The 57,671-nt window shown below is 41.3% G+C and carries 41 protein-coding genes, 1 tRNA gene and 2 pseudogenes (1 of these 44 running past the window's edge); 20 read left to right on the forward strand and 24 right to left on the reverse strand.

From position 1 onward, the window contains the following. From V7K32_RS28770 to V7K32_RS14080, 7 genes and pseudogenes are all read right to left on the reverse strand, one after another. Window positions 1–98: pseudogene (locus tag V7K32_RS28770) on the reverse strand (transposase); the annotation flags it as partial. Window positions 99–142: 44 nt separating this feature from the next. Further along, window positions 143–1,951 (reverse strand): hybrid sensor histidine kinase/response regulator, encoded by a 1,809-nt coding sequence (locus tag V7K32_RS14055; RefSeq protein ID WP_334994139.1) that lies wholly within the window; start codon window positions 1,949–1,951, stop codon window positions 143–145. 53 nt (window positions 1,952–2,004) lie between these two features. Next, entirely contained in the window at window positions 2,005–2,418 is a 414-nt protein-coding gene (locus tag V7K32_RS14060) for a hypothetical protein (RefSeq protein WP_334994141.1), read from the reverse strand. Between the two features lie 113 nt (window positions 2,419–2,531). Next, a complete protein-coding gene (locus V7K32_RS14065; RefSeq protein ID WP_334994143.1) occupies window positions 2,532–4,502 on the reverse strand; it encodes a HAMP domain-containing hybrid sensor histidine kinase/response regulator in 1,971 nt (656 codons plus the stop codon). Window positions 4,503–4,871: 369 nt separating this feature from the next. Further along, window positions 4,872–6,455, reverse strand: coding sequence for an ABC transporter substrate-binding protein (locus V7K32_RS14070; RefSeq protein ID WP_334994144.1), 1,584 nt, complete (start codon window positions 6,453–6,455; stop codon window positions 4,872–4,874). A gap of 24 nt (window positions 6,456–6,479) precedes the next feature. Continuing rightward, a complete protein-coding gene (locus tag V7K32_RS14075; RefSeq protein ID WP_334994146.1) occupies window positions 6,480–12,803 on the reverse strand; it encodes an ATP-binding sensor histidine kinase in 6,324 nt (2,107 codons plus the stop codon). Window positions 12,804–12,860: 57 nt separating this feature from the next. Beyond that, a complete protein-coding gene (locus tag V7K32_RS14080) occupies window positions 12,861–13,007 on the reverse strand; it encodes a hypothetical protein (RefSeq protein WP_334994148.1) in 147 nt (48 codons plus the stop codon). A gap of 1,018 nt (window positions 13,008–14,025) precedes the next feature. Between V7K32_RS14080 and V7K32_RS14085 the strand changes: the two genes are divergently transcribed. Continuing rightward, window positions 14,026–14,988 (forward strand): hypothetical protein, encoded by a 963-nt coding sequence (locus tag V7K32_RS14085; RefSeq protein ID WP_334994150.1) that lies wholly within the window; start codon window positions 14,026–14,028, stop codon window positions 14,986–14,988. Between the two features lie 452 nt (window positions 14,989–15,440). Here the strand turns inward: V7K32_RS14085 and V7K32_RS14090 are convergent, their stop codons facing one another. Continuing rightward, complete coding sequence (locus V7K32_RS14090; protein WP_334994152.1) at window positions 15,441–16,172, reverse strand: MBL fold metallo-hydrolase; 732 nt, start codon at window positions 16,170–16,172, stop codon at window positions 15,441–15,443. Window positions 16,173–16,447: 275 nt separating this feature from the next. Here V7K32_RS14090 and V7K32_RS14095 point away from each other — a divergent pair, with 275 nt between their 5' ends. Then, window positions 16,448–17,968, forward strand: a complete 1,521-nt coding sequence (locus tag V7K32_RS14095) for a site-2 protease family protein (protein WP_334994154.1) — start codon at window positions 16,448–16,450, stop codon at window positions 17,966–17,968. 579 nt (window positions 17,969–18,547) lie between these two features. Here V7K32_RS14095 and V7K32_RS14100 read toward each other — a convergent pair. The 3 genes from V7K32_RS14100 to V7K32_RS14110 all read right to left on the reverse strand — a co-directional run bounded on the left by V7K32_RS14100 (window position 18,548) and on the right by V7K32_RS14110 (window position 20,216). Next, window positions 18,548–19,114, reverse strand: coding sequence for a phycobiliprotein lyase (locus V7K32_RS14100; RefSeq protein WP_334994156.1), 567 nt, complete (start codon window positions 19,112–19,114; stop codon window positions 18,548–18,550). Window positions 19,115–19,157: 43 nt separating this feature from the next. Then, the gene (locus V7K32_RS14105; protein WP_334994158.1) at window positions 19,158–19,838 is read right to left on the reverse strand and encodes a HEAT repeat domain-containing protein; all 681 of its coding nucleotides are present in this window, start codon (window positions 19,836–19,838) and stop codon (window positions 19,158–19,160) included. Between the two features lie 291 nt (window positions 19,839–20,129). After that, window positions 20,130–20,216, reverse strand: a tRNA-Ser gene (locus V7K32_RS14110). Between the two features lie 106 nt (window positions 20,217–20,322). Between V7K32_RS14110 and V7K32_RS14115 the strand changes: the two genes are divergently transcribed. The 7 genes from V7K32_RS14115 (at window position 20,323) to V7K32_RS14145 (ending at window position 25,713) form a co-directional block, all read left to right on the forward strand. Then, window positions 20,323–20,691: a 2Fe-2S iron-sulfur cluster-binding protein gene (locus tag V7K32_RS14115; protein ID WP_334994160.1), complete on the forward strand. Its 369-nt coding sequence runs from the start codon at window positions 20,323–20,325 to the stop codon at window positions 20,689–20,691. Then, on the forward strand, window positions 20,681–21,268 hold the full coding sequence (locus V7K32_RS14120) for a thermonuclease family protein (protein WP_442938740.1): 588 nt from the start codon (window positions 20,681–20,683) through the stop codon (window positions 21,266–21,268). The genes V7K32_RS14115 and V7K32_RS14120 overlap by 11 nt, the downstream gene beginning before the upstream one ends. A gap of 96 nt (window positions 21,269–21,364) precedes the next feature. Further along, window positions 21,365–22,177 (forward strand): inositol monophosphatase family protein, encoded by an 813-nt coding sequence (locus tag V7K32_RS14125; RefSeq protein WP_334994162.1) that lies wholly within the window; start codon window positions 21,365–21,367, stop codon window positions 22,175–22,177. A 74-nt stretch (window positions 22,178–22,251) separates the two neighbouring features. After that, complete coding sequence (locus V7K32_RS14130; RefSeq protein WP_334994164.1) at window positions 22,252–23,214, forward strand: J domain-containing protein; 963 nt, start codon at window positions 22,252–22,254, stop codon at window positions 23,212–23,214. Next, window positions 23,214–24,425: an ATP phosphoribosyltransferase regulatory subunit gene (locus V7K32_RS14135; RefSeq protein ID WP_334994166.1), complete on the forward strand. Its 1,212-nt coding sequence runs from the start codon at window positions 23,214–23,216 to the stop codon at window positions 24,423–24,425. The genes V7K32_RS14130 and V7K32_RS14135 overlap by 1 nt, the downstream gene beginning before the upstream one ends. Window positions 24,426–24,650: 225 nt before the next feature. Next, window positions 24,651–24,875 (forward strand): indolepyruvate ferredoxin oxidoreductase subunit alpha, encoded by a 225-nt coding sequence (locus V7K32_RS14140; protein ID WP_012407913.1) that lies wholly within the window; start codon window positions 24,651–24,653, stop codon window positions 24,873–24,875. Between the two features lie 109 nt (window positions 24,876–24,984). Beyond that, window positions 24,985–25,713, forward strand: coding sequence for an ABC transporter ATP-binding protein (locus V7K32_RS14145; protein WP_334883641.1), 729 nt, complete (start codon window positions 24,985–24,987; stop codon window positions 25,711–25,713). 832 nt (window positions 25,714–26,545) lie between these two features. Here V7K32_RS14145 and V7K32_RS14150 read toward each other — a convergent pair. Next, a complete protein-coding gene (locus V7K32_RS14150) occupies window positions 26,546–27,850 on the reverse strand; it encodes a hypothetical protein (RefSeq protein ID WP_334994168.1) in 1,305 nt (434 codons plus the stop codon). A 617-nt stretch (window positions 27,851–28,467) separates the two neighbouring features. Between V7K32_RS14150 and V7K32_RS14155 the strand changes: the two genes are divergently transcribed. Both V7K32_RS14155 and V7K32_RS14160 read left to right on the forward strand, forming a co-directional pair. Continuing rightward, the gene (locus V7K32_RS14155; protein WP_334994170.1) at window positions 28,468–29,190 is read left to right on the forward strand and encodes a carbonic anhydrase; all 723 of its coding nucleotides are present in this window, start codon (window positions 28,468–28,470) and stop codon (window positions 29,188–29,190) included. 1,212 nt (window positions 29,191–30,402) lie between these two features. Further along, a complete protein-coding gene (locus V7K32_RS14160; RefSeq protein WP_334994172.1) occupies window positions 30,403–31,911 on the forward strand; it encodes a UbiD family decarboxylase in 1,509 nt (502 codons plus the stop codon). A 318-nt stretch (window positions 31,912–32,229) separates the two neighbouring features. On the opposite strand, the gene V7K32_RS14165 is transcribed toward V7K32_RS14160, so the two are convergent. Further along, complete coding sequence (locus tag V7K32_RS14165; RefSeq protein ID WP_334994174.1) at window positions 32,230–33,447, reverse strand: hypothetical protein; 1,218 nt, start codon at window positions 33,445–33,447, stop codon at window positions 32,230–32,232. 46 nt (window positions 33,448–33,493) lie between these two features. Further along, window positions 33,494–33,973 (reverse strand): endonuclease domain-containing protein, encoded by a 480-nt coding sequence (locus V7K32_RS14170; RefSeq protein WP_334994176.1) that lies wholly within the window; start codon window positions 33,971–33,973, stop codon window positions 33,494–33,496. Between the two features lie 180 nt (window positions 33,974–34,153). Here V7K32_RS14170 and V7K32_RS14175 point away from each other — a divergent pair, with 180 nt between their 5' ends. Beyond that, the gene (locus tag V7K32_RS14175) at window positions 34,154–35,770 is read left to right on the forward strand and encodes a tetratricopeptide repeat protein (RefSeq protein WP_334994178.1); all 1,617 of its coding nucleotides are present in this window, start codon (window positions 34,154–34,156) and stop codon (window positions 35,768–35,770) included. Between the two features lie 216 nt (window positions 35,771–35,986). Here V7K32_RS14175 and V7K32_RS14180 read toward each other — a convergent pair whose 3' ends face one another. Then, a complete protein-coding gene (locus tag V7K32_RS14180; protein ID WP_334994180.1) occupies window positions 35,987–37,897 on the reverse strand; it encodes an ATP-binding protein in 1,911 nt (636 codons plus the stop codon). Window positions 37,898–38,207: 310 nt separating this feature from the next. Between V7K32_RS14180 and V7K32_RS14185 the strand changes: the two genes are divergently transcribed. The 4 genes and pseudogenes from V7K32_RS14185 to V7K32_RS14200 all read left to right on the forward strand — a co-directional run bounded on the left by V7K32_RS14185 (window position 38,208) and on the right by V7K32_RS14200 (window position 42,035). Further along, complete coding sequence (locus V7K32_RS14185) at window positions 38,208–38,411, forward strand: hypothetical protein (RefSeq protein ID WP_334994182.1); 204 nt, start codon at window positions 38,208–38,210, stop codon at window positions 38,409–38,411. 559 nt (window positions 38,412–38,970) lie between these two features. Further along, entirely contained in the window at window positions 38,971–39,813 is an 843-nt protein-coding gene (locus tag V7K32_RS14190; RefSeq protein WP_334994184.1) for a cyanophycinase, read from the forward strand. 248 nt (window positions 39,814–40,061) lie between these two features. Continuing rightward, on the forward strand, window positions 40,062–40,529 hold the full coding sequence (locus V7K32_RS14195) for an NADAR family protein (protein WP_334994186.1): 468 nt from the start codon (window positions 40,062–40,064) through the stop codon (window positions 40,527–40,529). A gap of 418 nt (window positions 40,530–40,947) precedes the next feature. Then, window positions 40,948–42,035 (forward strand): annotated as a pseudogene (locus V7K32_RS14200) (tetratricopeptide repeat protein). Between the two features lie 254 nt (window positions 42,036–42,289). Here V7K32_RS14200 and V7K32_RS14205 read toward each other — a convergent pair. Further along, on the reverse strand, window positions 42,290–42,970 hold the full coding sequence (locus V7K32_RS14205) for a phosphoribosyltransferase (RefSeq protein ID WP_334994188.1): 681 nt from the start codon (window positions 42,968–42,970) through the stop codon (window positions 42,290–42,292). A gap of 192 nt (window positions 42,971–43,162) precedes the next feature. Between V7K32_RS14205 and V7K32_RS14210 the strand changes: the two genes are divergently transcribed. Then, entirely contained in the window at window positions 43,163–43,843 is a 681-nt protein-coding gene (locus V7K32_RS14210) for a uracil-DNA glycosylase (RefSeq protein ID WP_334994190.1), read from the forward strand. Between the two features lie 163 nt (window positions 43,844–44,006). On the opposite strand, the gene V7K32_RS14215 is transcribed toward V7K32_RS14210, so the two are convergent. Further along, a complete protein-coding gene (locus V7K32_RS14215) occupies window positions 44,007–44,249 on the reverse strand; it encodes a helix-turn-helix domain-containing protein (RefSeq protein WP_334994192.1) in 243 nt (80 codons plus the stop codon). Window positions 44,250–44,480: 231 nt separating this feature from the next. On the opposite strand from V7K32_RS14215, the gene V7K32_RS14220 reads away from it, so the two are divergent. Next, on the forward strand, window positions 44,481–47,504 hold the full coding sequence (locus V7K32_RS14220; RefSeq protein ID WP_334994194.1) for an N-6 DNA methylase: 3,024 nt from the start codon (window positions 44,481–44,483) through the stop codon (window positions 47,502–47,504). Between the two features lie 287 nt (window positions 47,505–47,791). Here the strand turns inward: V7K32_RS14220 and V7K32_RS14225 are convergent, their stop codons facing one another. The 4 genes from V7K32_RS14225 to hetZ all read right to left on the reverse strand — a co-directional run bounded on the left by V7K32_RS14225 (window position 47,792) and on the right by hetZ (window position 53,238). Then, a complete protein-coding gene (locus V7K32_RS14225; protein ID WP_334994196.1) occupies window positions 47,792–48,052 on the reverse strand; it encodes a hypothetical protein in 261 nt (86 codons plus the stop codon). 92 nt (window positions 48,053–48,144) lie between these two features. Further along, window positions 48,145–50,454: a transglutaminase TgpA family protein gene (locus V7K32_RS14230; protein WP_334994243.1), complete on the reverse strand. Its 2,310-nt coding sequence runs from the start codon at window positions 50,452–50,454 to the stop codon at window positions 48,145–48,147. A gap of 611 nt (window positions 50,455–51,065) precedes the next feature. Then, a complete protein-coding gene (locus V7K32_RS14235; protein WP_334994199.1) occupies window positions 51,066–52,040 on the reverse strand; it encodes a PatU in 975 nt (324 codons plus the stop codon). Further along, complete coding sequence (gene hetZ, locus V7K32_RS14240; protein ID WP_334994201.1) at window positions 52,033–53,238, reverse strand: heterocyst differentiation protein HetZ; 1,206 nt, start codon at window positions 53,236–53,238, stop codon at window positions 52,033–52,035. The genes V7K32_RS14235 and hetZ overlap by 8 nt, the downstream gene beginning before the upstream one ends. Window positions 53,239–53,442: 204 nt before the next feature. Here hetZ and V7K32_RS14245 point away from each other — a divergent pair, with 204 nt between their 5' ends. Continuing rightward, a complete protein-coding gene (locus V7K32_RS14245) occupies window positions 53,443–53,916 on the forward strand; it encodes a hypothetical protein (RefSeq protein WP_334994203.1) in 474 nt (157 codons plus the stop codon). Between the two features lie 303 nt (window positions 53,917–54,219). Here V7K32_RS14245 and sds read toward each other — a convergent pair whose 3' ends face one another. Beyond that, window positions 54,220–55,191, reverse strand: coding sequence for a solanesyl diphosphate synthase (gene sds, locus V7K32_RS14250; RefSeq protein ID WP_334994205.1), 972 nt, complete (start codon window positions 55,189–55,191; stop codon window positions 54,220–54,222). Window positions 55,192–56,150: 959 nt separating this feature from the next. Here sds and V7K32_RS14255 point away from each other — a divergent pair. Then, window positions 56,151–56,303: a hypothetical protein gene (locus V7K32_RS14255; protein WP_334994249.1), complete on the forward strand. Its 153-nt coding sequence runs from the start codon at window positions 56,151–56,153 to the stop codon at window positions 56,301–56,303. A gap of 80 nt (window positions 56,304–56,383) precedes the next feature. Here V7K32_RS14255 and murI read toward each other — a convergent pair whose 3' ends face one another. Together murI and V7K32_RS14265 are read right to left on the reverse strand one after the other, a co-directional pair. Then, complete coding sequence (gene murI, locus V7K32_RS14260) at window positions 56,384–57,250, reverse strand: glutamate racemase (RefSeq protein WP_334994208.1); 867 nt, start codon at window positions 57,248–57,250, stop codon at window positions 56,384–56,386. 128 nt (window positions 57,251–57,378) lie between these two features. Further along, window positions 57,379–57,671 carry the end of an N-acetylmuramoyl-L-alanine amidase gene (locus V7K32_RS14265; protein ID WP_334994210.1) on the reverse strand. It continues 1,603 nt past the right edge of the window, so only the last 293 of its 1,896 coding nucleotides appear in the window; the start codon falls outside the window, past its right edge; the stop codon is at window positions 57,379–57,381.

Genomic DNA, 57,671 nt, shown 5'->3' on the forward strand with positions numbered 1-57,671 from the left:
AGTGGCGACTCAATATTAAACCCTTCAGAACAGGTGAGAAATGTCTTCAGACCAAAATCAAATCCCGCTATTTTACCAGTCGTGAATTTGATTTCGGGTATACCTCACATAAACAAGAACCACTATAAACAACAGCAAAATTTTATAACGGAATTTCAATGATAAATTCTGTTCCTTCACCCTTAACAGAGTTAAAACTTAATTTTCCTCTGTGGGTTTCTTCGATGATTTGACGGGCGATCGCAAGTCCTAATCCAGTCCCTTGTCCGACAGCTTTCGTAGTAAATAAATGGTCAAAAATCTTTTGTTTTACTTCTTCAGCTATCCCTTGACCATTATCTTTAATATTAATAATTAATTGTTGCTTGTTATCGTTAAGTTTAGTAAGAATTGTGATGCGATTGGGATTTGCTTTAATCTCTTCAAAAGCACGTCCAATATTTGACTCTTCTAAAGCATCAATAGCATTTGCTAGAATATTCATAAACACCTGATTCAACTGTCCCGCAAAGCATTTTACAAGTGGTATCTGACTATATTCTTTGATAACTTGAATTTCTGGGCGAGTTTCTGAAGCTTTAAGGCGATGTTTGAGAATCAGAATAGTGCTTTCAAGACCATCATGAATGTTACAAGCAACTGGGCGATCGCTATCAGCACGAGAAAAAGTTCGTAAGGAAGTGCTAATATCTCGAATTCGCTTCACGCCTTCTCGCATTGAACCGATTAACTTGGGTAAATCTTCGCGGATGTAATCTAGCTCAATTGCTTCGATTTTATCTAAAATTATTCGACTGGGAGGAGAATATTCCTGTTGATATAAATCAATTAAGCCGAATATATCCTTAATATAATCTAAAGCAGGTTGAATATTGCCACCCAGGAAGCCGACAGGGTTATTAATTTCATGTGCCACCCCCGCTACAAGGTTTCCCAGCGCCGACATTTTTTCACTTTGCACTAATTGCACTTGCGTACCTTGAAGTTCTACTAGTGCTTGTTCTAGATTTTGTTTTTTTTGTTTGAGTTGGTCTTCAGCTTGGCGACGTTCGGTAATGTCTTCTGTGACGGATAAAATGCCGAATACATTCCCCTTGGCATCGCGTAGAGGCATTTTGCTCGTATCCAACCAAACTTGTTGACCATCTGGGCGTTGCAATTGATCGATGATATGAAATTCTGCTCGACCAGACTCCATGACGTGGCGATCGTACATTATAAACAAATCCGATTCTTCTTTGCTGAACAGTAAGTCATAGTCGGTTTTACCCACAATCTCATCAGGGGAATTTAAGTTTAGGACATCAGCAAAACTTTGATTACAGCCCAAATAAACCGAATTGACATCTTTCCAGCCTACCCAGTGGGGAATAGTATCAAACACTAAGCGCATCAATTGTTGAGTTTGTTTCACAGTTTCAATCGATACAAATAGTTCCTTGGTTCGTTTTGCAACTCGTTGCTCTAGTTGCTGGGTGAGTTGTTGCAGTTCTGTATTTCTGGCTTCAAGAGACTGGCTCAATTGGTTAATTTTTAAGTGCGATCGCACCCGTGCTAAAACTTCACTTTGTTGAAACGGTTTAGTTATGTAGTCAACGGCTCCTAGTTCAAAGCCTGTAACTTTATTTACCGATTCAGAGAGGGCGGTGATAAAGATAATCGGAATATTTTGGTTTATGGGATTGGCTTTTATGCACTTACAGGTTTCAAAGCCATCCATCCCCGGCATCATTATATCTAGTAAAATCAAAGATACTGGAGTATGTTCGAGTTGTTGTAGCGCACTTTCACCACTGGTTGCGATCGCCACTTCAAAACCAGCATGGGCTAAGGTGTCTGAAAGCACTTTCAAGTTATTTGGCACATCATCAACAATCAGGATAATGCAATTCTCAAACGGGTTTGTAACAGAATTATTAGATGTAATGAAATTTCCAGGGAATGCTGTCATGGCAAAAATGGTAATCAGATGACAAAAAATTTATCACAGTAGAATTGAGTAGATCAATTTTTAGCACTAGGAAGATACTGTTCAATAAATGTTCGGATCTTTTCAGTCTGAAAATTATCTGCATACTGACGTATTGCTTTGACAAATGGCTGGTACTGCCGATCAGTTTTTTCTAAAGTTTTTAGTTGTTGCTCGATTGCCATCAAGCGTCCCTGTAACGCCAAGGTGTATAACTGCGACAAAACCTCATCCGGCGGCGGAATCATCTCATCTGAAGTTGATGAGGATGTTTCTTTTGACTTCAATGGCATAACTTCCACAGGTATAGATTGGTGTTCATAAATCCATGTTAAGTTTAAGTATTTTTCCAACAACTTTAACAAAGCTGAGGCTTCTACAGGCTTGGGCAAAAAAGCATTAGCTCCGGCCGTGATACTCTCATTTTGATCCGACTTTCCGCACTTCATCGTGTAATATGCGTAGATTTCCCATAGGTGGAAAAAAATGGTTAAATCAACAACATAAATCGCCAATGGTATTCAATATTAATACTTAATAATTTGAACATTATTAGGAATTTTTATTGAAAAGATAGATAATACATTTTGAAGTGCGGAATGTGGGTTTGATTACTCTCAAATACACTAGCCGAAGAAGCGATCGCCGGAACATCTTTCAACTCAGGAATCTCTCGCAAGTGTCGCAGCATCTCGTAGCCATCCATTTCTGGCATCATCAAGTCTGTAATAATTAGATCCGGAACAATCTCCTGCGCCTTTGCTAATCCTTCTCGACCATTATTAACATCAATCACCACAAAACCTAAAGGTTCGAGGAAACTCACCAAAACCGACCGATTCTCCCAACGGTCATCGACTACCAAAACCTGGCGCTTGCTACCCTCAAATCCCAAAATTTTGCCTTGCTGAGTTGTTCGCAGACTTGTTGCCCAATCTTTGGCTTCTGTTAGTTCGACTTCAAACCAGAAGGTGCTGCCTTTTCCTAGCTGGCTTTCCACATTTAGGCTACTGTCCATTAGAGTCACAATTTGCTGACTGATTGCTAGTCCCAGTCCAGTACCTTCTGCTTGTTTGTTCAGATCACCCACTTGCTCAAAGGGTTGGAAGATTTTCGTGAGTCCGCTTGGGGATATGCCGACCCCTGTATCTTCAACCTGAAAGCGAATTTGATAGATTTCAGTTTCTAGTTTGTGAATTTTAACGCGAAACGTCACTCCGCCTTTGTCGGTAAACTTAATAGCGTTCCCCAACAAATTAATTAACACCTGGCGCAAGCGTTTTTCATCAACTGTAATTCCAGGGGGTAAATCAGAATCAGGTTGATAGGTGAAAGGAATTCCTTTTTGACTAGCACGAACGCGCATCATCTCCGCAATCCCTTCGAGAAACGCTGGGAAATACACATCCACAGGATGCAATTCCAATTTCCGGGCTTCGATTTTGGCCAAATCAAGCACATCATTAATCAGATTGAGCAAATGATTACCGCACTGATAGATGATATCGATTCCTTTTTTACCTTGTTCTGTTAAGGGTTCAGCATTTTGGAGAATTTGGGCATAGCCCAGAATGCCATTAAGCGGTGTCCGTAGTTCATGGCTCATGTTAGCGAGAAACTCGCTTTTAGCAAGGTTTGCAGAATCGGCTTTTTCTTTTGCCTCTGCTAGTTGTAGCGTCCGTTCTTCTACCTTTTGTTCTAAGGTGGCAAAGGAGGTTTGCAACTGGCTAGCCATGCTATTAAAGGATGTGGCAAGTTCTCCGAGTTCATCGGTGCGTAGGCGTAGCCCGTCGTAGACATTGCTAAGTAAAGTCGCATTCCAGTTACCCGTTGCCAATTGTTTGGCGGCGCTATTGAGTTGTAAGACTGGTAACACGACAAGCGATCGCGACAGCCAACGGACTATAATCACAGTTCCTAATAACACGGCGAAAAAAGTCACCAGAGCCAAGAAAGCAACCGAAATTTCTCGCCGCACTAAATAACTTGCGTCTAGTTCAACCACCAAAAATCCATTCACCCGACCCAGAAGATCGGTAATTGGGGCATAGCCGTAGAGAACAGTTTCGCCGTTTGCAGTTTGGTGAAATTCCTGATCGACAAACGCTGCATTGCTGGCAACGGCTGCATTCAAACCATTTAATGGCTTTTCGTAATCCATGCCAATCAATACAGTTTTGCCTTGATTGGCAGGGTCGTAGTTTAAGACATAGACAAACTTTTTATTTGGTTGCTGGCGTACCGTATAAATATGTAGAATATCTTGACTAGTTGCTTGGATAGCTATAAGTTTCGCTTGAGTAATTTTGTAAAATGCTGAGGTGCGATCGCTAGGTTTAACAATCAATCCGTGATAATCACTATCGATTTGTGGAACAGCGAGACTAACAATCGCCAAAAGACGATTACGAATTCCCTGCCGTTGACCAGATTGCAATTGCCAGTACATTCCCGAAGCCAATGTCCCAGCCATCACCGCGATTAACACTGAATAGGAAGCAATAATTTTTGTACTAAGGTTCCAATTTCGCATTCGTATGGCTCCTTTTAGAGTCCCAAACTACTGAGATAGGCAGTGTATTGCATTGCAAGTTACGTTCAATGTCATTTTTGCCCAATTATTTTTAAGATGCCCAATTCATCTGTCAAATGAACAGTTAGATTAAGCATTGGGCATCCCTTTGGCTCCGCTCAAGGCAAGTGGGCATTGGTTATTAATTCTTGTCCCTCATATCATGTTCGCTTGATTGCTTATTAAACCAGGAGTTCCCCAAAGAGCCAAAACTACCCTTTATCTCCCCTCCTCGCTTGCGGGGAGGGGCTGGGGGTGGGGTGCAATGACTGTGGGAATCATAACTAATTATCCGAACACTCCCTCAGTCCCTTATCTCCCCCTGCCCCCTTATGGAGTTAGCCCAAGGCTGGCGCGGTAAGCAGCGCGTTGAGACTCGCGCCCCACTTGGTTGGTTATCTGCTCCCATTTTTGTTCAATCTCGTGCATTACTTGCTCTGTCGTCAGTTTGTCTGCTAAGAAATCAGCGAGAATAGCATCAACGACTTCCAGCTGATATTGCTGGTTATGAGGAATTCTCAGATCCAAAACCATATTTGGACTACTCAGGCTGACACCTATTGCTCCTAAATAATTGTTGGCAGCATCGGGCGACATCCCTGCATTAACCCAGGAATCAATGGTTTTAAATTGAGAAAATCGGTAAGGGTTAGCACCTGTTTTGCCAATGGTGACATCCACATTTGCTTGAGCAGGCTGGCTCATATAGGAAAGGAACGAGTATGCGGCATCTTGAACTGTTGGTGCTGCTTTTGCATAGACAACGCCTGACCAACCCACGAAGGCAGCAAAAGGCGCATGATTGACTCCAGCAATGGAGTATGGACAGGTAAACTTATCGCAAGCAACTAATTTTCCTGTTTTGCGATCGAGTACCTCAGTGCTACCCGGACTCACAACAGCGCCTACTTTGTCAATCACTTTAGATGTAGCCGGATTGATCGCTAATGTGCCAATATCTCCCCATTCGAGGGTTAAGGCGCATCTACCGCTTGTAAACATTTGTCTTTCTTCAAGAATACCCAGGTTAGCTTCGTTGGGCGGTCCATAGTCCATTGTTTTTTTGTAGATATCTAACGCCTTAGCAAACGCTGGATTTTGAACTAGGGGTTTCATGGTTTCCAGGTCAAAAAATCCTCCCTGTGCGGTTCCCTGAGATTGCAGCCAGGAACTAGCAATTGAGGCAAACAATAAGTAACCGCCAAAGCGAGGCCCTTTTGCCATACAAGAGCCGTAGTCTGGTTTTCCATCGTTATTTAAGTCTTGACCGTGAAACTGTTTAGCGATCGCTAAATACTCATCCCAGGTTGCCGGAGGTGTTAACCCAGCTTTTTGTAACAAATCAGTGCGATAATAAACCATGTGAAAATCACCATCCAACGGTATCGCATAAATCCGTTGTTTATAGGTTGCACTCACATCCCGAAAGATGGGAGCCACATCCTGCCATTGCAATGCAGAGTCAGACTGAACATAATTGGTTAAATCTTTTAAATCGTTGGTATTGATAAAGTCAATCAACCATTTAGAAAGAATTACTGCCATATCATATTTAGGAGTGCCGCTCGACCAGTCTTTTTGCACCTTGCTGTAGAGATCGCCAAACAGAAAAGCTTCCATATTCACCTTTGCGCCAGTCAGAGATTCAAACTTAGCGATGTGCCGATTCAGTGCATAATCGAGTACTCCTTTTTGGGTGACAACGTTAATGGTGATTCCGTCAAACCGTTTTGGGATTGACGGCGTAGTATTATTAGCAGTTGTTGTCTGCTGAGACAATGATGAAGAGGTTGGCGAATTTGGTGGCAATAAACTGCAACCCGGAACCCCTAAGCTCAACCATAGGGCAATTAGGAAAATCAGATAATATCTAACTCGCTGCAATTGGAAGCAAAAGTTTTGCAAATTAAACATTTTTATGATTCCTATTTACTGTTATTAATCCAAAATTCCTGTCATCGTTTTAACTGGTAATGTAATGACAAACTCTGTTCCTTGTCCCAGTACAGAGGTGCAGAGAAGTTTGCCACTGTGGGTTTCTTCGACAATTTGATGAGCGATCGCAAGTCCTAATCCTGTCCCCTTACCGACAGCTTTAGTCGTAAATAAATGGTCAAAAATCTTTTGTTTTACTTCTTCGGTCATTCCCTTAGCATTATCGGCAATGATAATTTTTATCCGGTCTTCTTCTAGATAACTTGTAATTATGATTTGATTGCAATTAAGCTGAATATCTTGAAAATCGCGTCCATGATTCGATTCTTCTAAAGCATCAATAGCATTGGCTAAAATATTCATAAATACCTGGTTTAATTGCCCAGGAAAACATTTAATTTTCGGTAAATCTCCATAGTTAGTGACTACTTCAATCGCGGGACGCTGTTCGTTCGCCTTGAGACGATGTTTCAAAATTAAAATCGTGCTATCAATACCTTGATGGATATCAAATGGCACTTTGTAATCTCTATCAGCACGGGAGAAAGTGCAGAGGCTGGTGCTAATATTTTTTAACCTTTCACACGCCATACACATAGAATCAATCATCTTGGGCAAGTCTTCTAAACTGTAATCCAAGTCAATTTCTTCGGCATGGACAATAATTTCTTCACTTTTGTTGGGGAAATTTTCTTGATAAAGTCTGAGATGTTCAAAAATATCAGCAACAGTGGGTTTAGCTTGTTTAAGACTAGCAGCAATGAAACCGAGAGGATTATTCATTTCGTGAGCTACACCAGCAACTAAATTACCCAGTGCCGACATTTTTTCACTTTGGACTATTTGTAATTGGGCATTTTGTAAATCGTTTAATGCTTGTTGCAAATCAAGGGATTTTTGCTGTAAGGCAAGTTCTGATTGTTTGCGATCGCTAATATCTCGCATCACAACTACTGCACCGAGTTTGTTACCCAAAGGATCGAAGATCGCTTGTCCGCTTGCTAATAAAATTCTTTTAGAACCATGCTTCGGCGCAATTACTATTTCAGCATTTTCGACGATTTTCCCAAATAAGGCGCGAAACAAAGGAATTTGCGTTTTTGATAGGGGTGTTTGACCATCCGCTTGATAGAGATCGAAGTGTTTTGTCCATTCTTCTGGCGGTAATGATTCTAATGGTAAGCCATGAAATTCACTAGTTGCTTTGTTAAATAGAGTCAATTTACCAGTAGCATCGCAAACAACAATCCCATCTGTAATATTGTGAATGATGGCATTCAAGAACTCTCGTTCTTTGGCTAGAGATGCTTCGGCCTGTTTGCCATTGCTAATATCAATTACCACTCCATCCCAGATGATTGAGCCATCGGCTTGTTGCTCTGGCCGAGCAACAGATTGAACCCATTTCACTGTTCCTGAAAGCAGGATAATCCGCCATTCTTCCTCAAAAGGTGTGAGATTTTGGGCAGAGTCGGCCATCGCTTGGGCAATAGCTGCTTCATCGTCAGGATGATTCATGGTGTAAAGGCTATGCGTCCCCGCCATTACCAACTCTGGCTCTAACCCATATAAGTCGAAACAGCCAGAGCTAACATAAGGTGTTGAAGTTGAACCGTCGGCCCCCAGACGGAATTGGTACACCATACCAGGAATATTATTCGCCAAATTATGGAAGCGGGATTCATTAGCCTGCAATTTTGCTAGAGATTGTGTTAACTGTTGAGCAGAGTTTTGAGAATTTCGATAAAGTTGGGCATTTTCTAGAGAAATAGCAGCTTGAGCGCAAAGTAAGTTTAGTAGTTCGACGCGATCGCTCGTAAATGCTCCGGTTGTCAAATTGTTTTCTAGATACAATATGCCCAGCAACTTACCCTGATGCAAAATCGGGCTGCACAAGATACTCTTGGGCTGCTGTCGTTGAATATAGGGGTCATTAATTAACTGCGGATGCACTGTGGCATCAATAATCATCGATGGTTGTAAGCTGCGTTTGACGGTATTAATTAAGCCAACTGGCACATCAGATGAGTCTTCAACAGACTGTGGGTTGAGCAACATTGGGTAAAAATCGACTTGGTTCTGTACACCGCTCAGGGAAAGCTGTGCCAACGCCTGAATTAGCAAACGATCTGACTCCAAAAGCATGAACACACACTTATCCGCTCCGGCATTTTCAATGACGATATGCAGTAATGCTTTTAGCAGTTTTTCGAGTTCGATTTCCCCTGAGATAGTTTGATAAGCTTTGAGAATGGCAGCTAAATCTAAAGCAACAGAGATGCTGCTACTACTTGAAGTGGCGGAACTGGTGGAGGTGACACTCCCCAATGTGAAGATAGTTTCGTTAGTTGAGAAAGGAGAACGGGTTTGCTCAAGGATGGAGGCGAGAAGTTGGGGATAGCGTCGTTCCAAGTCGGCAACTTTGGCTTTAGCGCCCCAACGAGCATAGCCATAGTAGGCTTCAATCATGTATTCCCCAGCTAGGCGCTGTTTGCCCCAATCGAGGTAAAATTTGGCGGCTAGTTCATTGGCCAGAGCTGCTTCTTGGATATAACCGTTTTCTTTGGCTTCGGTGATGGCGCGATCGTATAAATCTATCGCCTCTGATTTCTGTCCTAGAACGCGATACCGTTCTGCTTCAACCAAATAAAACTTGTGTAAATGATTGGCCCGAATATAGCTAGCCCAAGTTTTGATCTTTTCCTGATTTTTGCTCACCCGCCCAAGAATCTGTTGTTGTTCTGTTTCGGAAACTTGGGAATAGATTCCTAGATGAGCCAGAGAATCATAGGTGTGGAAGATTGGAACCACAAATAATCCTATCGCACTGCCTAGATAATTTTCAGTTGCGATCGCAGCTTCCACTGCAAGTTCAAACTTCCCAAACAGATAACCGAGAAAAAGGTTACTCACATAGAAATAGCACAGCGCAGTTTGATCGCCTGAGTGCTGGAGGATTGGCAGCATTTGCTCTTGATTAAAAGCCTTACCAATCAGTTGCCATAGTTCAACACCATCGCCGATTAAATTCAAAATCCCTTGCTGAAAAATCGTCATCTGGGTGAGAAGTCCTTCTTGTTTTAGTTGAGTCAGTTGAAGATAGAAAGCATGGCTTTCTCGACTTAACTCCCCCAGATATTTACCAACAAACAAAGAGTGCATGACGTAAACGACTGCACAAATGGTAGCTGATTCTAAATCTCCCGTTTCCAGCCCAATTTGATAGCCTTCCCGAAAAAGCGCTAAGGTGTTCCTGAGCGGCTCCTTCCAATGCAATACACAACTGCATACTACGACATAGGTTCTGGCTTTCAAATTTTTGGCATTAAAATGTTCGAGTAATTTGAGTGCAAGTTGTCCAAACTGATAGCCAGATTCAATCTCTCCAACCGCCCCACAAAGCAGCAGTCCATAGTAGCCATAAGCAATTGTAGAGTATGAGGTATTGCCATACTGAAGCGATAAATTTACTTGCTCAAGGGTAATAAATGGTAAGAGTTCTGGAGCGGCATTAAAGGCAGAAGGAGAGACACCTACAAGAATCCGCATGGCGGCTAATTTATCTGAATCTGTCATCTGATGTAGAGCCATTAAATCTAGCGGTTGTCTGCCAGCTAAGATGGATTTTGTTGCCTCAAAAGCCGATGCAATATCTGATTCACTTGGTTGTTTGGTAAAATTGATTCCTAATTGCTCTAAAATCTGGAGAGCCAAATCCACGCCCTGTAGAAATTGATGTTGAGCTTGAGCGGCTTGAATTTGAATTTCATAGACTTTAACGGTATCCAATAAGGTTCTAGCATTTTCTAAAATGACTGCTGGAAATTGTGCCATCTGCTCAAAGTTGCCACTTAAATAAGCTGCTTCGGTGGCAGCTTCATAAAGTGTCAGGGTTAGTTCATATTGTGTTTGCCATCGCTTTTGTGCAAGCATTGCAATACCTGTAGTGGCATATTCAAATGCGGCAGTGTATGCTGTTGCATCTCTTGCTTTTTGTGCAGCTTGTAAATTGAGTTGAGCGAGTTCTATTTTCTGAGATTGATCGACAATTAAGCTATTTGCGATATTTAGTTGATTAACAATCTCAAATAGTTTTTCATCGTGTTCTGCGGCTGGTGTATGGTTGAGCAAAAGTTGTCCAATTTTCAGGTGAGTGACCTGTTTTTGCTGGTTGGGAATCAGAGAGTAGGCTGCTTGCTGGACGCGATCGTGCAAGAATTTGTAAATTGTCATTTGTCCTTTGTCATTTGTCATTTGCAAATGACCAATCACTAATGAGGAATCCTGATAAAACTTGTAGACTTCATTGGTTGGAATGACAAATCCTTCTTGTAATGCTTTCCACAAGTCTGAAGCAGTTTCCGTCTGCGATTTTTCAGAAACGATCGCTAATGTCGCCAAATCAAACTGATTGCCAATACAAGCTGCCAGTTTCAAAACATCTTGAGTGATGTCGGGCAATTTTTGAAGCTGTTGTGCCATAAATTCCACTACATCATCGGTGAGGGCAAGCGATCGCACTTGGGCTACATCACACTGCCAGTAACCTGCCTCCCAATCAAAGCTAATCAGCCCATCTTCATGTAGCGCTTTCAAAAACTGAGTCGTGAAAAAGGGATTGCCTTTGGCTTTTTGATAAACTAACTCTGTCAACGGCAATGCTTGAGCTGTTGCACAACTGAGGGAATCGGCAATTAAATGGTTTACATCTGCTTGACTCAAGGGAAATAGAGTCAGAGTGTTGACACAAGAAGATTCCTTTTCGATTTCATCTAACGTCAACATCAGTGGATGAGCTGCAAATACTTCGTTATCGCGGTATGCACCAATAACGAATAGATAACCGCGATTGCTGTCAGCCATCAACAGCTTCAGCAAATTGAGCGATGCCGAATCTGCCCACTGCAAATCATCGAGAAACATCACCAATGGATGCTCTGGTGTGGTAAAGACTTGAATGAAATTCTGGAACAGCAAATTGAAACGGTTCTGTGCCGCACTGCCCGATAATTCAGCGATCGCAGGCTGTTTACCAATCAGCTGCTCCAGTTCAGGAATCACTTCGATCAGAAGTTGGCCGTTGTCTCCAACTGCTGCTAAAATCTTACTCTGCCATTGCTTTAGTTGCGTATCGCTTTCACTAAGCAACTGTCCCATCAAATCACGAAAGGCTTGCACAAAAGCAGACAGAGGAATATTGCGGTTAAATTGGTCATATTTGCCCTTGATGAAGTAGCCATTCCACCGGATAATCGGTTTATGCACTTCATTAACGACTGCGGTTTTGCCAATACCAGAAAAACCTGCCACCAGCATCAGTTGGGAGCCGCCATTGGCAACATGGCTAAATGCTTCCAGTAAAGTCTGTACTTCCGATTCGCGTCCGTAAAGTTTTTCTCTGATGAGAAAGCGATCGCTCATATCGCGCCCTCCCAACTCAAACCAGGTATGTTTGCCTGTTTCTCGCCACTGTGTTAGGCAGGTTACGAGGTCATGTTTAAGCCCTAGCACACTCTGGTAGCGGTCTTCGGCGTTCTTCGCCATCAGTTTGCGGATAATTTCACCCAGCATCAAGGGCAAATTGGGGTTGAAATCGCTGGCGTTGGGTGGAAGTTTGGCAATGTGGCAATGCACCAACTCCATCGGTTCCTGGGACTCAAAGGGCAGTTTTCCGCTCAGTAGTTCAAAGAAACTGACACCTAATGAATAGAAATCGCTGCGGTAGTCAATGCCCCTGTTCATGCGTCCGGTTTGCTCTGGCGACAGATAAGCTAGTGTTCCCTCCAGCCCGTTGGGATTTTGGATCTCCTGGGTTTCTCGTGGTAGGAGTGAGGCAATACTGAAATCAATCAGCTTAATTTGTTTGGTGTCAGGGTGAATCAGGATGTTGGCTGGCTTAATATCTTTGTGAATGACACGCTGTTGATGCAACTGGTGTAACGTGTCTAATAGTTGTAGAACAATGGGTAAGAATTGCTCTAATGCCAGTGTTTTCCCTTGAGTAAATTCCCGCAAGGAAATGCCACCGAAGTCTTCCATTACCAAAGCATAGCCATTGTAATAGGGTTCTAAGCTGTAGGGTTTGATAATGCCAGGAATATCTAGGTTTTTAGCGATCGCATATTGGTTGCGAAACTGTACTAATTCGCTAAAAGTTGGGTATTCTCGTTTTAAGAGCTTGATGACAACTGGTAGGCGTTGGCGAAGCCCACCGAAGGTATCGTATTCTCGGACTGCCCGATACACTTGGGTACGAGAACCTGAATAAAGTTGCTCTATGATTTGGTATCCAGCGATCCTTAAAGTTCCATCAGCTTTTGCGCTCATAAATTTTTACGGGAATTCCTGTGTACTAACTTTAGAATTCCCAAGACAATATCTTGGTTAACAAAGTTTACAAAACTTGCCTTGGGTATTAGGGGCAGGAGACAGCAGGTAGGAAAGCACTTTATTTAGATGTAGCGATCGCTTTTTGATGGCTTCCCAAAGTAGTATCTGAACTTCGTTAACGAGTCTTTGACCTGGATTCATCCACCTCTGAACTCCGTTAACGAGTATTTGATACTCATGAATCAGTAAACCAAAAAGTTTTTCTCCAAAGAGCGATGCCTGGGGCGGGCTACGCCTACGCTAATAATCAGCTACGTAGAGAATAGTAATACAAATCACCCAATCTATAATTAATGATTATAAATTAAACCTTATATACTATGTCTGCTGGTTAGTAATTACATCTTTTTTGGTATTAAATATTACTACTGATAATAATTTAGCGATTATTCTTCGGATAAAAACTTTTTAGTTTACTGCTAATAAGTTATTGCCGGAAACATCGGAGACATTTATTTACCTTGGCATGACCTGGATCATGGTAAGGCGATTAGCATAAAATTTGACTACTCCAGGACTTACGCAAAAATTGCCAAAAGCTTATTCGAGCAAAAACTGGTTTTATTCTTCACTCATGACAGTTATTTATAGATAGCGATCGCTGTGATTATCCCTTCAGAATCTCACATTGAATTTATCTTTATTGGAAGAATAAAAACTGGTTACACCCAGTTATAAAATTGATCGCTTAAAAGTAAAAATACTGCTATTATCTGATTACAACAAGCTGTAATCCAGCCTTGCAATTAACCAAAATACATATTAATGATTGATTGAAATAAAGACAAACTTTTCAAAGGAGCTAGGAGACATAGTTCTTGGAATTAACCAATTTGAAGATTTTTATCCTTGAATTATTTATTGACAGGCTGCTAAAATGTGTCTGTAAAGTTAATGCTATAAAGAATTTTTATTAAACCTGAAGCTCTGCATAAAAGAAGATGTAGCTCTGATTAGTATTTAGCGGCTCAAAACCACAAACTTTGCAGTTTGCAAATACGTTCTACCTACTTTTATGCCACTACCGTTTTTAGTAAGAACATCGTTAAAATTTCAGCTTTTTTGTAGTATATTCGTCTACTGAACAGAGTAAACTACTAGGTTTTTATCTAAATAGGTTACATGTTTTTAAATCACCAACTCTAAATCGGAGGAGAAAATGTTTAGATTTCGCATTCATAAAAAGTGGGTAATATTAGCTGTTTTATCCTGTTTTTTTCTAACCACCAGTGCTTTCGCAATCAGCTTCCGAAATACGGATACAACTTCTCCAGTTGCACTTAGTCCTGATTTTGATTCTACACTTAGTATTTCTAAAAACAATACAGATAGATTCACTTACCTTACACAAATAGAAAAAGCTTTCGACACAATAGAGTCAATCAAAGTAGTAACACTTGAGCAATCTGAAGAAATTAGTAATGCAACAAAAAAATATGCTGATAAGACAAAAGCAGATTTAGATATTGCTTTGAAAAATGCTACATTACTGGCTGAAACAGAAGGGAAGTCTGGAGAAATTGAATCTCTTTCTACGTTTGAAACACTAGAAGACAGTACTGTCTCACGACTCGAAAATATTCAAAACCGTGCAGCTGGTCTTGAGAAACTGGTCAAGGCAGGAAGCCTTATATTAGACCAATCTTTAATTAAAACCTTATCAACTGACGAACGAGCCGATTTCCTGGGTTCTTTACCCGCACAAGTACAAAATAGATACACTGAAAGTCAGCCTCAACTTTTCAAAGGTGTAAGTCCAAACGTAAACCCTGAAAACCTACAAAGCCTGCCTGAACGTTTCCAAAATGTAAATCCAAGCGAAACACTTGAAAACCAACAAAGCTTTTTACCAAAAACAAACACTACAATCACAGCTTTCAACCCCGTAGAAACTCTTGGTAACATAATTTTGCCTCCTGCATACGCAGTAGCAGCAGCACCATGTGTAAGATTTGCCATAGCAAGAGACTGGACTAATTTAGCTATCTGTGTTGTTAATGCAGGTTCTCAAGCTACACAAATTTATAACGAGTTTAAAAATTGCTGGTATAGTGCTAGTGGCTGGCTACAATCGTGGAAACGAGCTTTCTGTGTTGGTAGATTAATAATCAGGATCGCGTAACTTTTTAGCACTAAAAACCGCATATCCATTCTCTAAAATTCCCTATGCCTTTATGGTGTGGGGAATTGTCTTTTGTGCCTTTACGTCAATACAAAAAATTGATTAAGTAAGTGGGCGCAAATAATCATTACTGGCTCGTAGTTGCGCTAAAGCGCAAGACAGCGCAACTACAAGCCAAATACAGAGATTTTACTTTTTGTTACATAGTTTGGTTTTATCTTGCCTACCTACTTATATGTTATAAAAATTTATTTAATAAGCAATAAGCTAAAAATCTTTTAATTTGCATCTTCCAAAAAATAAATCTCTTGTGGGGTGGGCAACATGAGCGCCCTAATTGTGCAAATTAAATGCGCGACAGCTTATCTAAGTAGAGTTGGGCGTATAGTATAACGCATACAGGGCAAGGGTTTGAGGGGAGTGTGCTTCAATTTTTCAAAACTCCCCCTGCCTCAAAAAGGCTGTATCCCCAGCAAAACTGATAAATCTAGAGAGGCGAGCTGTTGATAAGCTTGATCCATAACACGCTTGCCTCTAAGAAAGCCTGTATTAGCACCGGGACAAATATAGCGGAGAGTTTCTGGTGTAAAATTTTCTACCAAGAATCGAAGACTGTTAATTTGCCTGGGCCAGTGAAAGGTTTTAGCTGTCCGTAATGGTACTGGTTCACCGTGCTGGTTAGGGAGTAAATGACGACCAGAAAATAATATTCCTCCACGTTGACTATAGTATAGGCAAGATGAACCGGGAGAATGACCTGGTGTCCAAATCAATTGGGCTATCGCATCAAGCGTAAATTCCTGCCTGAAGGTAGTTAAGGTTAAGCCTGGTAACAAATAAGCTTCTTGCTCTTGAATCAAGACCTCGCAGCTAAAGATTTGCTGAAATTCAGCAGTCTTGCCAATCGCGCCTCGATGAGTGAGAAATAACCAACGCACGCCACCATGCTTTGCTAAAAAATCTTGATTTGTTTGGTCTAGAGCAGGGCAATCTATGAGGATATTGCCTTCATTTCTTACAATAAGATAAGAGGTTCCCCCTAATGTGTCCCGATTGGGTGGAAAAGCAAAAATGCTCTCTTGTGCGAAGTCCGATTGCAGAGAACCTGTGCTACGAACTTCGTCAGAGAAGACAGCCCGTGGTGGCTTAGTTGTGTGACTTGGCACTTGAGGTAAAGGACACATAATCAAAGAACCGAATCTGAGGAGTTGTAGACAATCTGGTTACAGTGTGGAAATTCTAAAGATTGAACTGGGGATTGGGGACTAGGGACTAGGAAAGATTTGAATAGAGATTGGTACGCCAACCAAATCTTAAAAGAATTTCTTCCCCAATACCCAGTACCCAGTCCCCTGTTAACCGTTGTGAAAAAAATTGGGATTTGAGGTCTGCCTTATAGTTAATGCTATGGTGCTGAAGCTATTGGCGGCGCGTTTTGTCAAAATTACTGAACGATAACATGGCATTTTGGTTTTTGTTTATCCTCCTACTGGGGCTAGCTACTTATCTAATGGTGCAGCACAGCGTCGCTCAGATCACGCGGACGCCAGTATGGTTGTTGTGGCTGGTTTTAATGGCACCAGCATTACTGTTGAGTGGATGGACGCTGATGTATGGGCCAAAACAACCTCCACCGCCAGGGCTGATTCTTTGGTCGATATTTGTCTCCACAGTGTTGTACTGGACATTGTTTCAATGGGGGCGTCGATCGCCAAGAGATACACAGACCCAACCCCAACCGCAAGCCTCACAATCACAGCCAACTATCCAGCCGATTGCAGAACCAATAGTGCGTCCCATTGAGCCAACAGAAGAAACTCAACTACGAAATTGTTTTCCTTGGTCTGTATACTACGTTCAAAATATTGAGTATCGACCACAAGCCGTGATTTGCCGTGGTCAGCTGCGAACTAAAGCTAGCAACGCCTACCAGCAGATTAAAACTAATATTGAAGCACAATTTGGCGATCGCTTCCTGCTAATCTTTCAAGAAGGTATGGATAGCAAACCTTTCTTTGTGCTGGTTCCCAATACTCAAGCTGCTAAACAGACAAATACACCACGACGCGAACAAGAACGCTTAACTCGTCCAGGATTAGCACTTCTACTGCTAGCAGCAACTTTGGTAACTACGACCTTGGTGGGAGTAGAAATTGCTGGTGTTACTCTACCGCCTCTATGGCAAATTGGCTCTTTGTTCAAAGTTCTATCTAATCCAAATGTTCTATTCAAGGGATTGCCTTATGCTTTAGGGTTAATGACTATTTTGGGCATTCACGAACTTGGGCATTATTTGACAGCTAAATTCTACAAGATTCGCTCGACGTTGCCTTACTTTATTCCCATACCTTTCTTCTTGGGAACTTTTGGTGCATTTATTCAGATGCGTAGTCCCATTCCCAACCGCAAAGCTTTATTTGACATTAGTATCGCTGGGCCAATTGCAGGCTTTGTCGTGACTGTGCCATTACTAATATGGGGCTTGGCTCATTCTGATGTGGTTTCGATTACTGAAAAAACCCGACTTTTAAATCCTGATGCCCTTAATCCCAAGTATTCCATTTTGCTGGCGATACTCTCGAAGTTAGCCTTGGGTAGTCAGTTGACGACAAAATCAGCCCTTGATTTGCATCCAGTTGCAGTAGCTGGTTTTTTGGGACTAATTGTTACAGCTTTAAATTTAATGCCTGTGGGACAGCTAGATGGAGGTCACATTGTTCATGCGATGTTTGGACAACGAACTGCGATCGTAATTGGTCAAATTGCTCGCTTGTTGTTGTTATTACTGGCTTTAGTTCGAGAAGAATTTTTGGTGTGGGCAATTATCTTATTATTTATGCCATTGATTGATGAACCTGCACTGAATGATGTAACTGAATTGGATAACCAACGTGACGTTTGGGGATTACTGGCAATGGCCTTGTTGATTGTAATTATTTTGCCACTACCGCAGGCGATCGCTAACTTTTTGCAAATTTAAAAAGTTTCAACGCAAAGAAAAATATATCTAAATTTTTACCAGCAATGGAATTAACCACAGCTTGGTATTTTTCGATTGAGATTATAAACAATATTCAACCAACAATAATACTCTTTAAAAATGTCTTTTCGTCCACAACTCAGTTACCAGTAGCTATTATTCCCCCCTCGCTTGCGGCTACGATGTACACACAAGTTATCTGATGATCTAAAAGTCTTTAAAACCTCAAATAGTCCTGACAAACATCCCTCTCCGTGAGTTCGGAGAGGGACAGGTTTTGCACAAGCAAAACCAGGGTGAGGTTTCTTTGGGTTATTCGATAAACCGTCAACTAAACCAAATCTTAGTTGAGAACCGTAGTTTTCACCCTCTCCCTAAATTCCTCTCCCTCTCTCTGGGAGAGGGAGTTTGAAATTCTGGCTCCCCGAATCCCAGATTTGGGATTCGGGGTTGGGGGATGAGGGCAAATCCTTTTCATCATGGAAGAACTATAGGTTTCAAGATAGACGTGAACTAAGTCAACAAAGACTTGTATGTATACAGTAGCTTGCTTCCAGGGAGAATATTTTGTTATCTCAACTAACTCGATACTGAATTAGCCGCCTCGGAAGCCTTCGCAGCTGGTGGAAAACCACCCATGCGAATCTCAGAAGTAAAAGAAGCGATACTAAATCCACCAAAACTCTTAAGGATATTTACCCGCATTCGTAAATTGGGGCTAGCAAACCACAGACGCTCCTCTAACGACATGGTTTCATCCTCTATAGTTAGGATTAAAGTACCATCACTGTCAAATTTATAGTGTCCAGGAACGGGAGTTTTATCGGCATCAATCACTTCCCGCAGTAACTTACCTTCATCTGGATTATCTGCATCAGTTACAGAAACTAACACAGTTGAACCACTGTGTTTTGGTTGATCTTTTTCCATTGTGCTGTTCCAGGTAATTTCGGCAGCACAAAAGGCGGAACTAGGATTAATTTGGTATTGTTGACACAGTTTGCTCACTTTTGGATCATCTAGTGCCAACGTCTCAATGATGATGTCTGACTTGCTATCTTCAGATTTGTTAAAAGCCAAATGTTGACTAGTCCGATGAGAAAACCATTTACCAGCACTTAACTGAAAAAACTCTTCAATATTCATGAATAAATTCCCACTTAATTATTAAAGGTAGCAGGATTTAATATTAAGCTTGATTGTCTATTTCCTCAAGCTTCTTGAGGCCAATCCTGGCTGCCTCAGCAACGTTGAAATGATTGTCTTTTTCTAGGTATTTTAAAGCTGAGACACTCTTGGGAGTAGGAAGATTTCCCAAAGCTTCTGCCAAACGCTGCCTTACTAACCAATCATCTGATTGGGCGAAGCGCAGGATCTGATCGACTGACTCAATGTCTTGAATTTCTCCCAGTGCAGAGATTGCAGCTTGTTGCAACACTACTTCTTTGCTATCCAATGCCTGAATAAGTATTTGATGGGCGCGAGGGTCTTTAATGTTACCTAGAGAAACGGCTGCACTAAAGCGTACTAGCCAATCGGTATCTTCATAAAATGCTCGTGAAAGCACCTCAAAGGCTCTGGCATCACCCAAATATCCTAAAGCACCAGCAGCATCAGCGCGTATGCCATAATCGGGGTCGTTTTCAAGAATTCTGACTAAAATTGAATAACATTCTGATGTCGGCTTGATTCCCAGAGCAAAAATTGCCATTGATCGCAGTTGCAAAGATTCGTCATCTAGTACCTTTTTAATCAAAGGAACTGCATCTTCAGGGGACACATGACGCAGATTAGCTAAGGCTACCATGCGATCGCGTAAATTCGGACTTTCTAACTGAGTAGAAATTTCTTCTAAGCTTAGAGCTGCCATTTAGTTCAAAGCGTTTTCTTTACTTATCTTAATTTACCCGATCCGTTCATCAGGCTGTCGTCATAGTGAAGTAGGAGTTTGGCGACTTTACAAAATGGCTCAATTATGAATTAAAAATAATTAAATGTTACTTGCTGCTAGATTGTGCTGGTGCTAATAGGTTTCGTTAATCCTGTGTAATAGGATTTGACGAAATGCTTGAGAATATATTTGGCAATATTATGCTTTTTACAGAACCCGACTAATTGTAGAAATCTGCTTCAAACTATATATTTAGACTAGCTTTGAGAACGGAGAGGGAGAGATTCGAACTCTCGTAGACGTTTCCACCTAACAGACTTTCCAGGTCTGCGCCTTAAACCACTCGGCCACCTCTCCATGTGCCACAAGTTACGATTATACTATAGAATCCCAGAAAATGCAAAGATAAAGAAAGATATTTTAGATTGAATCTGAAAGTCCCAATTCCAAAACGCAAATCGAGATGTCCCGTACATACACAATTAGAGTTCGCGATCGCGCCACTGGCCAAACCCACACCCTAGAAGTCCCAGAAGACCGCTACATTTTGCACTCTGGCGAAAAACAAGGGGTAGAACTGCCGTTTTCCTGCCGTAACGGGGCTTGCACCACTTGTGCGGTGAGAGTTTTATCGGGAGAAATTTACCAACCGGAGGCGATCGGATTGTCGCCAGATTTACGTCGGCAAGGTTATGCCTTGTTGTGTGTGAGTTACCCCCGTTCTGACTTGGAGGTGGAGACGCAAGACGAAGATGAAGTCTACGAACTCCAGTTTGGCCGCTATTTTGCTAGGGGGAAAGTTAAAGCGGGTTTACCGTTAGATGAGGAATAAACATAAACAATTCAAAATCACCGAATTTTTGATGCCTATGCGTCTTGGTGATTGGGTGCGAAAAATAGCGATTTTGGCTTGCTTATTGCTCTTGGTGAGTTGCCAAGGTAAAAACCAATTGCCAAACAATGAGGCTCAAGTGAAAATAGCGCGGATAGTTAGTGGGCAAAGTTTGGAAGTGATAGGCATGGCTGAACAACCAAATTTAATTTCCCAAGTGCGGTTAGTTGGCATTGATGCACCAGATTTGCGACAGCGCCCTTGGGGGGAAGCAGCAAAAGAACAGTTAGAGAATTTAATTGGAGGTGCAGAACAATCGGTAACGCTGGAGTTTGATTTAGAAACAAAAGATAAAATTGGGCGAACTCTAGCTTATGTGTGGAAAAATAAGGTGTTGTTGAATGAGGAATTAGTGAAACAAGGGAATGCAATGTTTGTTGAGCGATCGTCTAACCACAAATACGACCAACGTTTAGAACGTGCCCAACAATGGGCTAGACTCATGGGCTTAGGAATCTGGAACCCAGAAAAACCCATGCACCTGACTCCTGCTGAATTTCGCCGTCAAAATCTTTGAGAAGTGGGAGCAGGGGAGGCAGGGGAGGCAGGGGAGGCAGGGGGAGAATAACTAATGACAAATGACTAATGACAAATGACAAATGACTAATGACTAATGACTAATCTACAAATTTTTCTAGATATTGCTACTGAAGCGGCCTTAGCTGCTGGTGCCGTTTTGCAAGGTTATTTAGGTAAATTAGAAGACGCAATTATTGAAAAAGGTCGCCCTGGTGATTTAGTCACTGCTGCTGATAAAGCTTCAGAAGAGGTGATTTTAGAAATTTTGCGCCGCCACTTTCTGGATCACTCTATCCTTGCTGAAGAATCGGGGAAATTAGGTAATCAAGAGAATAAATACCTGTGGGCAATAGATCCCCTAGATGGAACAACCAACTACGCTCATCAATACCCATTTTTTGCTGTTTCTATTGGACTGTTAATTAATGGCGTTCCGCAAGTTGGTGTAATTTATGACCCTTTCCATAATGAGCTATTCCGTGCTGCTGCTGGCTTGGGAGCAACGCGTAACCGTCGCCCCATTAAAGTTTCGGTAACATCGCAACTGAATAAAAGCCTACTAGTGACAGGATTTGCTTACGATCGCCGCGAAACCTCTGATAACAACTATGCAGAATTTAGTCACCTGACTCATCTTACTCAAGGAGTCAGACGTAGCGGTTCCGCATCGCTAGATTTGGCTTATGTTGCCTGTGGACGTGTTGATGGTTACTGGGAACGAGGGCTTTCTCCTTGGGATATTGCCGCCGGGATAATTTTGTTACAAGAGGCTGGGGGCAAAGTCACCGCCTACGATGGTACTCCTGTCAAAATTGAGTCAGGTAGAATTCTCGCCACAAATGGTTATATTCACGACTCCCTCAGTAGCGAACTTTTACAAGTTCCACCACTGTCAGCATGGGTATAGTAGGTGGGAGCTTTCCCCCTGACTTTGGGTAAACTAAAAAGAATCTAATTGCTGCTTTGGTGCAAAACCTCTATATGTATTTCAAAATAGATCGTGGACTATTTAAATATGATTTCATAGATCATCACGCAGTTTTATGCGTTGCAGTCGATGCGGATGTCAAAGAGATTCGCAAACGTTATCTCAAAATCGCCCGCCGTTTGCACCCAGACAGTAGTTTTACTGAAAGTGCTAGTCACAAAGAGCTAGGGAACGAATTGTTATCAAAGCTGGTTAACCCAGCTTACGAAAAACTGTGTGGCGATCGCACTCGCACGGAATATATTTTAATTTTGTCGCAAATTGGCAAGCGCCTACTACAAGAATCTACTTCGGTGACTCTCAACACCGACTTGGCTAAACAGTTAGCCCAGACACCTAATCTCGATCATTTCTATAAAAGTGCGATCGCTAAAATCGGCGAAACCCAATATGATTCTTTAGAGCAAGCGCTGCAAGTCATTGCCCAAGTTAGTGAGTTGAATTTAGTATATTTAATGCGGAGTGCAAGCAAACCATCCGCAGCGCCGCGGCCACCTGCTCAACCCAAAGTCGAATCAGGTACGCCTCAGTCAAATACACCACCAGCACCACCACCAGCACCACCATCAGCGCCACCAAAAGAAGACTTGATTGTAGACCAGTATGTTCGTCGCGCTCAATCTTTGATTGACAAAAACCAATTTGCCCCAGCCAAAGTAGAGTTGCAAGAAGCCCTAAAGCTAGAACCTAAAAATAGTCGCTGTCATAGCTTAATTGCAATGGTGTATTTGAAGCAAAATCAGCTAAAAATGGCAAAAATCCACTTCGACAATGCTCTCAAATTAGACCCCAACGACGAAACGGCTCTGCAATGGAAACCAAAAATAGATAGAGCTATAGGACAACAATCTAGCGATCATAAAGTGACTTCATCCGCCAATAATGGAGATAAGCAACCAGATAAATCTGGTAGTGGTGGTTTGTTCGGTGGTTTGTTTGGTGGGAAGAAAAAATAATGGTGTATCAACCAGCAGCAGGAGCCAGGGATTTATTGCCCTTGGATGTGGAGAAAAAACGCTGGATTGAAGATAGATTACAGCAGGTGTTTCACCGTTGGGGATATCACAGGATTATCACCTCGACTTTAGAACGCATGGATACTCTGATGGCGGGGGAAGCAATCCAGCGTCAGATGGTGATTCAACTACAAAATGGTGAAGATGATGAATTAGGGCTACGTCCAGAATTAACAGCATCCATTGCTCGCACCGTTGTCACTCGCATGGCAAATGCAACTTATCCGCAACGGTTGTACTACAACGCTAATGTGTTTCGCCGCACTTGGGAAAGTAGGCATAATCGCCAGCAAGAGTTTTATCAAGCTGGGGTGGAATTATTAGGTGCTGGCGGATTGTTGGCGAATGCGGAAGTACTGCTGTTAGTAGCAGATTGTTTGGCAGCACTGGGGTTGCGGGAATGGCATTTAATTTTAGGTGAAGCGGGAATTACCCGATCGCTCCTGAGTGCCTTTCCTGCTAATTTACAGGATAAAGTTCGTAGTGCGATCGCTCATCTTGACCGCATTACTATAGATACTTTACCCCTAAGTGATAAACTACGCGATCGCGCCCGAATCATGCTGGATTTGCGTGGCCCCAGTGCAGACGTGTTGCAAAAAGTTAGTAGTTTGGATCTAGACCAAGAACAGCGAGAGGCAGTGAATAACCTCAAATCCCTAGTAGAATTACTAGAATTAGAGAAAAAATTTCCGTTAATCCTTGACCTTAGCCTTATCCAGACTATAGATTACTACACTGGTATCGTCTTTGAAGTTGTCAACAATACCGAATCTCAAGCCAGAGTTTTAGGGCGTGGTGGTCGCTACGACCAGCTTTTGGGGCTATATCATCCCCAAGGAGAAAACATTCCCGGAATTGGTTTTGGACTAAGTATCGAAGATTTATACCAAGTTCTATTGTCTACACAGCAATTACCACAGGCAACTCCAACGAGTGACTGTTTGGTAGTACCAGAGACAGCTAGCGCTAACGCTTTTGCCTTTGCTTACGCGCAAAAATTCAGAGATTCTACTGATTTAGTGCGGGTAGAAATTGATTTGGGAGGAAGGGATGCAGACGCTATTCGCCAATACGCAAGCGATCGCGGCATTGCCCAAATTGCTTGGATCAAAGCTGATGGCTCCCCAAAAATTGAGCCATTGCATTAGGAATTAGGAATTGGGAATTGGGCATCCCTTCGGCTTACCTCGGCAATGCTTGGCACGAGTCGCTCAGGGCAAGTGGGCATTGGGAAGAGGACAAGGAAACAAGGAAAATTGGGGACAAGGAGAAGGGACAGACTTGTTGCAAGTTCTCCCTCATCCCCCACTTCCCACTCCCCACTCCCCTGCTAGGCTAGAAATAGCCGATACAGAAAAGAGGGAATCGAGAACATGCCGCACACAATTGTTACAGAAGTCTGTGAAGGCGTCGCTGACTGCGTAGATGCCTGTCCAGTAGCTTGTATTCATGATGGCCCAGGCAAAAATGCCAAGGGAACTGATTGGTACTGGATTGACTTTGCCACTTGTATCGACTGTGGTATATGTCTCCAAGTTTGCCCAGTAGAAGGGGCAATTCTTGCAGAAGAACGACCGGAGTTGCAAAAAACTCCTTAATAGTCCATAGTCAACAGTCAATAGCTATTTTTAACTTGACTGTTGACCAATGACAAACGACAAATACTTTGGCTTGTCTACGAAACGCACTTGCGTTGGCTCAGTACAAATGACAAATGACTATTTACTAGATGTCCAAAATGTCCACGCTGGATACATCAAAGATGTAGATATCCTGCAAGGTGTGAATTTCCGGGTTGCACCAGGTGAGTTGGTAACTGTGATTGGCCCCAACGGCGCTGGTAAATCTACTTTAGCAAAAGCAATTTTTGGACTTTTGATCCCCCACACAGGGACAATTACCTTCAAAGGTGAAAATATGGTGGGGCTAAAGTCCAATGAAATAGTTCAGCGAGGAATGTGCTACGTACCGCAAATCGCCAATGTTTTCCCCTCCCTTAGTGTTGAAGAGAACTTGGAGATGGGTGCTTTTGTGCTTAATGTTCCCCTGAAACCAATTAAAGATAAAATATTTACTATGTTCCCCAGACTAAGCGATCGCCGTCGTCAACGCGCTGGTACTCTCTCTGGAGGAGAACGCCAGATGCTAGCGATGGGCAAAGCTTTGATGTTGGAGCCTAGTTTGCTGATTTTGGATGAACCATCTGCTGCTTTGTCGCCGATTTTGGTGACACAAGTGTTTGAGCAGATTAAACAAATTAATCAGGCGGGTACTGCGATCGTATTAGTGGAACAAAATGCCCGTAAGGCTTTAGAGATGGCTAATCGCGGCTATGTACTGGAGTCAGGACGCGATGCTATCTCAGGGCCAGGTCAAGAACTGTTGAATGATCCTAAAGTGGGTGAGCTATATCTGGGAGCAGGTAAAAGACATTAATCCGGATTTTTCACTCTTGCCCCCATTCAACATAAAACCACTTTAATAAGGAAACTTCACCAGGCGATAGCGATGTCTAAGGCGGGCTGCGCCTACGCTATCTATAGACTAATACAAAAGCTATAACAATTCCTGCCACTGCCGCGACCGTCGTTTTCGATGCTCAAAGAATTCTCCCCAATAATCCTTGCGTTTCTAATCACATCTACAGCGAGTAGAAAGGCAAAACAGGACATTCATTTAGGAAAAAATGGCCAAAATGCAAATTAACTAGATTGGGCAGAACCCCGATTCAACAGTAAGGCTTACTAAACTTCTTATATATAAAGCTCTGCATCAGTTTTTAATATACTGCTGAGTCACAATAAATCCTGCAAAGCCGCTCTAGAGGGAACCTGGGGCGTTTTGTCATGGTATAAAAACGCCTATGTTTACCCAATCAAAATTAATTGAGTGCTTTCGGCAATTTGGCATCCAAAATTTTTCTGTTCCAGTTTTAATTGAGATATCAACAGGGTTACTGGGACATTGAGAAAGTTCTTCAAGGGAGCGATTCCCCTCTCAAAAATCCCACCCAATGGCCAGTTGTTGACGCTCGTGTAAACTACCCTTTTAGGGTTAGATGCAGTAAACAAGTAGAGCGAGCGTCACCGCTTCACCACAACTGGCTAGAAATCAAACAGAAAACAAATAGTACAAATGGACTAATACCATTTCACAAAATACCTGATATATAGGTAGGGGTATACAGATGTATGCTCCTACAGTCGAATTCATTATATTGCAAAGATTTTTGACGGAAGTATTGACATACCAAAGCGATCGCTACCATTTATTTAGTCTGTAGCTGCCTAAGTTTATTATTTGCCGATAATAGTAACTCTTGAGCTTTCAGATAGGCTGTAGTACCATTTTGCACTTTTTCTAACTGATTAATAATACTTTGCAATTGGCTCAACACTCGATTGTGCTGTACATCATGAGCATCAGCAGGAGTTGAAGCTAACAAGCTTTCGATTTCTCGTTGTGCTAATTCCATTGCCTCCACAGCATCTGCCTCAGCTTGCCGCCTTACCTTAACTTGACCTAAATTAGCCTCATAAATTGCTAATAATTTCTGTGCTTCGGTATAACCAGCTACGTCTTTTGCAGGAATTTCTTTAAGGCGCTCAATTGCTTCTATCCACAAATTTTCTATCTGTCGCCATTCAGTTACGGTATGCGGTGGATTTTGACCAGCTTTGGCAGCTTGCCAGGAAAATTGCCGCGCTGCGGTGATTAAGGCGCTGATGCGATCGTTCCCAGCGGCCAATCCCACAACTTCCTGAAACTCACGTTTATAATTATCTAGTTGATTTTGTACAGTTTTTCCTGCCAGAGTTTGACCAGGAATCTGCTCTAATTGATTCAGCGCGGTCTGCCAAGCAGATGTTGCAGTCTGTTTATCAGTTGTTGTTGCAGCGTGTTCATATTGCTGTTTTGCATTTAATAGGGTCTGCATATTATTAGTAAGCAAAGACTGAGCATTCTTTTCTTGAAAAACCTTAGCTTCTAGTTGTCCAACTTGACTCCGAAATGCATTAAAACCGTAAATGCTAAAGCGCGAGTCGTACCACCAATATCTGTATTCAGACCAATCGTTAACAAAGGAAGTTGGTAACTTATCTAAATGTTTTTGTGCTTCTTGGAGCTTCTCTTCTCCCAAAGCCAAATCTGCTGGACTGGTAGCTTTTTCAATCAATTGTTCAGCTTGCTCGACTGATACCAACGCCTGTCGATAGTGATTATCCATACTTATATAGCTGGGTAGCAACAAAAAAGGTGCATGAAGCATCACCGGACGGCGAATCACCTGGTAAGGCTGGTTCGTCACCCAAATCACACCAACGGGAATACCGATAAGTATTGCTATCCAAATAAGTCTACTACCTATACCCCGCTTGGCTTTGCTATGCAGTTGCTGAGAGGATTTTTTGAGAGCCTGCCTCTCTAGCTCCATTTCATGCTCTAATTTAGCTAGGTTTTTGGGGGTTAATGGCGTTCTAGATTGTTGGACAGGGGCAGACGGAGCTATCCCAGAGCTATTTTGATAATTTTTACGTAGAAAATTCCAGTTTATTTTGTTTAAAAAAGCCATAAATATAGCCAGTACTGCGTTAAGTATTCCCAAAAAAACACCTGACAATTCAGGTTATGTGGAAAAGCTAATCATTAACCTAACCCCCTTCCCGCATCAGGAAGGGGTAAATTCAAAGGGGAGCATCCCGTCCCGTCAGGTGCAAAAACCTTGATAGCCCTCATCCCCTAACCCCGAATCCCATCATATGGGATTCGGGGAACTAGAATTATGTCTTTTCCAGATGACTGTCAGAAAAAAACACAGGGAATACATATATAGGGGTAAATAATTAAAAGTTTTTAAGTAGCTAGACAAGATAAAACCAAACTATGTAACGAAAAGTAAAATCTCTGTATTTGGCTCGTAGTTGCGCTGTCTTGCGCTTTAGCGCAGCTACGAGCCAGTGATGATTATTTGCGCCCACTTACTTAGTCCTGATAAAACTTGCTATGAGCGATGAATGGCTCACTACGAACTAGGATTTAATTTTATGTTTAATTATGCATACCTACTTAAGTGCTAAATCACGATGTCATCTGAAGATTAAATGACTCTTAAATAGTGTAAAAGGGTACTCTTGCATCTTGCTTAAGCCTGATATCTTCTTGAGAACAGCTTTCTTTTCAGGTAGATTGATGAGTCGAATTAATGGATTTGTAGGGCGACGTGATTTCTTAAAATTTGCCAGTGTAGTAGGTATTGCAGCTACTACTTTTGGTGATAGTTTTTGGAATACAGAGCAAACTGCTGTTGCTGATATTCATCCAGTTAACCCTAATCTAGTTAGTCCTAATGAAGCCGTCAGACGCTTGCTTGATGGTAATCAAAGATTTATCCAACAAAAACGTCAATATCCCGATCAATCACTAGAACATTTGCGATTAGTCGCTAAAGCTCAATATCCGTTTGCCGCTATATTAGGTTGTGCAGATTCCAGAGTCCCTGCGGAAATCGTCTTCGATCAAGGGCTTGGAGATTTATTTGTCGTGCGAGTTGCTGGTAATGTCGTTAGTGATACAGTTATAGGTAGTCTGGAATATTCTACAACAGTTTTAGGTTCGCAGTTGATTGTAATTTTGGGTCATAAAAGATGCGGTGCAGTAGCAGAAGCAATCAAAAACGAACCACTTCCTGGCAGAATTGGTTTGATTATTGAGGGTATCAAACCATCTGTAGAAAGGGTAAAGTTAAGAACGGGTGATAATATGCAGAATGCAGTTATAGCCAATATTGAATATCAGGCTGAAAAATTGCAGGAAAGCTCGACTATTTTGGACAAATTGCTCAGTGAAGGGAAACTCAAAATTGTCGGCGCTTGTTACGATATTGACACTGGTAAAGTCAACATTATTACTTGAAAATATCACAGTTTTTAGGAGTAAGATTCTTAGTTTAATGATGTTACAAAAAATTATTGTTTATTGATAATATTGAAAATTAATAAAATTCATTGCTCAACTTAAAAAAATATTCCTTATAAGTAGATAGTCGTAATTAAGTATAAGAGTAAACCTCACCCTCAATCCCTCTCCTTATTATTGTCGGGGTCAGCCGGATTGAGGGTGAGGTTTTATATTTAATTTGACCTACTTACTTACCATTTAAGAAAATACCTGTTACATATAGCCGACTTTCCGCACTTCATCGTGTAATATGCGTAGATTTCCCATAGGTGGAAAAAAATGGTTAAATCAACAACATAAATCGCCAATGGTATTCAATATTAATACTTAATAATTTGAACATTATTAGGAATTTTTATTGAAAAGATAGATAATACATTTTGAAGTGCGGAATGTGGGATATAGCAATCCTATCTGAGTTGTGAAAAATATGGATTAGGAAACGAACCGCCAAGGACGCAAAGGAAAGAAGAAAGAAGAAAGAGAGATATAATTTTCACGAATAGACCAGGACTTACGCAAGAACCCTCTAAAACTTTTATTCCTTTGTGTCCTTTGCGTCCTTTGCGGTTCGTTTTATCCTGATTTTGCGTAAGTCCTATAGACATCTCCGACAATGAATGTAGAGACGCGAAATTTCGCGTCTCTACAAGGGTTTAAAGTTACGCATATTTAATTTCTGGAGATGTCTAATGATTTAGGACTGCTATATATATTGGTAGGGGCGGCGATGTCTGGGTTGCTCTACGCTAACGCAAAGTTACAAAAATTCAGAAAAACTCAAAAGCAAGGCACAGTCGCAGCTTGTAACAAATAAACCCGGCAGGGGCTATATAACAAAGCCGCCCGCCAGGAAGGTATAGTATATTCTGGCCATGTTTGATTAGGTTAGCGCTTATTTATAAAAAATAATTGCGTATCCCTAGATACAATAACTAAATCCTTTGGAAAACACAGTTAAGAAAAGTTACTAAATAGGTTAATTTCTCATTAAAACCAACAATTTATTTCCTAAATGGGGAGATGAGGGAGCAGGGGGTAGGGGGAGAATAAAAAATTACCTCTTTCCCCCTGTCCCCAGCAAGAACTGCCCCTCTGCCTCTTTCCAATGCCCCATAATATAAGAAAGCGCTTCACACTTCTTAAATAATCAGCTTTATTAGAACAATGGCGAGAGACTTGCGGGGATTCATTAAAATTTTGGAAGAAAAGGGACAATTACGGCGGATTTCAGCTTTAGTTGACCCAGATTTAGAAATTGCTGAGATTTCCAACCGGATGCTGCAAAAAGGTGGGCCAGGGTTGTTGTTTGAAAACGTCAAAGGCGCTTCCTTCCCGGTGGCGGTGAATTTGATGGGAACTGTGGAAAGGATTTGCTGGGCGATGAATATGCAGCATCCAGAGGAGTTGGAAACTTTGGGGAAAAAACTAAGTATGCTGCAACAGCCAAAACCGCCGAAGAAGATTTCCCAAGCGATAGATTTTGGGAAAGTGTTGTTTGATGTGGTGAAGGCGAAACCAGGACGGGATTTTTTCCCTGCTTGTCAGCAAGTTGTAGTTCAAGGTAATGATTTAGATTTACATAAGTTACCTTTGATACGTCCTTATATTGGTGATGCTGGCAAGATTATTACACTGGGACTGGTAATTACCAGGGATTGTGAGACGGGTACTCCAAATGTAGGTGTGTATCGCTTGCAACTACAATCTAAAAATACGATGACGGTTCACTGGTTATCAGTGCGGGGTGGGGCGAGGCATTTGCGAAAAGCGGCAGAACGTGGGAAAAAATTAGAAGTTGCGATCGCACTTGGTGTAGATCCTCTAATTATTATGGCAGCTGCTACACCCATCCCTGTAGATTTATCAGAATGGCTGTTTGCAGGACTTTACGGCGGTTCTGGTGTGCAGTTGGCGAAGTGTAAAACTGTCGATTTGGAAGTTCCCGCAGATTCAGAATTTGTCTTGGAAGGGACGATTACACCAGGCGAAGTTTTACCAGATGGGCCTTTTGGCGACCACATGGGTTATTACGGCGGCGTGGAAGATTCGCCATTGGTACGCTTTGAGTGTATGACACACCGGAAAAATCCAATTTACTTAACAACATTTAGCGGTCGTCCGCCTAAAGAAGAAGCGATGATGGCGATCGCACTAAATCGGATTTATACGCCCATACTACGCCAACAAGTCTCAGAAATTGTCGATTTCTTCCTACCAATGGAAGCATTGAGTTACAAAGCGGCGATTATTTCCATTGATAAAGCATATCCCGGACAAGCGCGACGCGCAGCTTTAGCGTTTTGGAGTGCTTTACCACAATTTACATACACAAAATTTGTAATTGTTGTGGATAAAGATATAAATATTCGCGATCCGCGTCAAGTTGTGTGGGCGATTAGTTCTAAAGTTGACCCAGTGCGAGATGTCTTTATTTTACCGAATACACCTTTTGATACGTTAGATTTTGCCAGTGAAAAGATTGGCTTAGGTGGACGGATGGGAATTGATGCGACTACAAAAATTCCGCCGGAAACAGACCATGAGTGGGGTTCGCCTTTGGAATCTGATCCAGATGTGGCGGCGATGGTAGAAAGACGATGGGCGGAATATGGTTTGGCAGAGTTGCAGTTAGGAGAAGTAGACCCAAATTTGTTTGGTTATGATATGAGGTAATGTGTTATGTCATGTCCCCTTGATTAATTATTGAACCCGGAGAACCCCACCCCCAACCCCCTCCCCGATCTTCGAGAGGGGGCTATGAGAGTTACGAGGAGAGGGCTATGAGAATTAGGTTTAAAATTTTAGTTTTGAGATATTTGTTATGGCCTATCCATTTCCAGGAATGAACCCATATTTAGATGATCCTGAATTATGACCAGGAGTAAATGGGAGACTAATAGTTGCGATGTCTGACGACAAGCTGCTTCGCATCTACGCAGATTATCTATCTCCTCAGCTACGTCCTAAATATTTTGTCACCGATTTACTATTTCACTGTAAACCATTTTTATACAAAAAACTTTTTAATAAATTTTGGCTTATTTCTAAGGCTTTTCTCAAATATTTAACAACTTGTTGTAAATTACTTATTTGCTCTTGATTATTAGTTCTCGCCATTTGCATTTCTAAAATTTGTTCTTCTAGTTCATTAATTGCATTTCTCTGTCCTTTAATTATGTTTCTGGCGTTCAAAGCAATTTCCTGCTTTATAACATCTTCTTGAACTAATATAATATCGTTAAAAGTCACTAAAAATTTTGCTGCTTCGCGGACTGCTAAATTCGGTGACTGAGCAAATAATGAACTAATACCACTACCAGCGCCAGTGCCAAGAATTGCACCGCCACCAACAATCACAGCCATTCCACCTGCCATACCAAAACCACCTCCTGCAATAGCACCTCCGCCTAAAGCCGCTAGCACAGCTGAGATTGCCGCTGCGCCTGAAAGCCCTGGTGCAAGCATAGGAGCTAGTAAAGGAACAAGAATAGGTATTGCAATAGCAGCAGCTACCGCTGCCACAACGGCTCCCCCTATCAAGCCTCCTAACAAAAAATTCAAAGGGTTTGAGCCTGTAATTTCATTGTTCCATTTTTGATAATTAGATTTAAATCTTGTGACGTGTTCTTTTTCTACTCCAAGCTCATTTGCAAAAAACACAAGTGTTTCTATAATTATTGGACGAAATGTTTCGCTAAGTTTTAATTTTTTGAATTGTTCATCCTCCTCAGTACCAAAAGGAGCATAGAGATTAAACAGTGACAATTCTAATACAATTGAATATAAAGGTCGTCTTTTATCGAGTGACCACTTCATTATTTTGAATGCTTCCTCGAATAAAGAATAATCAGTATATAAAAAACTATTATTTTTTTGTAAATCATTACTAGCTAGAGTTTCTAAAAATTTTTCAACTGATTTACTCCACTTGTTTAAATATCTACGTTTAAGCTGCTTTTTTACAAATTCTGTCTCTCTGTCAATATCTTGTTGTAGTAAAAAATACTGAAAACTATACAAAATTTTTGTTTGCTCAAAATTTAGCCCAAACTCTTCCATTGGTGAAGTCATATTTTTATCATTAAAACTTATATATAGTATTCCCATATTGCTTAAGCGATTAACATAATCCACGCGCTCAAAATCACTATCCTGTAAAATAATCGTCAAATCATCACGCAAAGCGATCGCACACCCCAAAAACCACATAATTAGCCCCCTCTCGAAGAGCGGGGAGGGGGTTGGGGGTGGGGTTCTATCTCTGCAACGAAGCAGCAATATCCTGCAACACCCCCTCCATCTTCTCCAGAACATCCTCATTTCTAAATCGCACAACCTGCAACCCCAAACTCTCCAAAAATTCTTGACGTATCGCATCTTCCTGTTGGGTATAGTCATGAATTTCGCCATCCACTTCCACCACTAACCGCGCTTCATTACAATAAAAATCGACGATAAAACGGTCAATTGTTTGCTGACGGCGGAACTTGAAACCCAAAAGTTGCTTGTGTCTCAACTTCTGCCAAAGTAACTTTTCTGCTGGAGTTGGTTCACACCGCATTTGTCGCGCTAATGGCTTAAGTTTTTTCCAAAGTTCGTGGGGGGTTTGCCAAGGGTATCCCGGAACCCCACCCCCTAACCCCCTCCCCGCAAGCGATGAGGGGGGACTGGAGTTGGTGAGAGGCTTTGGGTTGGGGTTTTGATTTTGGGTCATTTGTGCGATTGGTGGTTTCATGTATTATTCCCAGCGATCGCACTCTCTCAACTCCTCAAAACTCTGGCATAATGAAACATGGCCGCACCTAAAAAAGTGATGTAAAGAATTTTTGTGAATATCACCCAAGCTAATTAAAAGGTTTACGCCAAGTGGATATTTTAATAGAATAATCTCATCATAAGATTCGCAGAAATATAAATGGACTGGATTACACTACTGCGATCGCTACAGTCTGATTTTGTTAAAAGGTTAACATCTGGTTGTCTACTTCATTGTGAAACAGAAGGTCAATATAGTGAATTAACTATAATCTCTGGAGAAAGGTTAAAGGCATTACGAGAATTTTGCTGGCTGATGGCTGAGAAATATAAGCGTGTTTCGCCAGTCCGTGATGTTTTTATTAGCTATCTTAAAGGTAAGTTGGGTGAGGAAGTTGTCAAAGAACGTTTAGCTGATTTTATTACCGAAGTCGATTATGAAAAGCGATTCGGCGGCGATGGCAATATAGATTTTACCTTGACTTCTGACCCATCTATTGGTATTGAGGTTAAATCTCGTCACGGTAGTATTGATAGAGTTAAATGGTCAATTAGTTCTGAAGAGGTTGAAAAAAATGCAGTTGTAGTTTGCATTTTGATTCAAGAAGATGTGAGTGAAGCACAATCTGAATATCACCTTTTTTTGGCTGGCTTTCTCCCAACCCGGATGATTAAGTTGAAGACTGGTAAAATTTCTTTTGGGATAGAACAATTACTCTATGGTGGTGGTTTATGGTGTTATCTAGAACAGTTACAATCTTCTATAAATTATTCTAAGCAACAACCACCAATTTACAAATATATCCCCAAGCAGGAAATTGCATCTCAGTCAACTATTAATCAGTTAAGTAAATCTTATTTAAAAGCCGAATATAGTAATGAAGATTTAAATATATTTTATGTAAAATTGGGTAATGAATGTTTTGAGAAAGGAGAATATTCAAATGCGATCGCTAACTATAATCAAGCCTTACAAATTAAATCTAGTGATGTTGATTTATATTATAAACGAGGTTTAGCTTACTATCAAGTAGGAGATTATGAAGCTGCGATCGCAGATTATTCTCAGGCAATCCAGATGAATCTTCATGATGCTAAATCTTACAATAAACGAGGTCTAGCTTTGTCTCAACTGGGGCGATTAGAAGAAGCAATTAATGATTATAGCCAAGCTATCAGAATTAATCCTAATGTTGCCGTAGCTTATAAAAACCGGGCTGAAGCTCGTTCTCATGTAGGAGATAACCAAGGAGCAATTGAGGATTATACTCAGGCTATTAAAATTAACCCCCATTATGCTGATGCTTATAAAAACCGTGGAATTGCTCGTTATTTATTAGGCTCTCAACCAGGATTTACCCAAGCAATCAAAATTAATCCTAAAGATGCCATAGCTTATAAAAAACGTGGTAATGCTCGTTCAGATTTAGGAGATTTTGAAGGAGCGATTGAAGATTATACTCAGGCAATACAGATTAATCCAAATTATGCAGATGCTTATAAAAAACGTGGTAATGCTCGTTCAGATTTAGGAGATTTTGAAGGAGCAATTGAAGATTATACTCAAGCAATCCAGATTAATTCAAATTATGCAGATGCTTATTACAATCGTGGCAATATCCGTTTAGAAATAGCAGATAAACAGGGAGCAATTGAAGACTTTCAAAAAGCGGCAGATATTTATCGTCAAGAAGGTAAGCTAGAAGCACTCAAAGATACACGACAAATAATATTAGATTTAGAAATAGAAGAATCATTAGATATTTTAAACTTCTAAAAAATCGATGAATTCTGATAAATAGCAATTTTCAGCTACCTGAAACTCACAGAATATCCTATCTCATTTGTGAAAATTTTCCCTGTCCATATCCCCGTCTTTCTAAAAGTTATCCGAGATATATACTATTTCCTAATCAGATGAAGTACATCATAGCCCCCTCTCGAAAAGCGGGGAGGGGGTTGGGGGTGGGGTTCTTGTACCTCACAACTTAGCTCACAAAATTGCTCCAGTCTCTTTCAAATAAACCCGCGTAAACGGTTCATCTTCACCCAAAGTATAATCTTCAATCAACCCTTTGCGACGGATAGAAATGTCGTTACCTTTTCTAATCACCACAGTCGAATCATCAAAGACATCCCGCACCAACATCATCTCAGTTTCGGTCGGATTATCCAAAACTACCATATTACTACTGCGGTAAAACATCCCCTCTTCATCAAGAATATCTTCTGCATACTCGGCAATCAGCAAATCAAGTTTTGGATGACGCAGCAAAGTTTGGACGTTGCTGTTGTAATTTTTGCTTAATACTTTTTTGGAGCGATTCACAAAAACTGCATCACGACAAACAGCGCCTATTCTCCAGTTGGGATTTTGCAAAAGGATATGGTCAATCGTTGCTTGCAGTTCTTCAACTGAGATTTTATTAAAGGTAATAATCGGTATCCTAGAATCTGTACCCGACTCAAAAAAGGTTTCTAAGATATAAGAAGGCACATCAACGCTTTCACCAACAGAAGGTTTAAGATGCATTAAAACACCTGGTGCAGCGTTGATTTCCAAGATAGCAAAGTTACTGGATTTCCAAGATTCTGAAAGAGTTTTCGTAATGACATCAATACCAAGGCAAGTCAACTGGAAGTGTTGAGCAATATCTTGCGCCAAGATAATATTGTCATCATGAACTGTCTGGGTTGCATCAATGCTCATACCTCCAGCTGAAAGATTAGCGACTTTACGCAGGTAAACAGTGCGCCCCTTCTCAATCACGCTGTCCAATGATAAGCGCTGTTCCTCTAGGTAGAGTTCCATCGCTTCATCTATCTGAATTTTACTCATCGGCGAGGTAGGCGTGTCTAAACGCGCAGGTTTCCGGTTCTCTAGGCGGATTAATTCTGCAAGCGTTAAATAGCCATCACCAACAACCGAGGCTGGACGCCGTTCTGTGGCGGCGACAAATCTCCCATTGACACACAACAAACGAAAATCTGAGCCGGAAATACTTTTTTCAACAATTATCCGAGTTAGCTGATCTTCGGGAATCGCTGCCAATGCCCTATTATAAGCAGCTGCAAGTTCTTTTGAGTCTTGCACGTCAGCCGTAACGCCAATTCCTTTGTGGCCTACCACTGGCTTAACTGCCACTGGGTAGCCAATTTGTCTTGCTGCCGCCAAGGCATCCTTCTCAGAAAAGACGATATCGCCTTCAGGAACTGGGAAACCCAAGGTTTTTAAGAATGCCTTGCAGTCATCTTTGCGGGTGGTAAACTCCGAATCTAGATGGCTATCACAGTTAAATGTTGTTGCTACCCCCCGGACATGTTTTTTTCCTAAGCCGTATTGCATTAATCCTTCTTCCCACAAATAAAAGGCGGGAATACCTTTTTCGTAGGCTGTTCGCAATAGGGCGTAAACCGTGGGGCCACCATAGACAGAGGCGCGGAATTTATTTTGCAGCCTCACCAATTGTTCATCAAAGGTAAAGTCTTCGTCTTGGGTAATGGCTTCAAACCAATCCCAAACAAAATAAGCTACCTCTCTAGTTGTGCGTTCATGTAGTGATTGGACGCTAATCCGCACACAATCTGGATATGGCTTGACACTCCAACGGTTAAGATGCAAATCCATGTCCAGTTTTCCGACTTCGGACACAACTTGGGCAAATAGATGAGCATAAGATTCGTAGCTTTGACTGCCCAGATTTGGATAGCGATCGCCAATCCTTGCAATATAATCTTCAATGGGCAAACGCTCTCTAGACTGAACTAGAGCAAAGTCAAATACTAGCGCCCCTATATCTAAATAGGGGTTGGTCCCAATATAATGCTTGAAGTTGAAAATATCGAATACATCCGTTCTTCTAGCATTAATGCGGACTAAATCACTGCTTTTTTGTAGAACCATTGATTACGAACCTTTGGCTAAACACCCTGAAATTTAAATGCTGAGTTCTGGTGACTCAGACTTATTGATTGTAAATTGATTCACATTAAATAGTGATGGCAAATCCATTGCTCTAATCAGAACCCACACTAACCCTATTAGTAAGCATTTTCAACTACCTCAAGGCATAATTAAACCCCCCCAACCTCAGCAAAGAAAAAACTACGGTCAATTCATCCTCATGACTAGTCAAAGATATAACCTTTGAAAGGTGCAACACTAGCCAAGAATTTGTATAAATAGATGTGCGGTATTGAAAAGACAGCAAAGTATGAATAGCACAGAAGCTGCTCTAAGAGACGAAATTCGAGAACTTGCTGAAGAAGCTTTTCACCAAAAGCTGATATCTGGGCATGGTGATGGCCCAGACATGAATGAGTATCAAATTGTCTACCAAGGTAAACCCAGGCATCTGCCACTAGAACAAGCACGTTTTTTCTTAACTAACTTGCTTTATAAAAGTCACATTCATTAGGACTTACCATCAGATATCTAAGAGGTTGTTTGAAAAGTATTTCACTGTGACTATAGGCACTTTTAGATCCCCCCCTACACCCACGCCAGTCTCTCCATTTTGGGAGACCGTAAGACCTCGCACGCTCCCCTTAAAAAGAGGGCAACCGGAATTAAAGTTCCCCTTTTTATAGGGGGTTTTAGAGGGATCTATAACTTTTAATACCGACAAGATGACTTTTCAAACATCCTCTAATGCACCCAGCTAGAGTTAATACCAATCATTTAATAATTGCCCGACAAATTTTCAATCGGCAATTAGCGATGCCTCTAGAAAATCGCTCTAGAGGCTATTGGTGTTGTGGGTTTTATTAAGTCAACAAACGTTAATGAGGATAGTTATTTTTTATGTAATTTTTTGGAAAAATATTTTGGTTTCGTTGCGATGTCTAACGACAAGCCGCTTTGCGTCGACGCAAATTATAATACTACCTTCTATCAGGTAATCTACCAAAGGGATGATTTGATAGTTGGAATTGTCATGGTTTAGTAAAATTTATTAACTCAAATCAGAGGGCATCATGGTAGAAACTAATCCCAAACGGCAGCTGGTAATTATTGGGGGCGCTGAAGACAAGGAAGGAGATTGCCAAATTCTGCGGGACTTTGTGCGACGGGCTGGGGGTACGAAGGCGCACATTGTAATTATGACGGCAGCGACAGAATTACCAAGAGAAGTTGGAGAAAATTATATTAGAGTATTTGAGCGACTGGGAGCCGAAAATGCTCGCATTATTGATACAGAAACCCGCGAAGATGCATCTTCGTCTACCGCATTGGAAGCAATTAATAAAGCAACTGGGGTATTTTTTACTGGGGGAGACCAAGCTCGCATCACCAGCATTCTCAAAGATACCGAAATCGATGCTGCTATTCATCAACGCTTCTCTGAAGGTATAGTTATCGCAGGCACAAGCGCCGGAGCAGCGGTGATGCCAGACGTAATGATTGTGGAAGGCGACTCAGAAACACATCCTCGGATTGAAAGTGTTGAAATGGGTCCCGGTCTTGGTTTTCTACCAGGAGTGGTAATTGACCAGCATTTTTCCCAGCGCGGACGCTTGGGACGCTTAATTTCAGCTTTGATATTACAGCCTGCTGTTTTGGGATTCGGTATTGACGAGAATACCGCTATGGTCGTGACAGATAACCAAATTGAAATTATTGGTCAAGGTGCGGTTACGATTGTTGATGAATCAGAGGCTACATACAACAATATGGACGAAATTTTGAAGGATGAGTCTTTGGCGATTTGCGGAGCAAAACTTCATATTTTGCCTCATGGCTTCAAATTTGACTTGAAAACCCGTCAGCCTATCCTAAATAATGGTTCTGTGGCAAATGTGTCTGTAGCTGTTGGGTGAATCAACACTTAACTTTTACCAGGTGCGTTTAAATTGACTCAATAGTTAATACTTGTAGATTAGTGACAATTATTTCTTGAATATCCTCCCAGGTACTCTTAAAAATAGCGGCCATATCGCCGCATTTTCAGGAGCGAAGGGGGGATTTATTATTAACAAAATAGAATACATGCGTTAGTCGCCAGAATTCAGAATTAAATTCTGTGTGACACAATGAGTACTATATATGTAACAGCTTATAAACTTCTATGACAATCTACTTTTATAGCACTCGTGAAGAATATGGCTGTTTCTCTAACTTTTCGCCCCACGGCTTTGAATTAGATGAATTGTATTGGTCAACTAGCGAACACTACTTTCAAGCGCAAAAGTTTGTGGGTACACCTATAGAACAAATTCGTCTAGTTAAAACACCTAAAGATGCGGCAAAAATGGGGCGTGAGAGAACCCGTCCTTTACGTCAAGATTGGGAACGAGTTAAAGACGACATCATGCGGCAAGCTGTGCTATGTAAATTTCAAACTCATACAGATATCAGGAATATCTTACTTTCCACAGGCAATGCAGAAATTGTTGAAAACTCGCCCATCGATTTTTACTGGGGTTGCGGAGCCGATGGTAGTGGTAAAAACATGCTAGGAAAAACTTTAATGGAGGTGCGAGAGATTCTGCACCATACATACAGCGCAGATGTTGATAATAGAACTGTTAAATAATATTGGTGTTATGAATGCTGCTTATAAAAGTTATGCAAAACTACAGGGTATAGGGGCAATTCATCTACACGCAAAGCGGCTTACCGCAGGGTATTGTCTCTAAGTAAATCAATAGCATTTTCGCACGAAATAGGTATAAATAAAAACTATAAATATTACTCTCCATGAGTAGTAATCCGAAAGGATCGAGCAATAATTCAATATTGATAAACTCTCACCCCTGCTTACAGCAGAATTCTAGTATTTGAACCACATCTGTCACATCTGTCGTAGGGGCACAGTAATGCTGTGTCCTTACTGCGTGGTCTATTTACCCGAAAATAGCTGTAACCTACGCTATGCTAAACCAACCTGATGAAAGATACATCCTGGTTTTGGGAATACTAGATTTAGCACCAGACTTAACAGGAAAGGGTTGATGTCTAAAGGTGAATGGAATCACAGATCGAAAAATACAGTTCCCTGCAATTACCCATAACATACTTAAAATCAGTGAAACGTAATACAATTACCCATGAATTTGACTCTGGTTCACAAGCAGAAACACTACCTATACCGGAAAGTGACGACATATCGGAAGCTTCTAAGCTACTACGGCAAGGAATTCAACAGCAGCAAGCTGGTGAATTAATAGCGGCGTTGAAGTCCTTACAAAAATCCTTGGGGCTGTTTCAGTCCGTTGGGGATTTGCAAAAACAGGCACAGGCACTTTCTTTTTTAGGATTGGTAACTTACACTGCTGGAGACTACAAAGGGGCTATATCTTACTCCGAACAGTGTCTATCTTTGGTGAATAACACCTCAGATTTAGCATTGCAGATGCAAGCACTTTCCCATTTAGGGAATGCATACCGTCATCTAAATGACCATAACAAGGCTATTGAATTTTTGGAAAAGTGTTTAAAAATAACGCAACAGCTGCAAGACAAGCGTAGTCAAGTAGCAGCACTGAATAATTTGGGATTGGTATATAAAGCTTCGGGCAACTTTACGCAGGCAATTGAGTATCAGCAGCAAAGCCTAGAAATTGTCCGGGAACTCAAAGATCACTGGGGCGAGGAACAGGTACTCAAGAATTTGGGTAATGCTTGGTATGCTTTGGACAATTACCCAAAAGCGATCGCCTATTATGAGGAGTGTGTAATACTAGCATACTCCTTAAAACATGTTCGCAGTGCTTCTCAGGTGCTAAAGAATCTAGGAAATGCTTGTTATGCCTTAGGTGATTATGCTACAGCCATTAAGTATCATGAAGAGCGGTTGCAATTAGCTAGAGAAATTCAAGACAATCGTAGCGAAGAACAGTCTTTAGGTAATTTAGGAGTTGCTTGTGAAGCTTTGGGTGACTATAACAAAGCCATTAAGTATTATGAAGAACGTTTGCTGTTAGCTAGAAGTATCAAAGATCGGCGCAGTGAAGAAGAAGCTCTCGATCGTCTGAAAACTGCTTGCTACGCCTTGGGTGATTATGCCAAAGCCATGCAATATCAGCAAGGAACATATTAAAATAATTTGTAATACTTCGACTTACCTCGGCAACGGTTCATGTCCGCTTTTTCGAGATGCTTGGCACAAGTCGCTCAGTACAAGTTCCGAATAGAGCCTCGGCCTGAAGGGGCGAACGTAATTTGAAATGGGGATAAAGACAAGAGCCACAAAACTTACTGATGCCATTAGCTCTTTTGAGAAAAACGTCCAAAAATCGTTAAAAAGCAGGAGAGGGATTAGTTAATAATTTAAAATTACCCGCAGAGGTCAATTTATCTCATTGTCTTTTGTTGCTGGAGATACGCGAGAACTTCTAATGTATCTACTTGGGGAAATTGGGCGTAAAAATTACTTACACTCCAAAAGGGTTCCGGTGTTTGCAAAACAATGGTGCGATCGCCCCACTGTTCTAACCAGGGTAGCAATGTTTGTGGCGCTACTGGAGTACATAGCCAGACTGCTGCTGGAGAAAGCATTTTGAGAGCAGTTGCGGCTACCGCTATTGTCATACCTGTAGCAATGCCATCATCAACTAAGATCAGCGTCGCATTCTCTGCATTCACCTGCAAACAAGCAGGAATTAATAGAGCCTCAAGAGACTTAGCTTGGTTTATTGTTTTGTTTAAAGCTACTTCTTGCCATCGCGCATCATGTTTAGGGCGAAATAGCTTTTGATCCCTCCAAAGAACATTTCCATAACTAGTCACTGCACCAATTGCTAACTCTGGGTTTTCTGGATGGCTAATCTTTTTCGCCACAACAATTGTCAACGGACAATCCAAAAGACGTGCTATTGGTGCTGCTACTGGTACACCCCCTCTTGGCAAAGCATAAACAATTGGTACAGGTTTTACCCCAGAATCAATAGTTTGCTGAGTCAAAACATCATGAATCACTCGCGCCAATTCCTCACCCGCATGGGTGCGATCGGCGAAAAGCGGGGTATGTGACATAATTTCCCCCAGCATGTTAGGACGGTACTGCTTTTATGATGACTGAATTTTGTCTCAAATTAACTGATACAATAAGATTTGTATAAATAATTAAGTATTCAGCAAAAGTCTATTTATTCTGATAAATCTCCAACCAGAGCAGTATTTAACTCAAATAAGACAGATGGTGCTGATACCAAAATCCTAATTTTCATGAGCAGCGAAACCCAACTCAGCCTCTTCGACGACTCAACCCTTAACCAACGAGAACTGATTCCCACAGACCCTAAAATTGCGATCGCTCCGGGAACTTATTCTGACATAACGGAGTTGGCACAGCATTGCGATCGCTGCCACCGTTGTCCATTGGGAGACACTCGAACTCATGCTGTTGTCGGACGCGGTAATCTCAAAGCCCCAATTATGGTTATAGGGGAAGCGCCTGGTCAAAATGAAGACGAAACAGGCTTACCATTTGTAGGCAGATCGGGGCAGTTGTTGGAGAAAATTCTGGCATCCGTAAATCTGACTACTGAACAAGATGTATATATTGCCAATATCAATAAATGTCGTCCACCAGATAATAGAGTTCCTACACCTGTAGAAGTCGCAGCTTGTTTACCCTACTTACTAGAACAAATTCGCCTAGTTGACCCCAAAATAATTTTGTTAACAGGTGCCACTGCTGTCAAAGGCATCACAGGCGATAAGCGAGGGATTACGAAAATTCGCGGACAGTGGTTAGAGTGGGAAGGGCGTTTATGTATGCCAATATTTCATCCTTCCTATTTGCTGCGTAACCCTTCTAAAGAACAAGGTGCGCCTAAATGGTTGATGTGGCAGGATATCCAGGCAGTGCGTGCCAAGTTAGACGAAATCCAAAACAACAGCTAATTTGGTAAATTCGCTTAAATTATATTGTATTTCACTAATTGCGATCGCCTGTTTTAATTAAAGTGGCAGCGATCGCATTTCTAGATTTTCACTCTAATTAAGCAATATTTCTCTCTTGATTGCTTTTAACAGCCAACAATGGAAGGATTTCCATCTTCTATTCTTAAAATTTCACTCCTAAGTCAACATTTAGAACTGCTTCAATCTTACGGATGATTCCTTCTGTTGCAGGCGCTCTCAAGTTTTCAGCCTCTAATTGATACCAATAGGCGCGACTAATGCCAGCCTCTCGGCAAATTTGTGAGAGAGACCGTTCATCTCTCTCCCTTGCCTGTTTTATCCGCTTTCCAATATCTGGGAAGTCCTGCACCACTTCCACTACTCGCTTAACTTGCACTACTGTCATGGACTTAACTTCAAATCATGATTTTAGTGTAAGTTGTCTCAAGATAATTGACAACTGTCTACAGACAGTGGACAATAATAGTTGTAAATTTAGGATTGCGACAAAATATGATAAAAACCTGTAAGGTAATCTTCAGAGTTTTGATCTACTTAGATCCAAGCAATTACTCTAAATAGCTTGCTAATAGTTTCGAGAATTTCAACCCATAATAAGGTTTTATAATGTTTTGCCATGTCTAAATTCTTGTCGAACAAAGCTCTGCACGATGTTAACTCTGTTGAAACTGCCTCGCCCAAGGAACTTCAACAACAGCTGAAGCTATTTTCAGAGAAGACAGGTTTCATGTCGTCAGATGTGTTCGACTTAAGAAGTATTCGCCTACTAGTATCTCGGCTTCATGACATTTTCCGTGACAATGATAGCCAGAGCAACATCATCAGCCGCTTTGACGAAATCACGAAACTGGTCTTCGCCAAGATTGTATCTGATAAAACTTACAACAGTGGAGCATCTACACCCTTTTCCTCCTCTGATCTTCCTCTAAATCCCTGCGTCGTCCGAAAATACTATCAGCATCTTTCACACCAGCACAGTAACCTTATTCCAAAACGGTTTAGTGAGCTTGATTGCTCTGATAGTGCAATCATGAAATGTGTCTTAGCCCTTCAATCGTTCAATTTCACATCTACAAAATTTGATGTGAAAGGATTAGCTTACGAAGAAATTGTTCGTAATACTTTTGACAAAGGCGATCATCAACAATTTTTTACACCACCTCATATTGTTGATTTTATTGTTTCCGCTTGTCAGCCTTATCTTAAAGGTGATATCTGTGATCCAGCATCTGGGACGGGTGGATTTCTCTCTAGCATTGCAAGGCATCAAATAAATTATTCATCCCTTACAAGTATTGAGATTGACGAGCGACTCTCTTGGGTTTCGGGAATTAATATGCTTCTTCACGGAGCAAAAAACATTCGTACAGTGTTTCTTCCTGCTGGGGGGACTCTTGGTAATCAAGCCAATCAATTCTTTTCATGTTTCGATGCGATAATCACTAACCCACCATTTGGCAGCGATTTTACTGAGTCTGATGTTTTAGAAACATTTGAATTAGGATTAGGCAAATCATCTCGTCGGCGTGGAATTCTCTTTATTGAACGTTGCCATGCTCTTTTACGTAAAAACGGTATACTTGCTATAATTCTTGACGAAGGTGTTTTAAATTTGTCTCACGCAACTGATGTAAGACATTTTATTATCAAAAACTTTGATTTAAAAGCTGTTATCAGTCTGCCTGAAACTGCATTCATGCCGTATGCTACCGTGAATGCCTCCATTTTGATAATGTCTAAAAAAATATCTGCTGAGAATAGGGATATTTCAGTATTTTTTGCTAGAGCAGATAAAGTTGGACGTAAAACAAGTGGGGATGAAGATATTCGTTACGGCAAGGATGGAAAAAATTATCTTAATAGCGATCTTCCCTCTATATTAAATGCCTGGCACAAATACCTTAAAGAAGGTCGAGTTGATGAATCAGAAAACATCTATGTTGCTGATGTTTACTTTAACTTTAACAAAGAGACAAATGGGCACCGAATAGATTTCCAGTATCATCACCCATCTAGAAAAAAAAGCCAAAAATTAATTGCTACTTGTATTTATCCATTAAAACGTTTAGCCGATATTTGTACAGAAAGGAATGTCTCTATCTCTCCATGCAAAGAACTCTCTGGCGCAATTATTCGATATACAGGGTTGGCAAATATTGAATCAAATACTGGACAATTTGAACAAGTTCCAACTCCATCTGACTCATTGAAAAGCTCAGTCAAGAAGTACCAGCCTGGTGATATTGTTTTTGCAAAAATGCGTCCTAACCTGCGAAAGGTTGCATTAATGAGCTTTGCAGAACCAGGTTTTGTCTCGTCGGAATGCTCAGTGTTTGCTCTCAAGAAAGCATCTAATGGCACATATCTAATCGACCCTATTATACTAACCATTTTGCTTAGATCAGACTTTGTTTATGGGCAAATTATGCATTTGGTAGCAGGTATTGGCCGTCCAAGAATTAACTCAAAAGAATTGTTGCAAGTAATGATTCCGCTTCCACCTAAAGATGTTCAAGAGGAAATTCGCCGTCAGTATTTGAGTCAGCACCAAAAAGTAGAGAACCTTAAATCGGATATTGGAAGCTTTTTAGACCGCTCTCAACTAATGCTCACATCGTCAGTACAAGAACTGGTTTGTTCTTTTATTGGAAGCCCAAAGACAACATCTTTTATGCCCATTGAGAATAAAGAAATGGCACTCACTGCTGAAAGCCTGAAGACCTTTCTAAGGGGGGAGTCCAACCCTTTAGATACATTGTCTTGGTTAACTGACTTCTTCCTGCCAGAAGTTCTTAAAAGGCTCAATGAAACTGATGTTAGGCGTAGGCTTGGTATATATGCTGGCGAGAAAATTCCAGAAAATGAGAGAAACCTTACTGATGTACGCAATCGCGTGAGTCTAATCATCGAATATGAATTAGCGCGTTTGGCAACTCGCATTCTTGAAGATCACCAGATTGAAGATATTTTCTGGAGTTACGTTGTCGCTAACCGTTTCCCTGATTTAGAAGTTCGTACATCTTCAGGCTCTCGCGGTCTTCGGGTTGAGGTTAAATGCCTCCAAACCATTGCTGAAGAAAAGTCTGCTAACTTTGATACTTTAAGAAAAGACATTCATCCTCTAACCGACTTTGTGATTGTTTTCGCTTGGGACTGGAGGTATGACCCTGAAGATGTCACCTGGGATCGAGCGCCCTTCATTCATCATGCGTATGCTTTCCATGCATCTTCACTTGCTTTACTGCGCGACTGGTACTGGCTCAATTGTCCCCCTAATGATTTGGGTAATGGATTGCAAGGCTTTGACCTTAGATATGCTGTCAATTGCAAAGACAGCACATATAACGAGGAGGAGGGCAATTATGGTAAGCTTCTACGGATATGGCAAGAAGGCTTTAAATATGAACCACCTAAGTCGGATCTAGTTCACCGCACTATTGCAGACTATATTGCCTTTAAAAATGGAGTGATCAAAGCAGGTTTAGATACTTTGGCTCATTTATTTTTACCTGGGCTTTCTGGATCTACTGAGGTTGTTGCTGTCCTTTACGAGAATCAGCGAGTTGGTTGGCAGTCAGGTGAGGTTTGCTTCTTATTAAGCTCTGCTGTGCTGTTTCAACACAGAAAAAACAAAATTTAGTTCTCAGCCAGCTAACAGTCAGCAAAGTTTACTTACTTACAGATAAATATGCTTGGAGAGAATTTGAGTATAAAAAAGGAAAATTGACATTGAAGCGAACAGGAAAAAAACCAAAGCGGCTTATTTAAGCGAATCAAACTCCGTAGGATCTGACTCAGTAGAGTCAAGTTCAGCTGATTCAGGTTCAGCTGGGTCAAGCCGGAAATTAACAACTGATTGGCAGAATTGAAATACCCACTTGTTGAACTCCAAGCCTGAACAATGATTCATGAAGAGGGTTATCTGTTCTACAGGTAATGTAGCAATGTAGCAACTAACGTTTTCTCAAAGTTGTATAACTCGCATTTGCTTAAATCGTTGTCTCTTGGCAGGACATGAAAGAAGTACCCGCCTCGATTAGTGTGTCCCTGTGTACTACGAATGCAGATACTAGCTCCCTTCTGTCGCTCCCTCAAAATGTTTGAAACTTGGTCTACAGAAACTGGAGTATCCGTATCTATGCTGACTAAAGCAGGAAAGGGAATATCTTCAAACTTCTTCTTTGGCATCTAAATTATTTGTCTAATTAGGTCTGTCTAAATAAGTGGATATTCTCTTAAAAGAGATAACCTGAAAATTTTGCGCTCTGCTAGGATTTAAATTACTTAGCAGTCTTTTTGATACCTTGCCATCTTTGTCGCAGTTGCTGCAAGTTAGGGCTATGACCACCATAACGCCAACTAACATAGGCTTGGCTAATCTCATCTATTACCTCAGCAGTTGCCGGGGCATGATGCTGATATGATCCTTTGGCATACTCTAAAGGTGTTTGTGCTGGATGTTTACCTAAACCTTTTTGGGTTGTCCATTGCAGCATTTGTTGATAAAGGCTTTCCATTGCTGGCAATTTCTTTAACCATCGACGGTTACGCCACTGTCGCCACTGTCCCCAACCCAGCCAACCAAAGAAAGCTGCCGTAGTTGCCAAAATTAAGCCAGTTAATACACCAAACCAACCTTGAGAGAATAAAGCTAAAAACCAAGCGATCGCTCCAATCACCCACTTAAATATTGTCTCAAATACATTATTCAACAAACCTGTCACTGGAGAAGGCAACCACCCAGCAACCCAATGCCACAACTGACGCAACACACTAAAAGTCTGAGTATCTTCTACTGATGGAGGTATCAGGGGATGATTGGGAATCGGGTCAAAGGCAAACCAGCCATATTTAGGAAAATATACTTCCGTCATCGCATAAGCATCAGTATTACGGACAACATATAGCCCTGTAAATGGATTAAATTCTCCTGCACTAAACCCTGCTACCAACCGCGCCGGGATACCAATGGAACGCAACATTACCGTCAGAACTGTTGAGAAGTGGTCTGGATAACCGCCTTTATATTTGAATAAAAAAGCTTCTACTAAGTCATCTTTTTCTGCCAAATAAGGCAAATCTAAGGCATTTTGGGGAATAGAATAGTGTTGCTTAAGATATTGAGCTAAGTAGAGAGCCTTTTCATACGGCGAATTTAGGCTTTTAGAAGACTTTGTTACCCCTTCTCGATTATAGTTAGCAAGAATTTCTTCGGTACGTTGTCGGACTTTTTCGGCAATTTCGGGAGGAATTTGCAGATAATGCTGTTTAATATCTCGTGGGTATTTAGTAGAAGCTTCACCTAATTTAGTCCGATCGCGGTATGGTACTTCAGAAATTACTGTGTAGGTGAGTCCTTCTGATAATTCCACAGGCGATCGCAATCCATTTTCTGTATCAACCGCGATCATTGGTGTGGGAAAGTAAATCTCTTTGGGATAAGCCATCGCCGGAATTAGGTTAGGCAAATCCGCCACCACTGTATAAGTTTGTACTATGTCTTGAGTTTTAGCAGTAATCAGAGGTCGATTTAGAAAGATTTGGTAAGACCAAGGCGATCGCTTGATGGTTGTAACATCTTCATTACGGGATACTTCCCATCCCTTACCCGTATAACGGTCAAATCCTAGAACTCGCCAAAAGCCCTCAGCTTGCGATCGCACCCGCATTACAACTTTCGGTTTCATCTCGCCCCGCAGGTTTTGGTTAATTTGGCTATTAAAACCGTAATAAAAGTTATTATCTACTTTACCTGGTTGACCAGTTTGATTTTGTGCCGTACCAGTGCCTTGATTATCACCTTTACCTTGGCGGACATAACCGGGATTAATAATACTACTTCCTGTGAAATTACCTTTTAGTGGAATCGCAGAACTTACAGGAAAATTCCGTAACTGATAGCCAGGGAATCTGGGTAAAACAGCAAAAATTGCCAGCCCCAGACCGACAATTAGGAAAAAATTCAGAATTAAAAATTTAAAATTAAGAGTTGAGGAATTCTTCTGATTGAATTTTTCATTTTTTATTTTTAATGGCTGCAAACCTAAGCGGGAGCGATAATCTAATACTAAAGTTGGCAGAGCGATCGCTAAAAATAACAGCAACACAGGTGCAAATGCTAAAGTCTGACTTAACGTTGCCGCTACACCTAATAAAATCAGTCCTATAACAATCGAATAGCCCAAATTTTTGCGGCGGGGTGTATCAAAGCTATGCAACACCTGGAGTTGAATTAATAACTCTGCCAAACCCAACCGTGTATCATTCAATCCCACTAATCGCCCAAAGAAAGCACCTAGTGCCACTAACATTCCGATAGCGATACAAAACTTAACTGCAACATTGCGATCGCTACGACGATAGTAACTCCAAATTGCACCCAATACACTTAGGGGTAATGCCCAAAAGCTGAATGAAGTTTCGGCGGCGATATCCGTCGCCACAATTCCCAAAACAACCAACGCTAGCACCAGCACCCGCAAGGAAATTGAATCTTCTACTTCTATTAAAGGCGATCGTTGCGGATTTTGCCCCCAGAAATTACCTATAGGGACACGCCAAAACCGATTTATCCTGGATAAGTTGAGCATTTCGAGTCTAAGTGAAAATTCCACGGAAACAATGCTGAGGACGAAACTGTTCGCCCTACTTTAAAGTATTCCCGTTAGAACAAGCTTTATTATCCTGCTTTGATGCATCTATAAAGGTTTAGCGCCTATTTTACAAATTAAATTCCTCACAAAATTTGATTACATGAATGATATACCATCATAGCCCCCTCTCGAAAAGCGGGGAGGGGGTTGGGGGTGGGGTTCTTCAAGTTTAAAGTAATTAAGCGAACATGATATGACGTTACCGCGAACTGTAACGCCAAGCGCGAACATAATTTTGTATAAAAAAACAACCCAACCGAATAAATTTGTTGTGAAAAATTGGTGGCTTGGTAAAATAAAGGCGAAATCAGCACAACATAAGAAACTAACTCGTTCCCCAGGCTTTACTAATAACCCAGTAGACTGACGAGTACCTACAAAAAATCAATTATGGGGTGGAAGGTGACTTTAAACCCACTGCTTACCTGTAATCACCCTTAAGTATAAGTAAGCACCCTGCTGCTAGTAGTATCTAGAGACAGAAAAAGCCCCAAGGCAATAGTTACCTTAAGATATTCGACATTACGTACTAGCTGTGGCAATTAAAGTTACACAGTGGGATTAATCACAAATAAAAGCGACTGTTCGTCTATTTCAGGAAACTCAACTTCCAGAGTATAAGTTGGGTTAAGTTGTTCGCAACCTAACTCTACACTTAAATATCCTGGAGTTGAAGATGTAGCCATTGCTAAAGTTCCACTTGTGCGAAGTGTCAAAGTTCCTTTAACGGGTAACTCAGCCTGAACAAGTAACTTCGTAATACCTACAGACTGATACTCTACCCTGATGTTCAAATTACCGACAGTGGTTAGCCATTGTCTTTCTACCACCGGACTAGTTGCTGAAAGTGGTAGAGTCAGATTTTCCAACAGTTGTTTAGCCGCTAGTAACGACAAAGCCATTTGTTGACGCGGTTGTAAATCTGAATAATCGCTCTGAATATTGGGCATTGTCTCCAGAGTACTTACAGAACGATAAGTACTTCTTAGCACCAATACCGCAATATCGTTTAGTGCTTGAGACTCGTTGGGAAAAAAGTTCTCCACCACTTGAACTAATTTTGCTCCCAGAGGCACTGAAGATGTCACCAATGCCTGACATTGTTCCAGCAATTGCTGGAAAACTCTCTCCGGCAAGGGACACGGCAGTTTTAGCTTCGACTGTTGTACCATCCACCCCCAGGTAGGAACGAGGGTCATTGACGGCTCCTCGACAAAATCGGGATAGTCGATTAATTGTGTTTCCCAAGGAAATAAAGGTGGGTGGTCTTGGGCTTGGATTTGTAAGCGATTCTTAAGGACAGCTTGAAAACGATCTAGCACAGTAGGAATTTCTCCCAATTGAAAGGTCTGAGGTGTTCCTCCCAATTTTGGCTCACTGCTTTTTGAAGCAGTGGCTTCATTGTGGAGGTTTTTTACCCCGTCATTTTCCTTACATTCTACAGATTGGTCAGGATTTTTGACATCATCTGTCAATAACCAACCGAGACACTGAGATTGTAAGGATTCTGAGTCACTATTCATGAGTAGATGCACCTGATCCGGACACTAATGAGTTACGAATTTCCCAAGCTTGCTCAAGAATCTTAAACCATCGTTTTTGAAGTTGTGCCATTGACAGCCCTAAAGTTTTTGCGATTTTTTCATCGGGTTGTCCTTGTTGCTTCAACTCTAGTAAAGACAGTTGCTTATTGTCCAGTTGTGCTGTATGTAATTGCCATTGCTGGGGAGTTAAGCCCAAATTGGTGTGCAAAGAAGCTTCCAGCCACTCGTGAACCAATTCCCAACGGTGTAATAAAGCAAACCGAATCAAATGATACTTGAAGCGCTGCTGTAAGTAATCTCTCTGACGAGGGGTTAAACCTAAAATCGACTCAATTTCCTGTGCTGATAGATCCTGGAGGCGTAAGGAAAAGTAATCAGCACAGTCAGATTGTTGCCGTTCTTCGAGATAATTCATTAATTCTGTAACTACAACGGAACGCAAAGTATCTTCTTCAGGTTCGGGTTCGGCTTGCGTTGCCATTGTGGAGCGTAATTGATGCACTGCTGGTTCTTCCCAACAACCATCGCCTTCATTATTGCTGCCTTCTGCGGCTTGTTCTATATCTACGCTGGTTTCTGGGGGCTGCTGTTGAGAAAAAGTTTGCGCCCGTAAAATAATTAGCTGCTGCTGACGGCCTGGTAAGGGAATGCGTCGTTTGCCGTAGCGTTCGGTAAATGCCATGTACTCGGACAATTCTAGAAGCGTCTGAGGGCGATAAGTAGCACCGAGTTGATTTTCTCGCCGGAAAGCGTTTAATGCCTCCAGATAAAAACTCTGTAAAAAATCTTCAATTATAGTCAGTCGCCCTTGATAACTCAATTGCTTCTGAGGCGGATTAATGTATCGATAAATAATTGCACTCAGAGTACTGTGTAATTCTACCCTGCCACGATTTGAACCCAACTGATAGTACCTGAGACACTGTTGTAGCCGATGCCGAGCCAGGGTCATCGCCGAGCTTTCTACAGAGCCAGAAGCTTGAATACGTTTGCTTTCATGGCAAATCCGATAAACTTCGGTGGTAATACGTCTTGCTACATCATGGCAATTCTGTTCCGAAGCTTTGGTCGATTGTTGAAACTCCCTAGACAGGAGTTGAAAGATCACCTCCACGCCTTTAGAATTTTCTCCCAGAATATTTGCAGATGGAATAGTTGCGGTTGCGGCTGAATTCATAGTCTCAGTTTTCAAAAGACCCTAAGTATTTAAATACAACCTGTACGACTGTGGGTATTGGCTTTTTTGATTTTACGTATAAGCTAAACGCAGACCAATCCTACATTGAGAATGTGGCTGATTTTATTATTCCCAACTTGGATGGGATTGTTCACAGTTTGATAGATGTTATTGCCATTACCCAGGAGCCGTATACAAGTCATTATGGATTTAGAAGCACAAATTCAATTGCTGATTGACAAAGCACCCCGCGATGGTATGACACCAAATCTGATTGCAGCAATTGCTCCTGCCCTTAGAGCGATCGCTCAAAAATTACGTTACTCCCAATACTATATTCTCCAAAATTCTGAGGCAAGCTGGGTTTTAACTACATTGAGCAATCTTACTAATCCAGGATTGGAAAAGCGCGTTGTTTACGCTTTTCCTACCATACAGGATGTCTCTCTAATTTCCCCTGCTGGGCTTGACCCTCAAATGCTAGCTAAAATTATCCCTGTCACCCATATTTTGTTCCAATTGGTGGCATTAGAACCCGTAGATAGCATCATTTTTTTGGAGACGCCGGGTAAGACCACTCATACCGTTGAAATTCGCCGAACTGAACTAGAAAAACTCATGCAGAAACAGCTACGACAACAGCGATCGCCTAAACAGATACCCCCTGATATTGCATAGAAAAAACTTGGATGTGGGATTTTTTAGATACAATCCCACATCCAAGTTTTTAAATCTCAAATTTGTTTGAAAAAGTTTTTGATCAAAATAAATTAATGCCAGTTATCACCCTTCTAGTTCTTTAAAGAAGCAAGCGATCGCTTTAATTTTCCCCTTAATCTAAAATTGGTTAACAAACAGTTATCAGTGAACATTTTTCAAATTTTAGCTGACCATTAAGCAAAATTTTCCCACCTAAGAACAGGTGGAAGGTTTCGCTTGGGGTTTAAAATCCCCTAAGGTACCAGTTAAGTGGTAAATGATTTAAAAAAGACGGCTCAGTGTGTACTCAGCTATGTTAATCAATGCCTGGTGGGATTCTGAGGGTGGGAGAACTTCAAGATGTTCAATTGCTAACTTAGCATGGTGAGCAGCTAACTCTCGCGCCTGCTGTATGCCTTGACTATCTTGAATTAGTGCTAGTGCTTGCTCTAAATCCCCTTCTTGAGCAAACTCTCGGTCAATCAGCACTTCCAAATATGGTTTTTGCGCTAAAGCAAATAAAACCGGTGCAGTCAGATTACCACTTTTAAGATCCGACCCCACTGGTTTACCCAAAGTATCTGTTGTGCTGGTGAAATCTAAAATGTCGTCAACAATTTGAAATGCTATACCAAAATGACGACCGTAGCTATATAGATGCTCAACAGTTTCTCGTGAGACTTCACTAAGTAACCCAGCAGCTTTAGAACTGTTAGCGATTAACGAAGCTGTTTTGTAATAACTCTTCTCAATGTAAGTTTCAATAGAGATGCTAGCATCAAAACGATTCAGTCCCTGCTGAATCTCCCCAGTAGCTAGATCCATAATCACTTCTGAGAGGAGTTTCACCACTTCCAAATTGTCCAAATTTGCTAAATACCAGGACGATTGGGCAAAAAGAAAATCTCCTGCTAATATGGCAATGCGATTACCGAACAAACTATGAACGGTAGGAACGCCTCGCCTCACGTCTGATTCATCTACTACATCGTCATGTACCAAGCTAGCTGTGTGAATCATTTCTGTAATCTCAGCTAGGCGGCGATGACGCGGTGTAATCTCTTGTTCTAACATTGTTGCCCGCGATATTAGCAGGACAATTGCTGGCCTGATACGCTTTCCCCCAGCTCCGAATAAATGTTCGGCTGCTGCAAACAAAATGGGGTGGCGATTTCCAACTAGCTGTTTTAGGTTATCTGCTAGTAGTCGCAGGTCTGCTTCCACAGGGGTAAACAGGGAGGTGGCTGGGGTCATGGATGGGCGGACTCTGACTTTGGTTACGAAAGTTTACATATCCTACACTTATTTTAAGATAACCCTGTGCCAGCGCAAAGTTTTCATCAGGTAATCCCATTTTCATTCGTTCTATAGGTGATATTTAAGGTTAATGGTGTGTTTGTCAATAAGCAATTATGCTTAAGTTTTCGTAGTTTAGGTTTTAAAGTAAGTTAAAACATCAGTTACAAGTATACGGAGATAAATATAAGCTAAATTATATTAAGTAGTTTCCCTGTACGCCTTTCCTGCCACAGTTTAAAATAAAAATTAAGCAATACTGTCTATTGACAAAAGGGATGTGGTTTAAAGAAGTCGCCAATGACTCAAACTAAATTTCTTCAGGATTGAAGTGTAGCTATTCAAAAAATTTGAAATTTAGCAGTCGAAGAAGCTCAAAATGTAAGGTCGTTGTGTTACGCTAAAATATAGGAATTTTAAATTTTTCAGATATTCACACTCCAAAAGTAAATCAACTACTAAGTAATTTTACTTGCTTGGTGATGTAAGTCTAAAATAATTAGTCGTAGCTTAAAATTAAGGAAATAATTCCTTTTATTTTTCCTACGATCCGCGAAACTCCTGGTTTGGAGCTATGCGATATCCCTATGGGAAGCCGCTACACGTCTTCAGCGCACGTTGAGCGCAAGCATTGCTCCTTTCACAGCAATGTGATCAAAAATAAAGCAGATCAAGTAGACCGCAAAGAATCATAGTTTTAGATTGCTAAAAGGCAATCTAACTGCTGTGGGATCTATGGTCTGCAAGAAGTCGCATTAGAGAATAAATTATTTGTCTGTAGAGAATTTTATATCTATAGGTAATTCTACCATAGGAAACTCCAGCCATGAAGAAAGCACTTGCTTGGCTGAGGTTCTACTAATTTTATATTGATTTAGAAAGGTGCTAGTAGAACAATGATTTACGGAAGTATACCTATGATGATTTTTATTTTAGCGTCTGGATATTTGTTCACAGTTTACCTGTTGTTAGCACTGGCAAAGCGAACAGGTACAAAAACTAATCCGACAAGTTTCCCTTCATCTAGCGAAGGAAAACATAAGCAGGAGATATCAGTTAATAGTCAATAGTCATTTGTCATTTGTCATTTGTCCTTAGTCGTTAGTCTTTGGTCATTTGTTTTGATTAAAGGACTAAGGACTAATTATTTTTATTGGAGTTGGGAAATAGCGCTATCAGTGAAGCAAACCTGTTCAACAATTGGGGTATAGCCTAGCCACTGTACTCCTGACTGGGAAAACTGTTTCGGACAACCACTAACGGCGAAGCGAGTTGGCAGTGGGAGGTGAGTATTTTTTAAGCCTAGTAAGTCTAGCTCTTGGGAACAAGCTGCTACGACATGAACAGCTGGGTCAACCAGTTGGACATGAGAGGGGAGGAGCGATCGCAATACTGGTGTAAGGTGGGGATAATGGGTACAGCCGTGAACTAAGGTGTCAATTTCCTGCTCTAATAAAGGCTCTAGGTAGGCTCTTGCTACTTCAGCAGTGTAGGGGTCATGAATCCGGTTTTGCTCGATGAGTGGCACAAACTCTGGACATCCAACTTGCCAGACTTGGACATCTGGAGCAATTTCGAGGATAGCGTGCTTATAAGCATTACTTTTAGCCGTAGCGGGAGTGGCAATTACACCAATCCGCTTTCCTTGCTGCACGGCAGCTTTTGCACCTGGTAGGATTACTCCCAAAATGGGTATGTTGAATTCCTGACGCACGGTTTCTAGCGCCAGGGCAGAACTGGTGTTGCAAGCCATAATCACCATTTTTACCTGCTGCTGTTGTAGCCAGGTAATAATTTCACGCGTGAATTGTAAAATTTCTGTTTGGGAACGAATTCCGTAAGGAAGTCTAGCTGTATCCCCAAAGTAAATAATTGATTCATTGGGGAGTTGCCGATATAGTTGTCGTAGTACTGTCAGCCCACCCACACCACTGTCAAAGATGCCAATTGGGGCCTGTTGGGGTTGTTGCTCAGAAAAATCGTCAAGATTCGCTTCAAAGATCGAAGATGAATACACAGGCAGATATAAATTTAGGTTTTGGGATTTAAAATACAGAATTTAGCAGACAATGTACAATTTGACCACTAAATTCTGGACGCTAAAAAAGTCTAAATACCACCTTTTAATTAGTAATTTGTACTATATTAGCGCTGTAAGTATTTTAGGATGCCACGAGCGATCGCTTCTGCCATCTGATTTTGATACTCTGGTGTTCCCAATCTGGGATTGTCTTCTCGACCAGTCATATAACCTGTTTCTACTAAAATCGATGGCATAGAGCTTTTTCTGAGAACGTAGAATCTGGCTTTGCGGGTTCCCCGGTCTTTGATTGTACTGATGTTCTGGAGGATGGTATTGCGAACAACTTCAGCCAGAGCATAACCGCTATCATAATAATATACTTCTAACCCGTTAACATCAGGGCGATTATCAACCG

This window comes from Nostoc sp., assembly GCF_036917635.1.
In the GTDB taxonomy this organism is placed as follows: Bacteria; Cyanobacteriota; Cyanobacteriia; order Cyanobacteriales; family Nostocaceae; genus Nostoc.

What these genes read in the sequence shown, in the direction of transcription:
- V7K32_RS14055 (WP_334994139.1), bottom strand. Translation starts at nt 1,951, where the DNA reads ATGACAGCATTCCCTGGAAATTTCATTACATCTAATAATTCTGTTACA.
- V7K32_RS14060 (WP_334994141.1), bottom strand. Translation starts at nt 2,418, where the DNA reads ATGAAGTGCGGAAAGTCGGATCAAAATGAGAGTATCACGGCCGGAGCT.
- V7K32_RS14065 (WP_334994143.1), bottom strand. Translation starts at nt 4,502, where the DNA reads ATGCGAAATTGGAACCTTAGTACAAAAATTATTGCTTCCTATTCAGTG.
- V7K32_RS14070 (WP_334994144.1), bottom strand. Translation starts at nt 6,455, where the DNA reads ATGTTTAATTTGCAAAACTTTTGCTTCCAATTGCAGCGAGTTAGATAT.
- V7K32_RS14075 (WP_334994146.1), bottom strand. Translation starts at nt 12,803, where the DNA reads ATGAGCGCAAAAGCTGATGGAACTTTAAGGATCGCTGGATACCAAATC.
- V7K32_RS14080 (WP_334994148.1), bottom strand. Translation starts at nt 13,007, where the DNA reads ATGAATCCAGGTCAAAGACTCGTTAACGAAGTTCAGATACTACTTTGG.
- V7K32_RS14085 (WP_334994150.1), top strand. Translation starts at nt 14,026, where the DNA reads ATGTTTAGATTTCGCATTCATAAAAAGTGGGTAATATTAGCTGTTTTA.
- V7K32_RS14090 (WP_334994152.1), bottom strand. Translation starts at nt 16,172, where the DNA reads ATGTGTCCTTTACCTCAAGTGCCAAGTCACACAACTAAGCCACCACGG.
- V7K32_RS14095 (WP_334994154.1), top strand. Translation starts at nt 16,448, where the DNA reads ATGGCATTTTGGTTTTTGTTTATCCTCCTACTGGGGCTAGCTACTTAT.
- V7K32_RS14100 (WP_334994156.1), bottom strand. Translation starts at nt 19,114, where the DNA reads ATGAATATTGAAGAGTTTTTTCAGTTAAGTGCTGGTAAATGGTTTTCT.
- V7K32_RS14105 (WP_334994158.1), bottom strand. Translation starts at nt 19,838, where the DNA reads ATGGCAGCTCTAAGCTTAGAAGAAATTTCTACTCAGTTAGAAAGTCCG.
- V7K32_RS14115 (WP_334994160.1), top strand. Translation starts at nt 20,323, where the DNA reads ATGTCCCGTACATACACAATTAGAGTTCGCGATCGCGCCACTGGCCAA.
- V7K32_RS14120 (WP_442938740.1), top strand. Translation starts at nt 20,681, where the DNA reads ATGAGGAATAAACATAAACAATTCAAAATCACCGAATTTTTGATGCCT.
- V7K32_RS14125 (WP_334994162.1), top strand. Translation starts at nt 21,365, where the DNA reads ATGACTAATCTACAAATTTTTCTAGATATTGCTACTGAAGCGGCCTTA.
- V7K32_RS14130 (WP_334994164.1), top strand. Translation starts at nt 22,252, where the DNA reads ATGTATTTCAAAATAGATCGTGGACTATTTAAATATGATTTCATAGAT.
- V7K32_RS14135 (WP_334994166.1), top strand. Translation starts at nt 23,214, where the DNA reads ATGGTGTATCAACCAGCAGCAGGAGCCAGGGATTTATTGCCCTTGGAT.
- V7K32_RS14140 (WP_012407913.1), top strand. Translation starts at nt 24,651, where the DNA reads ATGCCGCACACAATTGTTACAGAAGTCTGTGAAGGCGTCGCTGACTGC.
- V7K32_RS14145 (WP_334883641.1), top strand. Translation starts at nt 24,985, where the DNA reads ATGACAAATGACTATTTACTAGATGTCCAAAATGTCCACGCTGGATAC.
- V7K32_RS14150 (WP_334994168.1), bottom strand. Translation starts at nt 27,850, where the DNA reads ATGGCTTTTTTAAACAAAATAAACTGGAATTTTCTACGTAAAAATTAT.
- V7K32_RS14155 (WP_334994170.1), top strand. Translation starts at nt 28,468, where the DNA reads ATGAGTCGAATTAATGGATTTGTAGGGCGACGTGATTTCTTAAAATTT.
- V7K32_RS14160 (WP_334994172.1), top strand. Translation starts at nt 30,403, where the DNA reads ATGGCGAGAGACTTGCGGGGATTCATTAAAATTTTGGAAGAAAAGGGA.
- V7K32_RS14165 (WP_334994174.1), bottom strand. Translation starts at nt 33,447, where the DNA reads ATGTGGTTTTTGGGGTGTGCGATCGCTTTGCGTGATGATTTGACGATT.
- V7K32_RS14170 (WP_334994176.1), bottom strand. Translation starts at nt 33,973, where the DNA reads ATGAAACCACCAATCGCACAAATGACCCAAAATCAAAACCCCAACCCA.
- V7K32_RS14175 (WP_334994178.1), top strand. Translation starts at nt 34,154, where the DNA reads ATGGACTGGATTACACTACTGCGATCGCTACAGTCTGATTTTGTTAAA.
- V7K32_RS14180 (WP_334994180.1), bottom strand. Translation starts at nt 37,897, where the DNA reads ATGGTTCTACAAAAAAGCAGTGATTTAGTCCGCATTAATGCTAGAAGA.
- V7K32_RS14185 (WP_334994182.1), top strand. Translation starts at nt 38,208, where the DNA reads ATGAATAGCACAGAAGCTGCTCTAAGAGACGAAATTCGAGAACTTGCT.
- V7K32_RS14190 (WP_334994184.1), top strand. Translation starts at nt 38,971, where the DNA reads ATGGTAGAAACTAATCCCAAACGGCAGCTGGTAATTATTGGGGGCGCT.
- V7K32_RS14195 (WP_334994186.1), top strand. Translation starts at nt 40,062, where the DNA reads ATGACAATCTACTTTTATAGCACTCGTGAAGAATATGGCTGTTTCTCT.
- V7K32_RS14205 (WP_334994188.1), bottom strand. Translation starts at nt 42,970, where the DNA reads ATGTCACATACCCCGCTTTTCGCCGATCGCACCCATGCGGGTGAGGAA.
- V7K32_RS14210 (WP_334994190.1), top strand. Translation starts at nt 43,163, where the DNA reads ATGAGCAGCGAAACCCAACTCAGCCTCTTCGACGACTCAACCCTTAAC.
- V7K32_RS14215 (WP_334994192.1), bottom strand. Translation starts at nt 44,249, where the DNA reads ATGACAGTAGTGCAAGTTAAGCGAGTAGTGGAAGTGGTGCAGGACTTC.
- V7K32_RS14220 (WP_334994194.1), top strand. Translation starts at nt 44,481, where the DNA reads ATGTCTAAATTCTTGTCGAACAAAGCTCTGCACGATGTTAACTCTGTT.
- V7K32_RS14225 (WP_334994196.1), bottom strand. Translation starts at nt 48,052, where the DNA reads ATGCCAAAGAAGAAGTTTGAAGATATTCCCTTTCCTGCTTTAGTCAGC.
- V7K32_RS14230 (WP_334994243.1), bottom strand. Translation starts at nt 50,454, where the DNA reads ATGCTCAACTTATCCAGGATAAATCGGTTTTGGCGTGTCCCTATAGGT.
- V7K32_RS14235 (WP_334994199.1), bottom strand. Translation starts at nt 52,040, where the DNA reads ATGAATAGTGACTCAGAATCCTTACAATCTCAGTGTCTCGGTTGGTTA.
- hetZ (WP_334994201.1), bottom strand. Translation starts at nt 53,238, where the DNA reads ATGAATTCAGCCGCAACCGCAACTATTCCATCTGCAAATATTCTGGGA.
- V7K32_RS14245 (WP_334994203.1), top strand. Translation starts at nt 53,443, where the DNA reads ATGGATTTAGAAGCACAAATTCAATTGCTGATTGACAAAGCACCCCGC.
- sds (WP_334994205.1), bottom strand. Translation starts at nt 55,191, where the DNA reads ATGACCCCAGCCACCTCCCTGTTTACCCCTGTGGAAGCAGACCTGCGA.
- V7K32_RS14255 (WP_334994249.1), top strand. Translation starts at nt 56,151, where the DNA reads ATGATGATTTTTATTTTAGCGTCTGGATATTTGTTCACAGTTTACCTG.